The organism is Flagellimonas hymeniacidonis, assembly GCF_008040165.1.
In the GTDB taxonomy this organism is placed as follows: domain Bacteria; phylum Bacteroidota; class Bacteroidia; order Flavobacteriales; family Flavobacteriaceae; genus Flagellimonas; species Flagellimonas hymeniacidonis.
Map to the genome: position 1 here is coordinate 1,095,758 of NZ_VRUR01000002.1, position 57,671 is coordinate 1,153,428.

Consider the following 57,671-nt stretch of genomic DNA (forward strand, 5'->3'; position numbering starts at 1 on the left):
CGAACAAACAAACCGTACTACGTTCATGGACTGGAATCAGCAAGCCACTTTGTAGCATTACCTGTAAAAGCCCAATCGTCTTTAAAGTGATGCTTTTTCCACCGGCATTGGGCCCGGAAATGACGATTATTCTATTTTCTTTATGTAATTGAATGGTCTGTGGCCAAGTCTTTTCTCGTTTGAGTTTGTTGGTCAGAAAGAGTAGGGGATGATAGGCATCCCGTAGAAACAATTCCTTTTCTTCATTGATTTCTGGAAGCAGGGCATTCATATCCAAAGCATATTTTGCTTTTGCTGCGGTAATGTCTATATGAATAAGATGATTTTGATATTGCTTTAACAGATAGTCGTAAGGCCTCATGGTATCCGTAAGTTGGTTTAGGATACGTTGGACTTCTTCTTTTTCCTCAAACTCTAAATTACTGAGTTCTCTTACGAAATTGAGTGTGGTTTCTGGAACAATGTACACAATGCTGCCCGTTTTGGAACTGCCCATCATTGTTCCTTTCACCTTTTTACGATGCATTGCTTTCACCGCTAAAACTCTTCGATTATCCACTACAGATTCGCGAATATCATCAAGAAAATCCTGGGATTGATATTTGGACAGAGCAACTCCAAAGCTCTGATTGATTTTTCCGCGGACTTCATTGATTTGCATTCGTATGTTACGTAATTCATCTGAGGCGTCATCTCTTACTTCCCCAAACTTATCAATCACATTATCTATGGATGTTGGGATTTCAGTATTCGCTTCTAATTTTTCGGTGCTTGCAAAGAGTAGGGGGTAGTACTCTTTAAATTTTTTAAAGAATTTTTGATGTAAGGCTATGGTTTTGCAGATGTTTCCAATTCTTCTGAATCCTGAAATCTCTAAAGTGGTGTTTTCAATTTTTAGCAACTTCAATTCCCCATTGATACTGTCAAAACCATGGTTGGGAATTCGGTTATCATTGGAAAAGGAGGCTAAATATTCAGATGTCTGGCCTAAAACCTCCAGGAGTTGCTGCTTATCCTTTAGCGGTTTGATTTCGGCAGCTGCCTCTTTACCCAATTCAGTATTACAGCGTGCGGCAAGCTGCTCCAATACTGTTGGAAACTCTAAATCTTGAAGTGTTTTGGGATGGATGCTTTGCATTTTCTTTTACTAGCAGCACAAAGATAGCTCAATGATGCTTTGAAAAGTTTTGTTTAATTATAAACTCGAATTACTTCTCCGTTTCCTTTCCCCATCACGCTTCTTACGTAGGCATTAACAGCCTTTTCCATTGAAATAGGGGTATGTCCTTGAAAGTAATCTTTATACTTTTCATAAGCATCTATAACTAATTCCAATGAAACTACGTTGAGGCGAATCCCATTTTCAATCTCTAAAGCTGCAGCTTGTACAAAACTATGAATACCGCCATTGACCATGGCAGCACTTGCTGTTTTTACTACTGGATCATCGGCCAATACTCCCGTAGAGAGCGTAATTGAACCACCAGGATTTAAAAAGTGTTGTCCAATGCGGACCAAGTTTACCTGTCCCATCAATTTACTGCGAAGACCGATATAATAATCTTCTTCTGATAAGTCATTAAAGCTGGCCCATTTTGCTTCTCCTGCTATGCAGACAATGGCATCCAATTTTCTTGTTTTTTCAAATAACTGTGTGATAGATGTACTATCCGCAATATCTACTGTTACATCTCCTGAATTTCTTCCAGCAATGATGACCTCATTGCCTTCTAAAAAGTGATTTGTTACTTTGCTGCCTATTGTGCCTTTTCCACCTATAATCAATATTCTCATTCCAATCTGAATTTATCCTTTCAAAGATATACACTAATCGTAAGTATCACCATCGATAGGATGCCTAAAATTAGGACTAAGGGCCAAACAAATTTCAGCCATTTATCATAACCAACATTCACCAAGGCCAGCGAAGCTAGAATTATCCCGGTCGGATTGATAAATTTGAATAGCCCTACCCCATACTGATATGCATTGACCATGATTTCCCTACCTATCCCAACACTGTCGGCCAAAGGAGACATAATGGGCATGGTAAGTACCGCCATTCCTGAAGAAGAAGGAATAAAAAAGGTTAATCCGCTGTAAAGCATAAGCGTTACATTTATGAACAATCCTTTATGCATTCCTGAAGTGAGCTCACTGGCATAGTATAACAAGGTGTCGCTCACCTGACCATCTTCCATAAGCACAGTGATTCCTCTTGCAATGCCAATAATGAATGCCACTCCTAATAGGTCCTTTGCACCGGACATGAATTCATTTACAAATTGCTTTTCATTAAGTCTAGTGATAATGCCAATCAATAACGCACCAGCTAAAAACACCGAGGTCATTTCTAAAAACCACCATCCCAATTGGGAAACCCCGTAAACCATAACTAGAAAACAATTTGAAAAAACAAATAGTACCAATTTGAGTTTGGTGGTAAGTCTGGTGGTCGCGGTACTGGAAATTCCAGAAAACAAACCTTCAATTTCTTCTTTCTGATCATAGATTAGGGATTGTTCTGGCTTTTTCTTAACCCGTTGGGCATATCGAATGATGTAAGCAATACAAATAATCAACCCTAGCACAAGCATGATTAATCGTCCATTGAGTCCTTCAGTCCAATTGATTCCCGCAGCATCAGATGCAATAATGGTACTAAATGGATTAATTGTGGACGCTAGAGTACCAATGGAAGAACCAATATAGATTGATGCTATGCATGCTAGCGCATCGTACTTTGCAGCCAAGAAAATGGGGATTAAAATGGGATAAAAAGCAATGGTTTCTTCTTCCAGTCCGAAAGTAGTACCACCTAATGCAATCAAGCTAGTTACCATGATGATTAAAATGAATTCCCTGCCTTTTAGTTTTTGGGCCAACCACGCAATTCCCGCTTCAAAAGCTTTGGTAGCATTTACAATGCTAATGAGTCCACCTATGATCAAAACTAGCAGGATAATATCAGCAGATTGCATAATTCCTTTTAATGGGGCTTGAATAAAGCCCACAAAACCTTGAGGTTGCCCTTTCAATTTCTGGTAGGTGTTGGGAATGCTTATGGCTCTGGAGATGGCACCATCCCTGAATTTTTCAATGGGAATTTGAATTGTCAAATCATCCAATGTTTGTTGTGTGGCTTCTAAAGTGATGCTATTCCCTTTGGAGGTTTTTATAAATGTATCAGTATCCAAATCATAGGAAAGTCTATCATATTCTCCAGCGGGGATAATCCACGTTAGCAGAGAAACTACTGCAGCTATGATAAACAGTACGGTATGTGCGGTGGGAAATTTAATTTTTTGGAGGACTGACATCAGTTGGTTTTAATTTTTGGTGATTGGGCAAGATATTATTTTTAGATTTATCCACGGAAATGAGGAAAATTTAATGAATGTATCTATAGACCCAAGCTGGAAATTTCATTTACAAACTGAGTTTGAGAAACCATATTTTAAGGAGCTTGCCCAGTTTGTAAAACAAGAATACCAAAAGTTTACATGCTACCCAAAAGGGCGAGATATTTTTGCTGCTTTTGATCATTGTCCTTTTCAGGAAACAAAAGTGGTGATTATTGGACAAGATCCTTATCATGGACCAAACCAGGCCAATGGCCTGTGCTTTTCTGTAAAGGATGGAATTCCCCATCCACCATCATTGGTGAATATTTTTAAGGAAATTAAGGTAGATACGGAACAGCCCTATCCAAAAAGTGGCAATTTGGAGCGTTGGGCACAGCAGGGAGTTCTGCTTTTAAATGCCACGCTAACGGTAAGGGCACATCAAGCGGGAAGCCATCAAAAAAAGGGATGGGAACAATTTACCGATGCGGTCATTAGCAAAGTTTCCACAGAGCAGGAAGGGATTGTTTTTTTGCTTTGGGGTGGTTTTGCAAAAAAGAAATCGGTTTTAATAGATAAGACCAAACATCATATTCTTACCTCTGGTCATCCATCTCCCTTAAGCGCAAATAGAGGTCTTTGGTTTGGCAATCAACATTTTAGCAAAACAAATGTCTTGCTTGCCCAAATAGGAAAGAAGTTGATAAGTTGGTGAATTATTTTTCGAAAGTATTTTCTTAAAATACCTCAAGAATTCGTACGTTTATGTAATAATAAGCTTACCAGAAAAACCTCATAAATTGCGCCGACTAAAATCAGTTTTACTTGTTGATGATGATGACACCACTAACTTTCTAAATAGGTTTTTTGTAAAACAATTGGATGGTAATTTAACTGTTAACACTATGTGTAATGGTAAAGAAGCCATAGAGTTTTTAGCATCTTCTTTGGATGAAGATAGTATGCCTTGCCTGCTTATTCTTGATACCAACATGCCGGTCATGGACGGCTGGAAATTTCTGGATACTTTTGAGGAAAAGTTTGATGACCACTTTAAAAAGAACGTGGTAATTATTATGTTGACGGCATTGGATACAGAAGAGACTACTGCTTTGGCCATGTCCAACCCCAACGTTACCGGGACCGCACAAAAGCCACTTTCGGATTTGAAGTTTAGGGTTTTGATAAATAAATACTTTTCCTAAGGTTTGCTATAAAGATATTTCCCCGGAGGTAGCACTTCCTTAATTAATTGAAGACTGAATAGGCGTTGTTGCACGTCATTTAGCGTTTGCAAGGTTATTTGATTTTGACCCCATGTAGTTTTTGAGAGCCAATCTTGAATGTCTTCTAGCTGTTGATGATACCTATTTGCCAAAGTTCTGTCAATGCTAGGAATTCGTTTGAAATCAACGGTATAGATGTTGATAATTTCTAAGACATGCTTAAGAAGCCTTTCATTGGACTCTAAAAATGAGCTAGTAGCCGCAATAACAAAACAAGGCCAAGGGGTGGGGCAGTCTCCCAACCTTTTAAAGATACCTTGATCCACAAATGGTTTTGTTGTAAAATGCTCCCACATGAAATAGGCATTAGACCCTTCGCTTAGGCTTTTAATAGCACCATCTAGATTACTAATGATTTCAAATTGAAGTGAATCTGTATCCCAACCTTGGTTTTGAGCATTTACGTAGGCCATTAGATGACTTCCGCTACCCATACGGCTTACTGCTATCTTATCATTCTTTAATTCTGAAACAGCTGAACGCTCACTATTTGCAGCAACATGAATTCCCCAAAGCAGGGGAGAGGAGATGTATTCTTGAACTATTTTAGAGGGATTTCCTTGAGAAATACTTTTTACCAAACCTTCGGTAAGTATTATGGCCAAATCAGTTTCGTTATCCTCCAATAGCTGGCACATTCTTCCAGTTCCTTCAGGAATATCGGTCCACTCTAAGTTTATGCCACGATCTTGAAAAGCGCCTTCTTCTATGGCCAAGTGCCAGGGAAGGTTAAAATGTTCAGGAACACCTACTATTTTTACTGTTTTCATATGTGGCTAAAATAGAAGAAAATGTCTTTACTCGTTTTTTCGGGGATATGATAAAATGATATTCAGGAAATAATGCTTTCCAAGGTATATTTAATGAGATTGTCTACAGTTTTGAAGGCATTTTTTGAAAATTCCCCAGTAGCTCTATTTGCAAGGATAGCATTTAATGAAACTGCCCTATGTCCATGCAACTTTGCTAACCCATATATGCCAGCGGTTTCCATTTCAAGGTTGGTTATGCGTTGATTTCCATAAGAAAAGGAAGCTAGTTTACTATTGAAGTCTATAATCTTTGGGGTTAGCCGAAGGCTTCTTCCCTGCGGGCCATAAAACCCTGAATTTGTTACAGTTATTCCAAATCGTATACGATTAGAGCTGACTTTTTGCTTTAGATTCTCATCAGAATCCACGGCATATGCCGATATATGATGCTCATCCCACTTAACGAAGCCATTAAGCTGTTCTTCTAGAGTGATATTTCTTATATGTCCACTCTCATAAAAGTGTAATAGTCCTTCAAAACCAATGGCCGATTCACTCAATATGAACGAATCAATAGGAATATCTGCCTGTATGGCACCTGAAGTGCCAATCCGTATAAAATCTAGTTGGGTCTTTTCTTTTTTGACCTCTCTTGAGGCAAAATTTATGTTTGCTAGCGCATCCAACTCATTAAAAACAATATCAATATTATCCGTACCAATACCGGTAGAGATGACTGTGATCCTTTTCCCTATATAGCTACCTGTATGGGTTAAAAACTCACGGCTTCCTTTTTCAATTTCGACGGAATCAAAGTATTTGGAGACTAAAGATACACGGCTAGGGTCTCCAACGGTAATTATGGTAGTCGCTATGTCCTCAGGTAAAAGGTTTAGATGATAAATGCTACCATCAGGATTCAGAATTAGTTCTGAGTCACCTAAGGTCATTTTACAATTTTAAAATGCGATCTGTAGAGGAATTATATAGGAAGCTATACTTTAAAGAGCCACCCAAATATAGTTGATTATCACGTATTTGAGAATAATAATTGGCCTTGTTCATTAAAATATCCTTCCCTTTTCGTGTTAGCTTCACAGGATTAAAAGAACCGAAAAGAGGTTTTAAAGAAGTGATGATACGATCGTATTGTGTATCTCCAAAACCATAATATCCTTGATTAGCCAAAACCTTGCCCAATAAATCAGCTCTGGATTCAGGTTTTTGGCTCAAGGCTGTATCTAAAATGCGATTTTCTACTTCGTTTAGGCCATTTCTAATGGTTGGAAAACGTCTTAAATGTGCTTTTAGCGCCTCAGACAGGTATTGGAACTGAAAATGGTTATGCGCTATCAGATTTTCTAGCCGAATAGGGTTGTCACTACAATACAATTGCCATACATAGTCTGCAAATTCTATATCGTCTTGAGATAAAATCGTCCTATTTTCATATAGACTCAATAATTTCTCATCGCTTAACTCAGATAATCCATATAATTTGTCACTTTCATCTTCCTTTCCACTGCAAACTAGGGATATTTCTGCATGCCTTCTATGTGTTTTAAGCCAACTGAGCACCGCTAGCATATTTATCTGGCAGAAAAGGTCGTATTCAAACCAAAGTACTATCTGATCTTGCTGTTTGTGGTTACATAATGACCTATACTCTTTAAGCGTCTTCTCTACAAAAGAAGATTTGGAGACCTTATAATTTTTGTTCAGAAATTCGAAACGGGTTTTCCAAAAAGATTCACTTCCAACGTTGCATAATGTCTTGCCTTCACAAAGCATTTCCCTCCACGTAATAATATCTCCTTTAAGATGTAACGATTGTAGTTTTGACGTGAAATTGTCCCCGTTGGTAATATGCAACAGTGATTTCATTTTCAGCTTAGTTTTCGTCGGTTAGAAGGATTAAATGTAAGATATAAACGATGAACAGAAAAATTTTTTCGTAAAACATTGATTGTCAAGGTTTAATTTTAACAAGATGCGAAAAAAATAACGTGGATTTAAGAATGATTGTGCTATCCACCGACCCTTTTTACTGAAAAACCTTTATCCTTCAAAAAGGTCATGATTTTGTCCCTGTAATCGCCCTGAATAATGATGACATCCTTTTTATAACTCCCACCAACACCTAATAGCGTTTTGATGTCTTTGGTCAATTTCTTGAAATCTGAATCAGCACCAGTATAACCCTCCAAAAGGGTAATGGGTTTGCCCTTTCGTTTTTCATATTTGCAAATTATCGGAGTGTCTTGAAGCCAATACTCAGGCTGAGTGGGTTTTAAAATTTCATTATCCTCCGGAATATGTTCCGGGAACAAGTTTTTAAGCTGATCTTGTAAATCCATTGACCACTATTTTTTTACAAGTCCCAATTCTATAAGCCGCTCATGAAGGTATTCGCCTGCAGTAGTATCCTCAAAACCTTTTGGATGTTCATCATCCACACAATCTGCCAAGCAATTTAGCGGCATTTCACTAACGGGATGCATAAAAAATGGAATGGAGTATCGGGATGTTCCCCAAAGTTCCTTTGGTGGATTCACAACTTGATGAATAGTGGACTTTAGCTTGTTGTTGGTTAGCCTGGATAGCATGTCTCCAACGTTAATCATAAGCTGATTGGATTTTGCTATGGCATCTACCCATTCGCCTTGGTGATTTTTTACCTGCAATCCTTTGCCATGAGCACCCATTAGAAGAGTGATTAGATTGATGTCGCCATGTGCAGCGGCTCTCACTGCATTTTTGGGTTCTGAAGTGATTGGAGGGTAGTGAATAGGTCTAAGGATGGAATTTCCATTCTTAATCCACTCATCAAAGTATAATTCATCAAGATTTAGATGCAGTGCTAATGCCCTAAGCACATATTTTGCGGTTTTTTCAAGCATTTTGTAGGTCTCCTTTCCAACTTCATTGAAATTGGGCAATTCTGCAACAGCTACATTATTTGGATACTCTGCCTCAAGTTTTGGGTTGTCGTCCACATACTGACCAAAGTGCCAAAATTCCTTAAGATCACCTTCCTTTTTACCCTTCGCATGTTCTTTTCCAAAAGAAGTATACCCGCGTTGTCCACCAATGCCTTCAATTTCATATGAATCTTTGATATCTTGAGGAAGCTGAAAAAACTTTTTAATTTCTTCATATAACTGCGCTACCAAATCTTCCGATAGAAAATGGCCGCTTAAAGCCACAAAACCAATATCTTCAAAAGCCGCACCAATTTCTCCAATAAATTTTTCTTTTCTAGCAGCATCACCTGAAACAAAATCAGTAAGGTCTACGCTTGGAATTGCACTCATAACGTCAAATTTAGATTACCATCAAAAGTAATGAATAATAAGAAACCTTTCTAAAATTTGGAGGGTCATGGATTGCTTTTTCATTACTTTTAACCCCATTGAATTTTTTACTTTATGAGATATCATATTGGTGGTTTGGATCATCAAAAATTGAGGGACTTGTACAAAGGAATGCTCAAGCCCAGAATGATCGAAGAGAAGATGTTGATTCTGCTTAGACAGGGCAAAATTTCCAAATGGTTTAGCGGAATAGGGCAAGAAGCAATATCTGTTGGCGTAACACAAGCCCTAAAGACCGAAGAGTATATTTTGCCTATGCACCGTAATTTGGGTGTGTTTACTTCTAGAAACATCCCGCTTTATAGACTTTTTGCACAATGGCAAGGAAAAAAAAGCGGTTTCACCCAAGGAAGAGATCGCAGTTTTCATTTTGGAACCCAGGAATATAAAATTGTTGGCATGATTTCCCATTTGGGGCCTCAACTGGGAGTTGCTGATGGAATAGCGCTTGCGGACATGCTGAGAAGGAAGAAAAGAGTGACTGCGGTTTTTACGGGAGAAGGTGCAACTAGTGAAGGTGATTTTCATGAAGCTTTGAATATTGCCTCTGTATGGAGCCTGCCAGTAATTTTTTGTATTGAAAACAATGGTTATGGCCTTTCCACCCCAACCAATGAGCAATACAATTGCGAAAATCTTGTAGACAGGGCCAAAGGATACGGAATGGAGTCGCGGATTATTGATGGAAACAACATTCTTGAGGTTTACTCCAAAGTGGACGAGCTGTGCAAAGCCATTAGGAAAAGACCAAGACCGGTTTTATTGGAGTTCAAGACTTTTAGAATGCGGGGTCACGAAGAGGCAAGCGGCACCAAATATGTTCCGGAGAAGCTGATGAAAAAATGGGAAAAGAAAGACCCCATAACCAATTATGAGAAGTTTCTTTTAGAAGAAGGAGTTGTACAAGAAGAAGAAATAAGGCGATTTAAGGAAGAAATCACGGAAGAAATCAATTCCAATTTGAAACTTGCTTTTGATGAACCTACCATTGACATTAATGAAACTAAAGAATTAAATGAAGTATATCAAGAATTTAATTATGAACATGTTGAACCAAAAGAAAATGTAAAAAAAATTCGTTTTGTTGATGCGGTTTCCCAGGGCTTAGAACAATCCATGGAACGCTACAATGAAATGATCATTATGGGTCAAGACATTGCCGATTATGGGGGTGTTTTTAAAATAACAGAAGGGTTTACTTCAAAATTTGGTAAAAGCAGGGTGAGGAATACGCCCATTTGTGAATCAGCAGTGGTCTCTGCAGCGATGGGTTTATCCATAAATGGAATGAAAGCAGTTATGGAAATGCAGTTTGCTGATTTTGCCACCTCAGGTTTTAACCCAATAGTAAATTATTTGGCCAAGGTGCATTACCGGTGGGGTGAAAATGCAGATGTGGTGATTCGCATGCCCTGTGGGGGCGGAGTGGGAGCCGGACCTTTTCATTCACAGACCAATGAAGCTTGGTTTACCAAAACCCCTGGGCTTAAAGTGGTCTATCCGGCTTTTCCATATGATGCAAAAGGTCTACTGACTACTGCGGTAAATGACCCAAATCCTGTGTTGTTTTTTGAACACAAAGGACTTTATAGAAGTGTGTATGGTGATGTGCCTTTGGATTATTATACTGTTCCTTTTGGAAAAGCCGGCCATATAAAAACTGGAGATTCTTTGTCCGTGGTGAGCTACGGAGCTGGAGTGCACTGGGCATTGGAAATTTTAGAAAAACATCCAGAAATCGACGCGGATGTTCTAGATTTGCGCACACTTCAACCTCTAGATATAGAAGGTGTTTATACTTCGGTGAAGAAAACAGGAAAATTAATTATACTACAAGAAGATACGTTGTTCGGTGGTATTGCTAGCGATATTTCAGCAATGGTAATGGAGCATTGCTTTGAATATCTGGATGCACCTATTAAAAGAGTGGGAAGTTTGGAAACACCTGTTCCTTTCGCAAAAGGGTTGGAGCAAAACTATCTGCCAAAGCAAAGATTTGAAGTAGCACTAACAGCACTTTTTGAGTACTAAGATTTCGTTTTAACAATTATTTAACAAGACCAATAAATAAAATTTGTGTCTCAATCGTATATACTAAAATTTAAATTCCAATTCTTATGGTAAAACATGCATTCTTTTATGTGACGCTGATGGCTGTGCTATTAACGTCATGTTCTGTTTCCAAAAGCGCAAGAAGTCAACGTAATCTTTTTAGCGGGTCCTGGACACTTAACGATATCTCTTATGAGAACAACACAGGTAATTTTAAGTCAGTAATCTTCAACGATGCAGACGATATTTGCTTTGAAGGAAGCGACTGGTTCTTCAGGGACAACAACAGCACAGGTAGGTATACCATTACCGGAGGTAGCCTTTGTCAAGGTGGAGACCGTTTTTTCAGATGGTCTGTGGTTGAACCAACGGCAAATTACAATAGTCAACTTCAATTCAAGTTTATTGATGAAAAACGAAAGGATATTTCAGGAGGTGTAGGCTATCGTTTAAATATTGCCAATATATCAGAACAATCCATGACGCTTAAGTCCAATGTTTCCGTAGACGGGGAACTTGTAACCATAGTATACCAATTCTCAAAAAAATAATCAGATGAAAAATATAGTTTTAAAAAGCACAACAATTGTTTTGGCATTAAGCCTTATAGTAAGTTGTAATGCAGTTAAAAATGCCAATAACACTCAAAAAGGAGCAGCAATTGGTGCAGCTGGTGGTGCCGTGATTGGTGGAATCATTGGAAACAATGTAGGTAAAAACGGCAACACGGCGCTAGGCGCAATTATAGGAGCGGTAGTTGGCGGAGCCGCTGGTGGATATATTGGAAATAGAATGGATAGACAGGCCGAACGTATTGAAGAAGAAATTCCGGGAGCTGAAGTAAAACGTGTTGGTGAAGGAATCAATGTTACCTTCAACGAAGATGCTGGGGTATATTTTGATACAAATAGATCTGATGTGAAAGGGACTTCAGCTACTACTTTAGATAAACTAGCTGGAATCTTCAAAGAATATCCAAATTCCAATGTTTTGGTTGAAGGGCATACAGATAGTGCCGGAAGTGAAGAATATAACTGGAAGTTATCGCAACAAAGAGCAGAATCTGTGACAAGTTATTTGGTCAGCAAAGGAATTTCCAGTGGCAGGTTTAGCACAAAGTGGTATGGTGAAACCCAACCACGAGAAAGCAACGAAACAAGTGCGGGTAAAGCCAAAAACAGACGTGTTGAGTTAGCTATTGTTGCAAGCGAAGAACTTAAGCAAGAAGCTTACGAGAAAACAAACTAAGACTAGATAAAAATTTGGTCTTTAAATCCCGACCCAATAAGGTCGGGGTTTTTGTTTTAAAGAATTATCTTCATGGGGTGAATAATCCCAAAGTTGTTATTATAGGGGGTGGATTGGCAGGGTTGACAGCTGCGCTGGATTTGGCGCAAAGAGGAAAACAGGTTCTTGTCATAGAAAAAAATCCATATCCAAATCATAAAGTATGCGGAGAATATGTTTCCAATGAGGTGAAGCCTTATTTGAAGCACTTGGGTATGGAATTAAGCAGTCTAGACCTTCCAGAAATCGACACCCTCCAGCTTAGTACACAAACAGGCAAACTGATTGAGGTTAGGCTTCCTTTAGGAGGCTTTGGGATAAGCAGATATGCATTTGACTACGAGCTGTTTCAATTGGCTGAAAAAAAAGGCGTGGATTTTCTTTTTGAAACTGTTGTGGATGTTCAATTCATGGATAATGAATTTGAAGTTACTCTTACTTCAAAAGAAAAAATAAGCGGCAAGATGGTTTTAGGAGCATTTGGGAAGCGTTCAAACCTAGATTTAAAGTGGAATAGAGCGTTTATTCAGCAGAAATCACCCTGGCTAGGAATCAAAGCACATTATAAAAACATTGGACATCCTTCAAACGTAGTGGGGCTTCATAATTTTCCAGGCGGCTACGGAGGGTTGTCGCTAACTGAGGAGGGTGACGTAAACTTTTGCTGTTTAGTGAAGTATGAAAGCTTTAAAAAAGAAAGTGGAATAGCTGCCTTTAACCAAAATGTGGTTTCACAAAACCCAATATTAAAAGATTTTTTAGCCAATTCTGAGGTAACGTTTGAAAAACCATTGAGTATTGCCCAAATTTCATTTGAAAAGAAAAGAGCAGTTGAAAATCACATTTTAATGTGCGGGGATACGGCAGGTTTAATACATCCACTTTGCGGTAATGGAATGGCGATGGCTATCCATAGTGCAAAATTAGCAGCAGAACAAGTGGCTATGTTTTTGGAAAAACCTAACTTCACAAGAAAAGATATGGAAAAAGAGTATCAAATGCTCTGGGAAAGAAACTTCAGAAAAAGACTTTGGATGGGTCGCCGCTTACAAGACCTAATGTTGCATACCAAATGGTTTAATCTAGGAATGTATACTCTGGCCAACTCAAAACCACTACTTAGAGAGATGATCAAAAGAACCCATGGTAATCCAATAGTAGCATAATGGATTTATCTATTAGAAGCAATGAGTTGGAACTCATGGATGACCCAAATATGCCATTTGAATTATTGCAAGCGGCGTATATAGACATCAATAAATGTAATAATTTGCTGGGAGGGGAGTCCATTACTTTGGATGCAGTCATGGGATTGGTGAAAGAAGGCTCTAAAAAATCGTATACGATTTTGGATATGGGTTGTGGGGATGGCACCATGCTAAGAAAATTGTCCAAACATCTTAGCAAATATGGGGTATCGCATAGCATGATAGGGATAGACTTAAGGGATGATGTATTATGTATTGCCAAGGAGAAATCTAGTGAATATCCTAACATAAGTTTCAAGAAAGAAGACATACTAAAAGCTGATTCCAGCCTTTCCTGTGATATTTTGATCAATACATTGACCATGCATCATTTTGATGAACACCGTATAGATGCTTTTCTAAAAAAATTTGTCAGTCTGGCTAAAGTTGGGGTGGTCATCAATGATTTGCAAAGGAGTAAAATTGCATACATGCTCTTTAAAGTATTTGGGTTTTTCTTTATCAAAACAGAAGTAGCTAAGTATGATGGGTTGGTTTCCATAAGCAAAGGTTTTAGAAGAGGAGAATTGATAGCATTATCAAAAAAAATACCAAGTGTTACACATATAATTCGATGGAAATGGGCTTTTAGATATGTATGGGTAATGAAGTTTAACCGACATAAGAATTAATGGGTTCGGTTCGTATAGTTGGGGTTTCAAAGCAATTGCCAAAGTATAATAGAAAGACTTCGGATATTATTCCCTTTATAGATTTATGGCTTTCAGGTCAAGAAGATCGTTTTCGAAGAAAAGTGGTAAAAATATTTGAGGGAGCAGGAGTAGACCAGCGCTTTGGCATAATGGATATAGATGAAGTTTTTACAGCGACCTCCTTTGAGGAAAAAAATAGCATATATACTAGAGAGGTTAAAATTTTAGGCGAGAAGGTGCTCCAAAAAGCATTACATCAGGCTGAATGGGATACGGAATCGCTGGATTATATTATTACGGTTAGCTGTACCGGAATCATGATTCCATCTTTAGATGCATATTTAATAAATGCTTTAGGTTTACGGCAAAACATTGTTCGGCTTCCGGTGACGGAAATGGGTTGCGCTGCTGGAGTTTCTGGCTTAATCTATGCAACAAATTTTCTTAAATCTAACCCAGGAAAACGAGCTGCTGTAATTGCGGTTGAAAGCCCTACGGCCACTTTTCAGCTTGATGATTTTTCCATGGCCAACATGGTAAGTGCTGCAATATTTGGAGATGGCGCGGCTTGTTTATTATTGTCTTCTGAAAAAGAAGCTGAAGGCCCTAAGGTCATTGGAGAAGAAATGTATCATTTTAAGGACGCTACACATTTAATGGGCTTCGATTTAACCAACACAGGGCTAAAAATGATATTGGACCCTGCAGTTCCGGAAGTTATTGCAAACCGTTTTCCAGAAATTGTACATCCATTTTTGGAACGATTTAATTCAAGTATTGATAAGGTGGACCATTTGATTTTCCATCCTGGTGGTAAGAAGATAGTGCAGACGGTTGAAGAATTGTTTGGTAAATTAGGTAAAAATATAGACGACACAAGAGAGGTGCTGAGGGATTACGGGAATATGAGCAGTGTTACCGTGCTCTATGTGCTGGAGCGTTTTTTGTGTAAGGAAATTGCAGAAGGAGAACAGGGAATGGTGCTAAGTTTTGGTCCTGGATTTTCAGCCCAACGTGTTCTTTTAGAATGGTAAAGCATTTTTATGGTGAAAGACGGATCTAAATGGGCTTTAATATTGGGTGGTAGCAGTGGTCTTGGTTTGGCTACGGCCAGAAAATTAGCGCAACATGGTTTTAAAATAATAATAGTCCATAGAGATAGAAAATCGGAATTAAATACTGTTGATAAGGCTTTTCGAGAGATTACTTCAAAAGAAAATGCGTTGTTCAGCTTTAATGTGGATGCTTTAAACCCTGTAAAACGGGATGAATTAATATTAGAAATTCAGAAAATACTAGGTCAGGATAAAATACAGGTGCTTGTTCATAGTATCGCAAAAGGGAATTTAAAGGGTATGGCAGATGATAATAATACCTTGAGTAATCAAGATTTCCACTTAACTATAGATGCAATGGCCGTTAGTCTGTATGATTGGGTGAGGAGCTTGGTAGCTAAAAAGTTGTTTGCTGAAGATAGTAGAATCATTTCCTTTACAAGCGAAGGAAATTCTAAAGCATGGAAAAGCTATGCGGCAGTTTCTGCCGCCAAGGCTACGCTGGAGGCAATTACAAGAAATATAGCGTTGGAATTTGCGTCAATCGGAATTAAAGCAAATTGCATTCAAGCAGGTATGACAGATACGAGGTCTTTTCAAATGATACCGAACAGCGATGATTTAAAAAAAGATGCCGTAAAACGAAACCCCAATAATAGACTCACAACACCAGAAGATGTTGCCAATGCAGTCTATTTACTCACCTTGGAAGAGGCAAGATGGATTACAGGAACTGTAATTAAAGTGGATGGAGGAGAAAGCTTACAATAAATGATGACCTTAAATCAGATAACCAAATACCTGCCATATAAGGCACCTTTTCTTTTTGTGGATGAATTGACATATGTGGATGATCATTCAGCAGAGGGAACATTTTTTTTCAAAGAAACCTCAGATTTTTATAAAGGACATTTTAAAGATTTCCCTGTTACTCCAGGGGTTATTTTAATCGAGTGCTGTGCTCAAATTGGGTTAGTATGCTTGGGGATTTATCTGCTACAAGGAGAAATTGAGGCAAAACAAGATGCAAAGTTGAAGATTGCCATGAGTAGTTCCGATATGGAGTTCTATTTGCCAATTTTTCCTAATGAAAAGGTTAAGGTGGTTTCAGAAAAAGTGTATTTCAGATTTGGTAAGCTCAAATGTAAGGTGAAGTTATTCAATGCTGATGGCGCATTGGCGTGCAAAGGAACCTTGGCTGGAATGTTCAAACAGAATAGCGATGAGGAATAGAGTAGTGGTGACAGGCATGGGGGTATGTGCACCCAATGGGGTTGGTCTTCATGAGTTTGTAACCTCCCTAAAAAATGGAACTAGTGGAATACAATTTCATCCAGAGCTTGAAAAATTAAATTTCTCATGTCAAATAGCTGGAAAACCGAATATTGATACTATTTATTTAAATAAATACTTCACTAATGTTCAACTAAAAGGATTGAATGCAAGTGGTGTTTTCTATGGAGTAATTGCCGGTAGAGATGCCTGGGAAGATGCTGGATTAACAATTGCAGGTTCAGAAAATCCAGATTGGGATAGTGGAATTGTTTTTGGAACAGGAATTCTTGGAGTTGACAAATTCAGAGAGGCAATATACCAAGTGGACGAGGGGAATGTAAGAAGATTGGGCAGTACTTCTGTAATCCAGACCATGGCTAGCGGTATTAGCGCGTACCTTGGAGGTATGTTGGGTTGTGGAAATCAAGTTACTACAAACTCATCGGCCTGTACCACAGGAACAGAGGCACTATTAATGGGTTATGACCGCATCAAAAACGGCAAAGTAAAAAGAATGTTGGTGGGCAGTTGCAGTGATAGTGGTCCCTATGTTTGGGGAGGCTTTGATGCAATGCGCATTCTGCCAAGAAACTATAATGACACTCCTGAAGAAGCTAGCAGACCAATGAGTGCATCTGCTGCTGGATTTGTCCCAGGTAGTGGGGCAGGAGCTTTAGTTTTAGAATCATTGGACAGCGCTTTGGAGCGCGGTGCTACCATCTATGGAGAAGTTATAGGAGGAGCTGTGAATAGTGGAGGACAAAGAAGTGGTGGCAGTATGACAGCTCCAAACAACGAAGCAGTTCAACGGTGTATCGCAAGTGCGATTAAAGATGCTTCAATAGAACCTAATGCTATAGATGCAATTAATGGACACCTTACTGCAACAACAAAAGACCCTGATGAATTAAAAAATTGGAGTGTAGCACTAGGACGCTCCGAAGCGGATTTCCCGTATGTGAATTCCTTTAAAGGGCATTTTGGTCATTGCTTGGCAGCGGCTGGCAGCATAGAGTGTGTCGGCACTCTACTTCAGTTTAAGGAAAAACAGATTTTTGGTAACATAAATTGTGAGGATATCCATCCAGAAATAGATAAGTTTATAGATGCATCAAAAATTCCTACAACAACACTGGCTATTGCACCTAAAATTATAGCAAAAGCGAGCTTTGGCTTTGGAGATGTAAACGCCTGTGCTATTTTTAAAGCCTATAGCTAGACATAAATACTTAAAACAAAGAATGCAAGAAGAAAAATATCAGAAACTAAAAGCGATTGTACAAACCTATTTGCCAGATGATGTTTCTGCGGAAGAAATACAACTGGAAAGTAACTTTACGCAAGAACTGAACATTAACTCGGCCAATTTGGTCGATATTGTTCTTGATGTGGAAGATGCTTTTGACATTATGTTGGAAAATGAAGATATGGACGGTATGCAAACCGTTAAAGATGCACTGGAAATCATAGATACTAAACTAGCGGCCAAATGAAAGAGTTCTTGAGTTTTGTTTTGGAAAAAATAAATGTTGATAAGCGATTGTTGATGATGTACTGTCTTGTCTATTTTCTGTGGGGCCTTGGTATGAACTGGTTTGGAGCCCAAATGGAGATAGCCAAGTTCACCTTTTGGTGGCAGGTAATTACGTGTTATATATTATATATGGTTCCAATTTCTTTGGTGTTACGAGGGTTGCCTTTTCATATGCAATATGCATACGGACTCATCGCCATGGGACTATTGGAATTTGGAGGATATGCATTGCAAACTTCATACGCATACCCAAACAATATATTGGACCAATTTTTCAATATTCGCAACTTTAGCCTAGGCATGGCCCTGTTCTTTGCCTTGTATTTTCCTTTGGGCAATTGGGGAGTTGGAAAGATTTACAACTTGCTTTTCAAAAATAAAAGCAGTCAGGAAAGTCTAAAAAGCAAATAACGCTAATTGTCAATGTCAAAAATCATTTTGACTTTCACTAAGTTATCCTCTCTTTTTTTCTTGATTTTGATTCCATAATCAATAGAGTACAAGGAGGTAGTCCCTATAAGTTGATTTCCCTTTTGAGAAAACGTGATTGTAATGGGTTTGGAGGTTTCCTTAATGGTCAAAATACCTTTTACAACAAGCTTTTCACCACTTAGCCTAACCTCATTACTTTCAAAGTGAATTTTGGGATAATCATCCACATCAAAATACTTCCCACTTCGTAGGGACCAGTTTCGCAACCCATTATTGGTGTCCAAAGTTTCAGAAACAACGGAACCTTTGAACACAGAATGCTCCAAATTATCCAAATTAATTGAAGATTCGGAGGTAAAACCACCGATGGTTCCCTTTACTTTTTTAGAAACAAACTCAAAGGAAATTTGACCGCTTTTTATTTTGGTCTGTTGGCTGTAAATGGCATTGGTATATAGCCCAATAAATAAAACAAAAATTACTGAAAACAATCTCATAACATTTTTTTGAACTAAAGTAAACAATAGGTCTTTAAAGAAAGAGACTACTTACAGAATTGTTGACTTTTGTTTAACATTTTAATAGTGTTGAAGACATGGGATTCTTACGGATTCCTCTTTTTATTATTTAAATTTGATAATGTTCAAATATCTGTATATCAAATTTTTATATAGACAATATGAAGGTTGGTTATATGTTAAATACTAAAAAATAAGGTTAATTTTGTCGTAGAATGTAAGATAATTAGTAACTTAATGGAGAGGTGTGGAGCAAGTAATCTTTAAACAAAGTGCCATGAGTAATGTAACGGAAAACAGTACAGTCCAAATCCAAGAATTGCTAATTCGCATGCAGCGAAACAACAATATTATTCAGAGGCTTTCCAAAAAACTAAATTCATACACCTGTGAACCCAACAATCATTCCTGTTTTGAAAAATTGTACGAACTCAAGCATAGCTTCAAAGTTTTTGCAAGTCAACAAAACCAAATCATGCAGTTGGTAAAACAAAAAAAGGGTATCGCCAAAAATCTACAAAAGGATATCCAGCTTCATTTAGACCGTTTTAAACAATTGGAAAGAGATATGGCAGCCTATCTATTGGATACAAATCAGTATTCATAAACTACGCTAATTTTTTTGTAAAACTTCATTTGGAATATATTTTTTACTCCTGCAAACATCCGTATTATTGTAGGACAAACAGCCACACTTTTTAGAATGGGAAAGTCCTCTAATTCTACGCTTGTCATTCTTGCTTTTTTTGCCATATATGTTATATGGGGATCTACATATTTGCTAAATAAGATTGCAGTTTTAGAATTGCCTCCATTTATGCTGGCCTCGTTTCGCTTTACCATTGCTGGAATTTTAATTTTTGTTATTGCCAGGATAATGGGGATTCAAATTTCGATAACAAAAAGGCAATTGCTGAATACGATAATTGCCGGATTCCTTTTTTTAAGCTTTGGTAATGGAGTAGTGGTGTGGGCACTCCGTTACGTGGATACTGGTTTTGCTGCGCTGGAGATTTCTGCACAACCACTTATCATTTTGCTATTGATGCGCATTTTACAAGGAAAAAAAATACAACCCATGTCGGTCGTTGGGGTCATCTTTGGAGTCATCGGGATTTATCTTCTTGTAAGTCAAAAACAAATTATTACCAAGGAAGGGTCAATTTTGGGAATGGTCATGATTTTTTTCTGTATGCTGAGCTGGGGGTATGGTAGTCTTTTTGTGGCCAAAGCGGACCTGCCTACAAATTACTTTGTAAACACAGGCTATCAAATGTTTACGGGAGGAATTATTTTGGCATTTATGAGTTTGGGGTTCGGCGAAAATTGGACATCGCCCCTTGTCTGGAGCGGCAAAGTGCAACTAGTAATGATTCTACTGGTTATCTTTGGAAGTATTCTTGCCTTTACCTCCTTCAACTATTTACTTAAATCCGTTTCTCCTGAAAAAGTTGCTACTTCCACCTATGTAAATCCAATTGTTGCACTCATATTGGGCTGGTACTTTCTTAACGAACAAATTACCCTGCAATCTATAATAGCAGCCGTTGTTTTGCTTACGGGAGTTTACTTTATTAATGCTAAAAAAACCTTGGCCATCTTTGAAAGATTTAAAAGGTAGACTACTTGCCTTACCATCTTAGTTGCGTTTTTTGGGTTCCCTGTACAATTCAATACATAAATCGTCCAGTTCGCTACATTTTATTTTAAAGGAAAGACATTGGTGCGCATATTTGCTGTATCAATCAAAAACGTTCATCACAATAATCAATAATCAATCAAAAAACGAACAATCATGAATCAACTCACTAAACTTTTTGCATCCTTGTTGCTTAAGCTCATTCTTCTCTTTTTACTTGCAGGAGGAGATTCTATGTATGGCCAAAGAAAGAGCACTTCCGTAGACATCAGTAGCAATGGAAAAACATCAATTTCAGTAAAAAACGGATTTGGCAATAACTTTCATGTGGAATATAGAGGGGAAATTACACTTTCAAATGATGATAGTGACGTAGTCGCCATTTCTGATGGAGGCTATATGGAAATAAAGAAATCTGCCTTTGGAAACCGCCGGAGAATCTTTATAGAATCCAATAATTCGGGGCAGCTTATAAAAAAATATTACGTAGGAAGTTCTGAAAGAAGTTTTGATGCAGAGGGAAGAAAATGGATGGCTGAAATTCTTTTAGAAGTAGTGCGCACAACTACTTTGGGCTCGCAGCAACGCGTAGATCGTATTTATAAGCAGGGTGGCACCTATGGGGTGCTAAAAGAGGTTGATTTTATTGGTAGTAATCATGTAAAAGCGAGGTACATAAAACTATTGCTGAAAAAAGACCTTAAAAATGCTGATATAATTTCCATCCTAAACGTTATCGGCGATGATATTGACTCGGATCATCATAAAGCCGATATCCTAAAAAATAACACTTCTAAGTTTTTGGCAACTGAAGCCAGCACTTCGGCATATATCGAGGCTACTTCAGAAATAGATTCAGACCACCATAAAGCGGAGGTCCTTAAGCGATCTATTAAAGATGGTACGCTTAAAGAGAATCAGATGAACTCTCTTTTCGTAATTACAAAAGATATTGACTCAGACCATCATAAATCAAGTGTTTTGCTTACGGTGCTTAGGAATTCGACCTTGAATGCCGCAAATATGAAATTACTCCTCAGTACTGCAGATGGGATAGACTCTGATCATCACAAATCTGAGGTTTTAAGAAGTGCATTAAGCGCTGAAGGACTTTCAGATAGCAGTTTTCATACTTTATTGAGCGCTTTGGATGGCATGAATTCCGATTACCATAAAGACAATGTACTTACCAAAATGGTTCGAAAAGACCTTAATCCATCATCTCTTTCACACTTATTAAAGCAAGTGAGACATATGGATTCGGATAGCCACAAGGCTAATGTGCTAAAGGTCGTTGTGCAGAAGAAGCTTTCAGATGATAATATTGAAATCTTGTCCGATGTTATAGAACATATGGGTTCTGATAATCATAAAGCGGAGGTTTTTAAAAAAATGGCGAGAAACACATTTTCAGATGCCCAGCTTACCAAGGTTATATGGACCATTAAAGATATTAACTCGGACTATCATAAAGCGGAATCCTTAATTGCATTTTCAAGAAGGGTTTCGCAAAAGGAATCTGCAGTAAAAGAAGCCTACAGGTCCGTATGCAAAAGTATTTCGTCTGATTCGCACTACAGAAGGGCTTTAAACGCAATTGAATAACCAATCAAAATCCTGACCGCCAAAATCCTCCATTCGCTTTAGCGTAATAATGAGTATTTTGGTGTAATGGACAGGATTTTTAATTTTTTCACCGACCGACCGACCATGGGAAGAAACCTGTTCCTTATCAGCTTAGGATTTGTTGTTGGAATCTTGTTTTATAGTTTTCACAACTTTAGCGGAAAGCCAAGTTTTTGGGAGCTCATGCTTAATGGTTTTCTTGGGATAACTATTAGCTATGTTTTCCATTTCTGCAATCTTTTTTTAAATAAGACTATCCGGTGGAAACAGCAGACAGGATTAAGGCTTCTATCTGGAATACTAATGCACTTAATTCTAGGATTTGGGATTGTTCTCCTGGGCTTAAAAGGATATGAAATATTATACTCTAGCTACAATTTTTTTTCGGACGAAGGAAGCAATGTGCTGCTAAAAATAGGAATACTATTATTTTGTACCATCCTCATATACAATATCATTTACATGGTCTTTTACTCCTATCAGCAATATACCAAAGGCCAGGTAATGGAAGTCCAATTCAAACGTAAACAGACAGAACTCCAATTAAGGGCATTAAAATCGCAACTAAGCCCCCATTTTCTTTTTAATAGCCTAAACACTGTGTCTTCCCTATTTCAAAAGGACATAAAAAAGGCAGAGGTTTTTATTAGGTCTTTGGCTAAATCCTATCAGTACACCCTTAAAACATACAAAGAAACATTGGTCACGATAGAGGAGGAACTAGCTTTTGTGGATTCTTACTGCTTTTTAATAAAAACACGCTTTGGAGATCACCTAGCACTGGAGTTGGAATTAACGAACAAAGAGCTTAAAAGTAAAATACCGCCATTAACACTTCAGATGTTGGTTGAGAATGCAGTTAAACACAACATTGTTAATGAAGGGAATCAATTAAAAATTCAAATAAAGCCCACAAATGGTTTTTTGGAAGTAAGCAATAACAAAACGGTAAAAAGACCTGAAACCAAATCTTTGAAAATAGGGCTTAAAAACATTATTTCCAGGTATGAATTATTGGTAAACAAACCAGTAAAAATCGAAGACCATGAAGACTTTATCGTAAAACTTCCACTGATCACATGAGAAAACTATTTATACATAAGCCCCTGTTTAGATTGTTGAGCCCTTTGTTCAGTGGCACTTTGGTGTACCTTCTTATTTTGTTGATCAATAATACCATTGATGAGCTTGGAGCTAACTTTTTCGGACAAGAACTTTATGTGTGCATAGGTCTCGCATACCTGATTCAAGAATATTCCCGTATTTCAATTATTATTTTTAAACGACTAAAATGGCCATCTTCATTTTTCTTAAAAACCATATTACAGATTATAAGTACCATTCTAATCAATATAGCTTTGGTGTCACTCGCAATGTACCTATACTTTACCATGGTATTGTACTATGCACCAAATAGTAGGGAATTATTGATTTTTAATAGCATTTTTTCTGTTATTGCTTTAATCTATGTACTGTTGTATGTGAGCCACCAGTTTTTGTATATGGTGAATACCGAAAAGTTGAAGAAAGAGGAATGGGCTAGGCAGGAAATTGAAGACGATTTCACTGATTTTAAAAGAGGAATAAATCCAGAATTACTTTTTGAAAGCTTAGAAGCTATTTTGGTTGTGATGAAAAAGGATTCGGATAAAGCAGAGCAAATTACAGACCGTTTCGCCATGGTTTATAGGTATTTGTTATCCAAAAAGAAAGATGAGTTGGTTCCTTTGGCTGATGAACTAAGAACTTTGGAAGAATTTTTACAGCTATTTTCAGAACTTCCATACAGAAAAATGCAGCTAGGTGAAATAGCTTCAAGCAAAATGCTGGTTGTGCCAGGAAGTTTATTGCGTATCGCTGAAAAAGTAATGCGTACCACAATTCCATCGGAAGTTGAGAAAGTGACCTTGAATATTTTAGAGTCTGAAGACAAGTTAACCATTCAATATAAACATGAAGAAAAAATAGGTAAATCATTAAATATTAATGACTTACAATGTATTAAGAGAGATTATAAATACTATGCAACAGAACCTGTTCAAGTTGTTCATGATGACCTATATAAAACTGTATATCTCCCAAAATTGAGTCTAGTATGAAGATTGCAATCATTGAGGATGAACCACTAGCGGCTGAAAAATTAGAACGCTATCTTTTAAAGTATAGTGAAAATATAGAGGTGCTCACCATACTATCTTCCTTGGCAGAAGCACTTCCATGGATTAAGGAAAATCAAGCCCAAGTAGATCTGTTCTTTATGGACGTGCAATTAACAGATGGACTAAGTTTCGAGATTTTCTCTCAAATATCGGTTCAAAAACCAGTGATTTTTACAACTGCCTTTGATGAATTCGCGATAGATGCGTTCAAGGTGAACAGCATTGATTATTTATTAAAGCCAATTATGTTCACGGATCTTTCAAGGGCTTTATTGAAATTAAAATCATTGAAAGAACAGCTCTCAAGACCTGTTGAATTGGCTCCGGTAATTCAAAAACTACAAGAAAGAACATACAAAAACAGGTTTTTAGTGAGAATAGGAAATCACATCAATTCTGTGCTGAGCAATTCAATTAGTGCCTTCTATGCTGAAGGACGGGATGCATATCTTATTACAGAGAAAGGAAAAAAGTATATTATAGAATATAAACTGGAGGCATTGGAAGCATTACTGGACCCAAAGCTCTTTTTTAGAGTCAATCGCAGCTTTATTGTTAATATCAACGCCATTACGGATGTTACCGTTTATGCCAATCGAAGATTAAAGCTTGTTCTAAACTCGAAATTGGATAAAGAGGTGGTTATCAGCAGAGAAAAGGTGGCAGATTTTAAAAAATGGTTCGAAGGACTTTCTTAATACAAATCTGTTTTTGTCTTTAACTCTTTCAAGGCTCTATTGAGACTTCTAACGGTAACCCCAATGTAATTTGCAATATCTCTTTTTGATATCACCTCCGTAAACTCTGGGAACACTTTTTTTAATTGTATGATGTTATCTTCAATAGGGTAGGAATGTTGGTAAGAGTGCCTGGGGGCTTTGTATCTAATTTTGTCAGCTAGCGCTTTCATAATCAGTCTATTAAAATGACTATCCGTTTCCAATAATTCATTAAAACCCGAATGGGAAATAGAAAGGACTTTCAAAGGTGTAATACTTTCAACAGAACAGATGGTATACTTTTTACTAAAGACCTCCAACTCTCCAAATTCCATTCCATCCCCTAAAAATTCCTGAATAAATTCTCTTCCATTTTCATCGGAAATATAACATTTGGTAATTCCTTCTGTAATAAAATAGACCTTGTTATACCGCCTATCCTGTTCTATGATTCTATGTTTTGAGGGAAATTTTTCTTCTACTATTTCATACAATCCAGATACAAAAAGCTTTTTTACATATGAGGTTAATTCAGGGTTTGTTCTAATCATTTTTATGGTGGGGACAAATGTCCTTTTTAGTACTGTATAGAAACAATTTCTTTGCCCATAAAGTTACGGAATACCAATTGTGATGTCAACAGAAAGAAGTCAAATAACACTTACAAAACAACGAATGTATACCCCTAAGTTTATACTTATTTGTGTTAGTTCGCTTCTATTTTCTGCAAGCTATAATATGTTGATTCCGGAACTGCCTTCTTACTTAAGCAGCATGGGGGGTGCCAAGTACATAGGTCTCATTATAGCCCTTTTTACCTTAACCGCAGGAATTTCAAGACCTTTTAGTGGAAAATTAACGGATACTATTGGAAGAAAGCCTGTGATGCTTTTTGGAGCCATGGTCTGTTTAATTTGTGGATGCTTTTACCCCATTCTAACTACGGTTTACGGTTTCCTATTACTGCGACTGTTTCATGGTTTTTCTACAGGATTCACACCGACTGCCACTTCTACTTTTGTTTCAGATGTGGTTCCTCGCGAAAGATTGGGTGAGGCCATGGGAATTCAAGGAATAGCCTTTAGTACTGGCCTGGCCTTAGGGCCAGCTCTGGGGAGTTTTATCAAACTCTATTTTTCCTATTCAGTTCTGTTTTACAGTTCATCTATGGTGGCTTTGCTATCCTTGGTACTCATGATGAATTTAAAAGAAACACTACCTAAGAAAGAACAATTTAGGTTTGCGTTGCTAAAGATTACCAGAAAAGACATCATTGCGTGGGAAGCACTACCACCAGCGATTATTACGTTTTTGGCATATATTGGGTTCGGCGTTATCCTTACATTGATTCCGGATTGGAGCGAAGCAGTAGGGTTTGTAAACAAAGGAATTTTTTTTATTGTATTTACCGTATCATCGCTCTTAGTTCGGTTTATAGCTGGAAAATTTTCAGATAGTTATGGAAGGATAAAAGTAATTGTTGTTGGCCTTCTATTGCTTTTGACATCTTTATTCTTAATAGGATATCTTAACACCAAATCTGGACTCATGACCGGAGCAGCAATGTACGGTCTTGCCATGGGAGTGGTGTCACCGGCATTAAATGCCTGGACCATAGATTTGAGTTTGCCGGAGCAAAAAGGAAAGGCAATGGCTACGATGTATATCGCCTTGGAAGCGGGTATAGGATTGGGCGCATTATGCTCAGGGTGGTATTACCAAGAAACCATTTCTAGAATTCCATTAATAATGTACAGCTGTTCGGGTTTAGCATTCGTAGGAATCGGGTATATTTTGACGGTAAAAAGGAATATTATCACGAATATTTGAAAAATCCCTGTTTTCAACGCTCTCATTCATTATCTTGCAATTTATTAATTCATTTAAAAAACCCCAGTAGTATAGTTTATGGCTAAATCGCAACAGACGTATAATAAATCAGAAAGAGAAAAAAAACGCTTAAAGAAAAAAGAGGAGAAGCAAAAAAAGAAAGAAGCCCGAAAAGCCGAAGCTAAGGAAAGCGGCAAAACGGGTATTCAGTTTGCGTATGTAGATTACAATGGCAATTTGACCGATACTCCACCGGATCCTTCTCAAAAAATGGCTGTTGAAGCCGAAAGCATTACACTTGGAATCCCTAAAAAAGAAGAAGGTGATGAAGAAGAATTTGATCCAGTAAGAAATGGAAAAGTTTCTTTCTTTGATACTTCCAAAGGATTTGGGTTTATTATTGATACCGAGAATCAAGAAAAATACTTCTGCCATGTCAGTGGCTTAATTGATGAAATCGTTGAAAACGATAAAGTATCTTTTGAACTGGAAAGGGGCATGAAGGGTATGAATGCCGTTCGTGTAAAGAAAATATAGCTCGCCTGCTTAGATTTTACCTAAAGCACAGTTTTCTGTGGAGAAAACCTATCTAAGTAAAAGATGTTAATTCAGAATATCAAAACGATGGGTGTACTTCACCGTAAAGATTTGATTGTTCAAATTATCTAACAAATCATCGTCTTTTACAATATTAAATACTACAAACAATCCTGTATTGGCATTTTGTAGCCACCCAAATCGAGCATTTACAGAAGTAATATTGGATACGTTGTTACGCTGTATTAAACTTTGTACAAACATTCTTGGGGTAAACGAATAGGAAAGTCTTAAGCCCCCAACTAAAGCAGTTAAATCGCCCGTTTCTAGCTGAATGTCGCTATGACTTAACACCAGAGAAGTATTGAAACGGTCACCAAGCCTTAGTCTTGCAGTGCCGCTATTCGTAATTCTATCTCCGTTAAAATAACCTCCTATTATTGTTCTTGAATCAAAAGAGAACGCATTGTTAGGGTTCGTAATAACAATAAGCTGTAATTCTGCATTTCTATAATTGCCCATGGGCACAGTAACGTTGGAAATATTAAAATCCTGCAGCACACGCTCTGTGGTGAAGTTGATTCCAGTATGCACCTCAAAACCACTGTTAAACTCCCAGTGATTATCAATGTGTAAAAACCCTGTAATGAGTTCATCATCAAAATTCCAATAGCCCCTGTAGGATACATGGGGACGTATCTCCAATAAATTCCCCATATTTTTTACCCGATGTGCCTTTAACACCAGAAACTCGGGCTTTCTAAATGCTGTACGCTGCAAAAACCCAACTTCAGGATTAAATCCTTCACCAACTTCTGTGTACCCAGCCCGTAAATCCCATCCGTTCCAGTTGTAATTTCCTAATATTTTAAATGCATGATCATTGTTTTCAATTCCAGGTGTTACGCTTTTGGCAACAAATCCATTTACTTCAGCTTTATTGCCAATACCCCATTTTCCATCCATGGCATAAACACGGTTGTAATCATCATCCATTTCACCAAGCCCTGCCCTGTTAATGAATATTCCGCCCAAAGAGGACCTAGTTCCTTGAAAATCATGATTCACACGAGCTACGGTAAAATTGTTTTTTTCTATTCCTGATGCATCAACATCATCAGTGAACATACTCAGAAATCCAACATTGGTCTGTCCAACTTTACCAGATAAACGGGCACCTCCAATTATGGGCACCAAGCTTCCGTCATCACCAATTCCTATTCTACGACTGAAGAATAAATCCACTTCACCAGGACTTCCAACACCAAATTGACCTGCATTTTCAAGGAAAAATGCTCTTTTTTCTGGAAAAAATAGATTGAATCTATCAAGATTTACCTGTTGGTCATCTACTTCTACTTGAGCAAAATCGGTATTGTAAGTAAGATCCAGAGTAAGGCTTGGTGTAATACTGTACTTGATATCCGCACCTACTTCAAAATTAGTATCTGTTTCACTGGGAGATACAGATTTATCGTTAACAAATTGCCCTAGGGCATAGGGTATTAATTTTAGATTCCCCGGATTTTTAAGATTTAAACCTGTGAGCTCACCCGCAAGTGATAGTCGTTTCATATCGAAACCTAGTGGGAGGGAAGTCCAGTAGGCTGTCTCGGTATTTTTGCTAATATTCCTTCTGAAATTTAATCCCCAAGTTTTGTTTTTTCCCGCAGCAAAGCGTAAGGACCTAAATGGGATAGCGAATTCTGCACTCCATCCATAATCCCCAAGTTGAGACCGTACTTTCCATGAAGCATCCCAATTTAAGTTGGTACCACCTATAACACCTCCTTGTTGTCTATTGGTATTGAAATTTCCTATTCCCTCATTATCAATCTGTGCATCATATTCCATTCCCTGCGCATTTGTGCCAAAGAGAAACCCATTTTGTCGGTCATGATAGGTGTCTATAATAAAAAGAAAGCTATCCTCATCATTTAAATCCGCATCCCTGCGTGAATCGGATACCACAATGTTCTTGGCATCTTTATCATAACAAACCACACTAACATAAAAGGTGCTTGCCGAATATGCAATACGGATAATTGTTTTTTCTGACACTGCTTGCCCATAATTGGGTCGCAGTTGAACTAGGTTTTCTATTCCCGGGATTGTTTGCCAAACAGAATCATTTAAAACGTCCCCATCTATGAGCGGCTCCTGCATTAGTTCAGTAGCTTGATAAACAGGTTTGTTTATTATAGAATCTTGATATTGCGTTTGTTGCGCTTGGAAGAGGGATGTACTGGAAAAAGTAAAAAGTAAAAGTACTTTACGAAATGTAATCGTCATATATGCTGGCCTGGTTGAAAGTTAAATATACTGTATAAATCGGAAATCTTGAGTAGATTCTGTAATTTGTAGTATCCTTTTTTTCTCGCTATGAAAACATTTAAAAAATACCTTTTTGCTATTCTGATTTGTGTTATTGCAAGTTGTGCTTCAAATCCAAAAAATATCGCAACTGATGCCGAAATTGAAGCGTTGAACAAAGTCGTGTCCAATAATTCTTTTGAAATTTTGGCAAGCTTTGCCAGGCCCTTGGCTACTGGTAGTGTAAACAGTTTGGCCAATGCTGGTCTTATTCCCCCTGGAAGCACCCCAAGCCGTATTGATGTGTCCGGAAGTGCTAGTTATTTAAGAGTTATTGGTGATAGGGTGGAAGCAAACCTTCCTTACTTTGGGGAACGACAAATAAGTGCAGCGTACAATAGCAATAATACTGGGATTAAATTTGATGGTATTCCTAAAGACTTTGAACTTGTACCCAATACTAAGACTAAGGGGTATACAATACGCTTTACCATAGATGGAGGTACGGAAACATATCAGGTAATTGCCCAACTGACACCATCGCTTTTGAGTTCCCTAAACATAAATAGTTCTCACAGAACTGCTATCGCTTATGAAGGAAGGATACGGGAATATGCTAGTGAATAATGTGAGTTACCAAGTAATTGGTTTAAATGATTGACCAATCTTAAGTTTTTTTCCGGAGTTTAAAATCAAATATTCATCCCGTTTGTCTTTTTCCTTGGATTTTATTTGAGTCTTGTTCACTACGAACTTCCTATGTATCCTGATAAAGTCAGACTCAAGCATTTTCGCCAAAACACTCAAGCGTTCTCTTTTGATAAACATATCTGTGTCCGTATAAAAATTTAGGTAATGGCCATCCGCTTCTACCCATTGGACTAGATCCAAACCTATGGTTACCTTTTTTCGACCTTTGTAGACCTCAATGGTTTGTGTTTTTGGTTTTAAGCTAAAAACATATAAAGCGGAACCAAAAATCAATAGCAAATGGTATAAAGCCTCTCTTCCAAAATAGTACCTGGCGTATTCAGCGTCAATGAAGAAATCAAAATAACCAAAAGCATGCAATACGATATTGGAAAAAACATAAAATACAAAAAGAGCTATACTAGCCAGGATTAGGTTCATTGGCCAAAACCATTTGGCGTAGTGCTTTTTCACTTCTTTTTGAGTACGCAGGATAAGTATTAAAAAGGGAATGAACAGGAGTACAGAGACTAATAGATACACGATGGACACCCAAATACTGTAACTGGAATGACCACTATAACGGATAACATTCTGTATTAGGGTAATAATGAATATAACCACCAGTAATGCAATGGAGAGAATATAAAATCGCTTTTCACTCTGAATTGTCCACATACCAACACGGAAAAAGGGTGCTATACAAATATAGCAATAACCCATTTCGGATTAAATGTTCTGCTATAATGTAGAATTATACTACCCAAAAACCCCTTTGAATCTTTTTTCCGTCAAGCCATTTTCCTGTAACCACTCTGCCAATTCCTTATGAGCTCCTACTTCCGCGTGGTGTAATAATGTAAACCCATGAGGTCCATATGAGTTTATTAAATGTGGGTAATTGGTCAATAGCTTTTTTATGAAGTCATCATAACCCAAAAAAGCATAATTAAAAATATCTAAACGTGCACCTTTAGTTACTAGGTAATCAACAATGTCCTTTCTTCCCATATGGGATGCGCCGCCAACGGCAGTTTCAAAATCCCCTTTTTTAAATTGACTTGTTGAATTAAGCAATAAAGGATATTCTTCAAGTATTTTCCGGGTTTCATCCAAGCTTTTATGCGCTGCAAATACAAATTCCATAATTAAATCATAATCAAAAAGATCTTCTTGTGTCTCTTGTGATTGTGCAAGTATGGCAGCAGGTGTAATAGCCATCGCGCCACCAATCAATAGGTTTTGTTTAATAAAAGTTTTTCTATTCATAATACGTTGCTTTATATCAATCACAAAAAGACATGTAATTTATGAACTGATAGCTACAAGAGTTCATTTTGTCGTAGAACTGTAGCTAGCTGTCTTGAAATTGAACAGATTTATACGTTTCAAAGGATTTTAAGAATTGGGAGATACTAAAAAATCTACTGGTAATGTGGAATTCTATGTAAGTTTTAAGGACTGAAAACGAACAGCATATTGGTCATTATTTTTTGCTTATTTTCGAGTGCTATTTTTGGCCACTACTGCTTACTGGATTATGAAAGAATCAAAAACAAACAACAGAAGAACATTTATAAAACAATCTGGTTTGCTAATGGCTGCATCTATGATGCCTATTTCTGGAATTTCCATGAGCAATACATCCAAATATAAAATGGGACTCCAACTTTTCACTATCCGGGATGCCATGGAAAAAGACCCTATTGGCAGTCTGAAAGCTGTTAAAGGGTTAGGGTATGAGGATTTGGAAATTTATGGATATAATGAGAAGGAGGGTAGTTACTATGGATATAAGGCTAAGGAACTAAAAAATATTTTAGATGATATAGGATTAACCGTTTCCAGCGGACATTATGGATTCTCGGAATATTTTGAAAAATCGGATGATGCATTAAAAAAGTATGTGGATCAGTGTATTGAAGGAGCTCATGCATTAAATAAAAGTTACATCACTTGGCCATGGTTGCATCCAGAGTACAGGACTATTGAAAACTTCAAAATACTTGCTGATAAATTAAATAGGATAGGGGAGCAAGTCACTAATGCCGACCTTGGTTTTGCGTATCACAATCATGGTTTTGAGTTTGAAGAGCAAAATGGACAACTAGGGTACGATATCATTGTAAACCAAACGGATTCCAATCTGGTAAAATTACAGTTGGACCTGTATTGGGCAAAGCACTCTTCTAAATCCACCCCTGCTGAATTGATTGCTAAAGAACCAGAGCGCTTTGTAATGTGGCATATTAAGGATATGGATAAAATCACAAGGGACTATTCAGAATTAGGGAATGGTTCTATTGATTATGTATCCATGCTCTCCACATTAGACCATACCGGATTGAAATTCTATTATTTGGAACAGGGAGGAAATTTCGCCAAAGATTCCATGCAGAGCATAACCGATAGTGCCTTATATTTTAAAAAAAATTTAAAAAAATACCTCTAGAATTGCCTTAATTTTAGTAGTACAAAAGATGCTAACATAGGCTTAAAAGATTTTGAATCATTATAAAAATATAGACATGTTTAAGAGAATTTCATTTTTATTTATACTATCTCTATTCGTATTATCCTGTAAAGGGAAAAAGGAAGAAGAAAAAGAAGTTGTGGCAGAGGAAGAGCAGGTAGAGACCAATTTGCCCCTGCAAAATCTAAATGTTCCAGATGGATTTAAAGTAGAGGTGTTTGCCGAAGGTATTGATGGGGCTAGATCGATGGCCATGGGCGATAATGGGACACTCTTTGTGGGTACTAGAAATGAAAAAACAGTATATGCGCTCCAAGATTTGGATGGAGATTTTAAAGCTGAAAAAATAATTGTTTTGGATTCCACGTTGGAGGTTCCGAATGGATTAGCCTTTAAAGATGGAGCATTGTATGTTGCAGAAGTTGGCAGGCTGTTGCGATATCCAAATGTAGAGCAGGAACTTTCCAATCCCTCAGAACCAGAAGTTATTTATGATGACTACCCAACAGAATTTCATCATGGATGGAAATATATTGCCTTTGGTCCAGATGGAAAATTATATGTTCCCGTAGGTGCGCCTTGTAACATTTGTGAGCGCTCAGAAGAAGATGAACGCTATGCTACCATTACCCGTATGGATCCTGATGGCAGCAATAGAGAGATTTATGCTAAAGGGGTGAGAAACACTGTGGGCTTTACATGGCATCCAGATACAGATGAATTATGGTTTACAGATAATGGTAGGGACATGTTGGGAGATGATATCCCTCCATGCGAATTAAATCGTGTTTCAGAGGCTGGTCAGCATTTTGGTTATCCGTACTGCCATGGAGAGAAAGTGAAAGACCCTGAGTTCGGAGATGCTTTCCCATGTTCAGATTTTATTGCTCCAGTTCAGGCCATGGGCGCTCATGTGGCACCACTTGGCATTAAGTTCTATACAGGGAATATGTTCCCCGATGCATACAAAGGGCATGCTTTTATAGCTGAGCACGGTTCTTGGAACCGTTCTTCCAAAGTTGGATATAAGATTTCATTGGTAAAGATAGAGAACAATAAGGCTGTTAGCTATGAAACATTTATAGATGGATGGCTTGATGATGAAAAACAAGAAGCGTTTGGCAGGCCAGTAGATGTTCTTTTCCTAAAAGATGGCTCTATGCTGATTTCAGATGATTTTGGTGATGCTATTTATAGAGTTTCGTATAGTGACACCCAATTGGCCAGCGTAGATTAACCAGCTTTGAAGGAATTGCATTAAAGGTTGAGCCAATAGTTCAGTTTTAGAACGATTGCGCGTTGTCTTGGAAAACGAATGGTAGGAAGAATAAGGCCGCCATTTTCCGTCTGGCTTTCTGCAAAAAAGTTATCCGTGTATACCAAAAAAATATCTGATACCGGCTTAAAGCGCCACTGTATTCTAGAATTAAGATTCACATTCTGTATTTGACTATTGAACTGCACAAAAGTTGTCCAAAAGATATTTTTGGTAAAAGTGAAATCAAAACGAGTGCCTATTAATAATAAATCTGCATCCTTATACGGATCGGGAAGTCTAATGTTATTGTAGGCAAAATTTAATGAAGTGAACCCCAATGGTTGATATCTGTAGGTTAGCGTGCCGGCTAAATTGTACAAAGACCCATTGAAATATTCACCCAGTTGAGTAGATAAGTTATAAGAGAAAACCTTTCTTGCGTCTGATCTATATGTTGCACTTAAAAAAGAATATCCATAATCTGTGCCTTCAGTTAATGCCAGACCATTAAGACCACTTGGATCAAAAGGATTCAATAAAAAAGTATATTGCTTTTCAGCAGATAACTCTAAGTAGGCCGTACTTTTATAATTAAATCTATAGTTCAGCGCTAAGTTCCAATCCAAATCGTCCAATGTGATGTTGTTTTTTATGAGTTCACCAGAAATACCAGGGCCATGTTTTTGAATAACTCTATTTTTTGGATAGTAGTTGTACCAAACCTGGGGAGTTAATTGAAAGATATTACGTCTACGTACAAACCCAACTTCAGGATTATATCCAGCACCAATACTTTGACCAGTAAGATTGGATTCCAGTTTATACGTGCTATAGTTTAGAAAACCACCAAAAGCATAATTGGAGTCCGAATTGGTTTCATCAAAAGATTGATGGTAGAATAGTTTCCCATTCCAAGTATTGTCATTAGTGGCCAAATTAGCATCAATACCCAGTGTTCTGTTGTAGGTATTGGGAGAAAAAGTGAAATCTCCTCCAACAGAATCAACAAAAGCTTGCTTGTTTATAAACGTAGCACTTAGATAAGATCTGCTCAGTATTCGCTGTTGTAAGGCCGCTACTAAATAATTAGTGGAAGCTAAACCTATGGCTTCATTTTCCTTTAGCTGTGCATTGAGCACTCCCAATCTTAAGTTCTTATTCAATTTCCCATTTAATCGTATTCCGCCATAAATCTCATTTTGCAGGTTTTGTCCTGTGGATTCATCTCTGGTAACTCCAATTCTTCTGGAAAAAAAAGGCCGTGTGCCATCAATGCCAAAACTGGCAAATAAATCTGCATTTTCTAAAAAGAATTGTCTGCGTTCGGGAAAGAAGATTTCAAATCTATCTAGATTGGTTACCTGCTGATCTACTTCTACTTGAGAAAAATCGGGATTGGCGGTCACGTCTAATGTCATTGCCGGCCCCAAACCAAATTTGGCATCAAAACCAAAATCAAAATCGTTTATAGTGGGTGTGTCCGTTTCAAAGTTTTTGGAATTTCTAAAAATGCTATACGGAATTAGTGAAATGTTTGTTTTGGTTTTTTGCAAAGGTTCGTCCCAAACCAATGGTTGGGTAAATGCCAAGTTGATGATAAATTGATTTCTTGGAATAGGAGTCCAAGTAGATTGCTCGCTGTATTCGCTATCGAACCTGTAAAAATTAATATACCAATTATTTAGGTCTTTTTTATAGCGGAGTGTTTTAAAAGGAATAGCCATTTCCACCGCCCAATGATCATCATATATTTCAGCTTTGGAATACCAAACGTTGTCCCAACTTGTAGAAAATGTATCTGAACTTGCCACACTTCCCCCATTAGCAATAAGCCCTTCTCTTTGAACGCCAAAAGGGTTTACTCCAAATAGAAATGCGTTGTTTCTATCAGCATAAGTATCCAGTACTATACTTATCACATCATTGGCTTCCCCTCTAAAGTCTCTTCTTAAAGAAGGGGTTACATATTCCCTAGGACCTAAATTCAGCATTTTGGCAAAAACATAAAGGTTGTCTTCATCATAAGTCATCCGTATCTCTGTTTGCGCTTTCGCTGGAACGGAGTCGCTTGGGAAGAATTGGGCAAAATTCTCAGCTATTGCGGCTTCCTTCCAATCCAGCTCGTTCATTTGGGCATCCAACTCAATTTTCCCTGTAGCTTTTTTAATAGCCAATCCGTTTTGTGCTAAGGCGAAGTGAAAAGAAGCAAAGACTAAAATTATAATGATGAAAACAGTGCGCATAGGATATTGTTAGGAGGTAAAACTAATTTTGGAATCGACTTTCTTGTTATTGAATCGGAAATACTGGTTATGGAATTTGAAAATTGGCAATAGCATAAGTCAGTTTTTTTTAGCTTAGTAGAAAAAGTTTTGGATTTAATAGGGGATGGGTATACAGGACATAAGGAGGAATTGACCATCAATGGCTTTTTGATCTACTTTACAAGAATGCAGACTTTTGAAAAAGTTGTTATTTATAAGGAGGTTGAAGAGGAATGGTTGCAATTTCATTTTCAACTGGCAGGAAGGACCAGAACTATTGTTGCAGATGATGTAAAGGAGATCATTATTAAACCAAATACTTTTACAATCATTTATGAGAAGTTAGGAGATTGCGCCATTCATTTTCCTAAGAACTGCAATTATGAAAGTTTCGGTTTTGTTATACAACCTGAATATTTCTTAAACTCTTTTCTAAAGGATTTTGAAGAGCTGCAATCACTTAGAGCTGTTATTGAGACCAATGATGAATATTTTCTTGATCAGGAATATGCGTTATTGGATTCTAAGACCAGAAAAATAATCAATGATATTAAACACAATCCCTTTTCGGGGAATTTAAAAGAGGTGTTCATAGAGGCAAAGCTCATTGATTTGATATTTCATTCTATTCCTTTGTTGCGAGAAAAAACTAAAAATTCAATTCAGTTTACAGATGCCTCAAAACAAAAAATCATTGAGGCGAAGGAATATATTCTTAAAAACCAACACAAAAGATTATCCATTAAAGAAATTGCCAATGCCGTTGGGTTGAACCAATACTTTCTTAAAACTAAATTTAAGGATGCCTTTGGAAAAAGTGTTGTGGATTTCTGTATTGAATTAAAACTGGAAAGGGCATACAACGAAATTCAAAACACAGATAACAAAATCACCTTTATTGCTTATGAAGTAGGCTATTCCAGTCTTGGTAATTTTTCAAATGCCTTCTACAAAAGATACAAGATAAGACCTAGTTCATTAAGAAAAAAAGCCCTGTAAATACATAGGACTTTTCAAAATTAACTACATTATTTTATCGCTCGACCTTTAATTTGTGGTGTAATTGGAACGAAAGGAGAATAGGAATTGTATTCTTCTATGGATAAGGAGCTAAAACCGGCAGACTCCAACAAAGACTTTGTATCTCTTTTGGTATTGCAACCTTCAAAGAACCAATGCCACGGTTTATGGGTTACATTTTGAATAAATGATACAATGGTATTTTCCTTTGCTTTAACGTGCTCAATAAATACAAAAACACCAGCGGGTTTTAGAATACGTTTTATTTGTTCAACACATTTAGCTGGATTGGCCACTGTGCACATAACCAATGTACAGGCTACAAACTCAATAGAATTGTCCGGTAAATCAATAGATTCTCCAATAACCGTTTTTATCTCAAGAGTTATCCCATATTTTTTTGCACTTTTTTTTAGGTTGGCATGCATATGAATATTGGGTTCTATGGCAATCAACTTTGTTCCTTTTTTAAGGTATCGCATGTTTGCTCCAGCTCCTGGACCAATTTCCACAACTGTTTCTGGGTGATTCTTAAAAAGATCCCTTTTAGATTTTCCAAAAAGATAATTCATATATCCTGAAAGTATTTTGAACATCCAAGAGTTGATTGGGCCTAGAATAGCATTGTTTTTGAATTCGCTGCTCATAGTGTTTTATTTAATTATTTGTGTAAATTGTTTTAACGTTTATTTAATCCTGTTTTTTTCCGCATTGGCACTGTTCGAAACGTGTTTTGATTTCTTTTTATTTGTTCCAAAACTTTTGACATAGGACAAAACCATAATTCTAGATTCGGGGAAGTAAGTTTCGAGTGTATTGATATTTGGATTTGAATGGTTGGTTTTTATTTTCCAATTGTCGGAAGCAAACACGTTGTTAAATGATAGGTTTAACGTGCCGTAATTCTTTCTCAATTTGTGTTGAATACCAAGGTTAAATGATCCTCTTGCTCCAAAGTCACTGATTCCAAATAGGGAGGAAGACTGGTAGTACCCACTTAACTCTAAACGTGTATTGGGGCTTATTGAAAACTGTTGGGAGGATGTTATCTTGTAAGTGCCTTTGCTTCTTTTAAAGGCGGAGTTTTGAAATTGTGTTTGTAAAGTTTCGTGCTGATAATTGAGATTCGTTTCACTTTGCCACCATGGGGTAATACCAAATGGAATTCTAACAGAAAGACTAAGAATATTTCTCTTATCCATGTTTTCTGCTTTAAAAACATATTGTTGCCCGTTTTCTGAAAGTCTAGGTTGAAATTCAACTATGGCGTCTTCCTCAATTATGTATTCCAATGCCATATATTTTGCTGCCCAACCCCATTCCAATCCAATTTTATGAACCAGAGCCGGTTGTAAATTGGAATTTCCGGAATAGAGCGCATCCGGGCCAAGAAATAATACAAATGGAGCCAAGTTGTTGAAACTGGGACGATTGATACGCTTACCGTAATTCAATTTTAGAAGATGTAAGTCAGTAATTTTTTGGGTTATACTTAGTGTTGGAAATAGATTCCCATACGTTCTCTGAACGATATCTTCGTTTTCTTCTCCAATTAATTCATTACGAGTGTGTTCAAAACGCAATCCCGTGGCTAAACTCGTTTTCTCACCAAATTGAAATTGAAATGAAGCATAGAAAGCATTCACTTTTTCATCCATTTGGGTTGTACTGGAAAGCTCGTCATCAATAATTACCTGAAGTCCATTATCCGAGCTTACTTCTACTGTATTTTTAAATTGTGATGTGCTATTTTTTGCTCCAAATTCGAGGTCTACATTTTCAGAAAGGGTCCAGTTATAGTCTAGGCTAAAAACATTAAAGGTGATGGGAGTCTTTTTTTTGATTTCAACAAAATCGGACTCAATTACATAAGAACTTGGGTTGTTGTCATGGTAATATAAATAGTTGTAATCCAGAGCCAACTTATGATTGTTATCCAAAGATTGTTGTATGCGAAAGTTGCCACCGACATGATTCCAGTGATTAATTTCATTTGTTTTAATGTCCAGCAATTCCATCTCATCCAAACTGTTGGTGTTGCTTACATTATCAAAGGCAATCATATCCCATTTGGAACTATACCCGCTTAAGGTTGCACCGATATCTGTGTTTTCCAACGCTTCGAAGTCCAAACCAAAAGAATAATTTTGCGAAACGGTAATTGGTTTTCGAAAGCTACGGGTGTTTACTTTTTTTGGAATTTCTAAATCAGTAAACTCACTTTGTAATCCCCATACCTCTGGGGAGTAATCTCTATTAAAAGAATAACTGCCATACCAACCGATTTCACCTTGTTGGGAATGGAAGCTTGCAGCCAAACCTGTTTTTTCACCTTTACCATATCCACTTGTTAAAGACAAGTTTCCTCCTTTACCATTGATGTTATTGGATTTGGTTGTAATGTTTATCATACCACCAGAACCATTTGATTCATATTTGGCAGGAGGATTATTGAATACCTCAAAATGTTTAATTTCTGATGTAGGCATACTCTTTAAAAGACTGAGTAAGGCCTGACCATCAACTCGGCTTAGTTTTCCGTTGACCATAATGGCCAGTTGCCCTCTACCATTTAAAGAAAGTGTCCCGTTTTGTTGATTTATAGATACACCAGCTGTGCTCGCCAAAAGCTCGAGAACTGATCTACCTGCACCAGAAATTTGCTGCTCAACATTTATGATCAAACTATTTGCTCGTTTTTCATAGAGGTTTTTTCTACCCACCAACTCTACTCCGTCAAGCGCAATTGATTCAGTTTGTAATTGCAAAACGCCTAAATCCAGATTGCCTCCAGTATAGGTGAATTTCTTTGTGAAATCTTGGTAACCTATGGCGGCAATTTTTAAACTGTAAGAACCATTCTTTAGGCTTTCAATCACAAAACTCCCTACTGAGTTGGTAATGGCACCTATTACAAAAATGTCCTCCTGTAGGATCATTATATGTGCCAGGGGTATTTGGGTGTTCAGACTGTCTTTTACTTGGCCATTGATGGTATTACTTTGAGCAATTGCAAATAATGGGCAACAGCATAGGAATACCAGCCATACTTTTTTTCTCATGATTAAAAACGATGGTTTAATGGGGTCTTTCGGTGCAGTGAGGCTAAAAGTGCCCATGCATTTTTAGGGCAATGAGCACTTAACCAACACTATGTAGTAATCAAAATATGATTACGGCACTAAGACTTAATAAGGTTCTAAATTGATGGTGAAATTGCAATTGAAGGAAACGATGCCTTGGTCAAAGTCAGCCAAACTTACTTCCCCATCTAGAGCAACGGTTCCTTCTCGTCCTTCAAACTCAAAAGTTGCATTAATGATATTGTTTTCCGTAGGAGTAAATAGGGTTTTAAATTTCAAAGCTTCATCAGGAGGTTGAAGTGTTTGTATGACCTGATTTTCAGCTTGAATGGTACCTCGCCCATCAATATTGATTGAGGTGATTACTCTAGATAGAATGGTGCCAACACTGTCCGTTACATTATCGACAACACAGTCCTGTAGCGTTCCAATTAGATCTCCGCTATCTGGATCTATAAGTTCCATAAGAAAACAGTTGGGTTCTAAAGTTTCTCCTGTTTTGGGATGCACTATGGTTTTGGGTTGCGCTATGGCAACACCGCGCCCAATTACTCGTATCTCGGTAAGTTCTGGTTCTTTAGGATTATCATCGTAATCGTCACTGCCACAAGCAAGAGCAAATAGTAAAATTGATATTGCAAAAATTTGTTTAATACTTTTCATAGGATTGTTTTTTTATATAATCTGAATCACAAAGCGTTATTTATTTTAACTGAGTATTGGAGTATTGTACCTGATAGAAAAACCGCATTACAGTTTCAGGGATGTTGATATGCTTGTTCATGTTGGCTGCTATTTGAGACCACTGATCCACATGTGGATTGGGAAAGGGATACCCACCCTTCACTATTTTTAAAAGCGAGATTCTTTTGTTCTTTTCCTTCGACCAGTAATCATCTCGAAAAAATGTGGAATTGGCCTTTACAATAGTGGATGAAAGCGATGACAATGGGGCTTCATCGTTTTGCTCCAAAAGGGTTAACCAATAATCCAATGTCTCATTGGTTGGCAGTGTTTTTCCTCTGGTAAATCCGTCTAATGAGGCAAGCTCACCACCCTTATATGGGTTTATCGTGTCCGACATATTGTTTATGACCATTATGGAAACAGCTTTGTTGATAGGGACACAATCATCATTGGACTTTATGGGCAAATTTGCTCCAATTGCGGCGAATCCTTTAAAAACATCAGGAATTGATTTGGCCAATTTATAGCACATATTTCCTCCGTTGAAATAACCTGCCGCAAAGACATTTTTGTGATCAATATGGTATCTTCTTTCCATTCTTTGAATAATGGATTTAATAAAAGCCACATCATTGATATCTTTGTTTTTTGTTTCGAAAGAGGCCTCCCGTCTACAATCATTCCAGTAATTTTTATAGCCTTGCGGATAAACAACGATTGTAGCACCCGTATTATCTGCCAATTTATTGAACTCAAATCCTGTTGTTGTTTGAATCGACTTTGTGGTCATTCCATCCCCATGTAAAACAATTATAAGTCTCGATTTTCTAATGGGGTGCTGAGGAACATGGTATTCATAATTGCGCCACACACCATCAATCTCAATGGAGTCTTTCAGGGTATTTTTTTCATGGCCAATTTGAGCGTTTATACTTCCCATGCAGAGGGCCAAAAAGATGATTAAGTAATTAGTATTCTTAAAAATTGTCATGGTGTTAAAATTTATTAATTGATGAATTTGTTATGATTGATTAGTACACGTTTTATGTGTTTTTTAGGCAATAGATGTTAAGCCCTTATTATTTATAAAGGATTTGGCACTATGTTTTTACCAGTAAGAAGCTGCTTTTAAATCAGTTGGTCAAAATCTTGATATCATTGATTAAACGGAGTATTTCTTTATCATCGATACCATTATAAATGCCTCTGATTTGTTTTTGTTTGTCCACCAGTATGAAATTTGATGTGTGGATAAAATCTTGTAACCCTCCATCACCTTCATCAGTAGCAGCAAAATAACTTTTGCGCGCTAGCTCATATATATGTTTTTTATTACCAGTGGTAACATTCCATTTAGAATCTATCACACCCTTGTTATTTGCATATTCACGTAGTATTGGAATATTATCAACGTTGGGTGTCACAGATAAAGAGAGAAGCATTACGTTATCGTCATTTAAAAATTCCTCTTGAATTTTAGCCATATTATTGGTCATGACGGGGCAGATGCTTGGACAGCTAGTAAAAAAGAAATCTGCCACATAAACTTTGTTTTTATAAACATCTTGGGTAATCGTTTTGCCGTTTTGATTTATTAATTCAAAATCTGCTACTGTATGATTTTTACTTATGCCCTGTAGGCTTTTGTCAACTAATTCTGGATGCACATCGGTAGGGTTATATACCATTAGCTTTTCCTCAATTGGTTGAAATATTATAAACAGAGCCGTTAAGACTATGGCAAAAAAAAGTAGGGGCAACATGAATTGTTTGGTCATCTTAAATTTCATTTTGGCCATTGCTATAAAACTGAACTTGTTATTTTTATATCGGCATGCTCCCAAGCGCTATCAAATTCTTTTTTTATTTTCTTGGCCTCAACAACTTTTCCTTGGGCCATATAGGCGTTATATAGCCCTATTAGCGACCAACCGTTTTGTCTTAATACCGCTAAATCTTCTTTGTATATTTTTTCAGCTTCACCATATCTTTTGGCTTGCATTAAAACAGCTCCTAAATTTTGACGGGTGGGAATATGCCAGGCTGCAGGTTCGGTATAGGTTAAACCATCTTCAAAGACCACAGCACTGCTAAGGTGTTCAATGGCTTTTGGTAAATCACCCTTCATCGCGGCCAATTCACCTGCTACCACTTCGTATGCAATGTTGGCCGAATGGATGGAAGCGTTGTTAGCAGTTGCCACCAATGTTTCCAATTCCGGATCATTTTTGAGTAGGGCAATGGCCTCCAATTCTTCTTGGGCTTCTTTCGGATTCCCTTTCCTGATAAAAGCCAAACCTCGTGCATAATGCCTGATAAGGTTAAGATGCTTTATATTGGAACTTGGAGCAGGAATCGACAAAATTTCGTTCCATTTACCAAACCTTGTATAGGCCAATAGGGGAGTCGAAGCAAAATCTTGTAGAAAAGGCATTTCAACAAGTTCTCCTACGGGTACCTTTTCAGCTGTTTTTTTAGCGGCATCAAGGGCAATCTCACTAGCACCTAACAAACTTGCCGAAGACCATAAAAAATGGATATTATGTGGGTAATAGGCTAAAGGGTACAACCCTTGGGCAAAACATTGGGAAATATAATCCTCGTCTGCTAAGATAGCTGCTTGATTCACCTTTACTGCATCTAAATAACGACCAACCCGAATGTAAATATGTGATGGCATGTGCACAATATGGCCAGCTCCAGGCATTAAAGAGGCCAGTTTATCGGCACTGGGAACTCCCAAATCTGGATAAGGCAGTTCCACCATATGAATGTAATAGTGATGCCCTCCCGGGTTTTCAGGTTTAAGTTTCATTGCCTTTTCAAGAGCGGCTTTAGCTTCTGCAATATTTAGGGATGGATTCCCATCTTTGTCCCAATAATTCCATGGCACCGTATTCATAACAGATGCCGCATATAAAATTTGAATATTGGCGTCTTCAGGGAATTTTTTAACCACTTTGGCCATTTCCTCCATATAGGCCATATTCAGTTCGGCGACATCTTTGGTCAAATCTTCACTGTATCTTGCAGACAATGCTTTTATCAAAGCCTTTTCCTTTGGAGTAGCATTTGATGCCAAATGCTTGGCCTTCGTCATAGCTTCATTTATCTTGTTCTTGCGTTCATCATCGGGTAGGGGGTCGTTGATGTTTGGCCCCAATGCGAAAGCTTGCCCCCAATAGGTCATTGCGGCATTGGGGTCTAAACGTGCAGCTTCCATAAACGAACGGTGTCCTTCGGCATGGTTAAAGGCGTAGGATAGTTTTAGACCTTGGTCAAAAAATGCCTGTGCCCTTTCCTTTTCCGTACTTATAGAAAAATGAAGGTTCCCTAAATTTTCAAATAATGGAGAAATTTGTTTTGTGGTATCTAACGCTGTCAACAAAAATTTAGCTGGAGTACACTTGACAAAATTATATACTAGTTTTGATGGAACATCAGAGTTATTCCTGATTATTTTGGTTGCCGAAAAGTACATTATAGGAACAAGTACTGTTGCTGTGACTATAAGGCTTATTTTTCTCATAACTTTATTTTTTTATTTGATAATATGAATTTTCTATGGGGAACAATTATTTAAACATGATATTGCCGATTAATGATAAAGGAGTCCATAGAGTCCCAGTTGTATTACATAATTGAGAAATGAAACTTTCCATAATCTTTAGTTTAAAACTTTAGACCGCAAAACTATACGGGGAGAAAAGCCCAAGCAAAAAAATGGTCTTGACCTATGTTAGGAATTCATTTTTGTACGTTGAAATATCTCGTGCAAATAAATACCCCTCGTTTTAACAGAAACTCTGGGTTACACTAATTTTTTTCATTATTTTTCTTTGTAGTCACATCCTTGAAACTCAACATTTCCAATATTCTATTGGATGCTCCATGATAGAAACCTGTTTCATGTTCATAGTTTTTTGGGTTTTTAAAGGTGCCGAATATCATATCTATTATGGGCAAGTCGGTATAATTGTACCTATGTATTCCCTTTGCATGGTGTATGGTATGGCTCTCCGGACGTTGGATGATGTATCCGAGCCATCTAGGGGTATTAATATTGGCATGCTGAAAAATGCCTAAAAAAGTAAGAAATAATACAATAATGGTGATAGCCTGAGGAGTCAATCCCATGATGAGGGCAAAACTAACCGACCCGACCAAAGACAGTCCTATCATATCATTTGCACTAAAAATAAAGGCACTGGGAACATCTATCCTTTCCGAACTGTGGTGCATTTGATGAGATGTCCTAAATAGAAAATTGGATTTGTGCATGCTTATATGCCAGCCATATTGCACAAGTTCGAATAAAAATACGCCTAGAATGATCTGTACCCATAAACTCAAAGAGCTTAGGTCCATTAATTGGTAGGAAGCAAAAAAGTCATCCCATATAAGAGGAATGTAGGTAGTCAGAAGCACATAAGCAATAAAAAAGGTTATGCCCTTAAGTTTCCAGAATTTCATTTTAGGTAATCTTCGGGCCGGAAAAAGAGATTCCCAAAGCATTAACCCGCCAAACATGACGTACACTATAAGAGAGATTGGATCAAATAAGATGTCCATGGGAGTTGGTAATTGAGAAATAAAATTTTGCATAATTGATAATTCTTGTTAATATTTTATAACAGACTAGTTGGTGCAAATATAAAATTATTTCAATACATACCAACTAGTCTGTTTAATTTTTTTATCTTTAACAAATGGGAAGAGATGGAAAACCTACATATGATAAAATATTGGCCGAATCCAAAGCCTTGCTATTCGAAAACGGATTTTCGGGGACCAGTATAGATCAAATATTACAGAGAACCGGAATTACCAAAGGGGCATTCTTTTATCACTTTAAAACAAAGAGTGCATTGGCAAAAGCTCTTATAGAAGAGTATGCCAAGGAAGATATCTTGCACATGAACGAGGCTCTAAAAAAGACAAAATACTTAGAGGGAGATGCTTTGGAACGCCTTTTACAATTCATCCAGGAGTTTGTTGATATGATGTCCGGTTTATCAGAGCCTTATAGTTGTTTGTATGCTACTTATACCTATGAACCCAGTCAGTTCGATGAGGAAACGTTACGGCACATATCGGAAACTATATTAACATGGAGAAAAACCATGGAACAATTGATTAGAGATGTTCTACAAGACTATGATACCAAAATTGAAATTGACATCCAATCGCTGGCCGATCATACTGTTGTTATCTTTGAAGGTGCTTTTGTAGTATCAAAGGCCTTGAAGGGCAGAGATCTTACCGCAGACCACTTAAAACACTTGAAAAATTATTTTCAGTTACTTTTTGTAAGAAAAACTACGGAAGATTAAGGGTTGTTATTAAGAATTCATTTTGTTCCTGATTCTACTGAGGCTTTCGGGGTGTATGCCTAGATATTTAGCAATTTTATTTACTGGAATATTGGAAATATATCTAGAACGTGTTCGAAACATTTCTGCGTATCTTTCTTCCGCTGTTTTGGTTAATAGATCTTTTTCCCTATTGGATTTTCTAATATAACCATGCTCAGTTGCAATTCTTCCAAACTTGTTTGCTTCCAAAGAAAATTCATAAGCGGACATTAAATCCTTACGTTCGATAATTTCCATTTCTGAGTCCATAAGGGTCGTTATTTGCACATCTGTCGGAAGTTGATCTAAAAAGGAGGTATAGCCACAGAAAAAATCGTTTTCAAAAAAAAAGTCGATTATCTTTTCGGTCATATAACTTTTAATCGTCATCTCAACAATACCTTTGTTCATAAAGTAAAGAGAATCTTCTACCTGCCCGTATGTTGTGATACTGGTTCCCTTTAGAACAGTAACCTTTTTCATGGGAAAGGGTAAATCACTATAAGTGAATGAAGCCTTTAATATCTTATTGTAAAAATCGATAAATAGCATTTGGTGAGGTCGTTAAAACGAAGTTGTTAAATTACTGCTTTTATTTGTTTTGACCTTTGAACCGCCAAAACAAAAAATCAAATATCTTCCAGCTGTTATTCCAATGTTTATTGAACAAAGGGACTGGCAATATTGTCCATTTAGATTTATCTTTAACCAATACAAACGACCACCATGAAATCATTTTTACGACACCTTTTGATTCTGCTAATACCAATAACAATTTTTGGACAGCGTTATGATCAAGAAAAGCTTGAAGAGTTAGCCGAAAAATATACCAAACAATCATTTACAGAACTTATAGATATTTTAAGTATCCCAAATGATGCTATTTTTCCAGAGAGTCTTGAAGCAAATATACAATGGTGTGAAAAAGCTTTTGGAAATAGAAATTTTAAAACCACACGAATACCTACTGCTGTTGCTCCTTTGTTGCTGGCCGAAAGAAAAGGAAAGAAAGGCAAGAAAACCGTGTTAGTTTACCTTCAGATAGACGGACAACCGGTAGATACTACAAGATGGTTCCAAAAAAGCCCTTACATTCCTGTTTTCAAGGAAAAGGAAGCCTCGGGCAACTGGAAGACTTTAGAGAATTATGACCTTAATAATTATCAGGATGACTGGCGGATCTTCGCAAGATCAGCTTCTGATGCCAAAGGCCCTGTTGCTATGTTCTTAGCTGCGTTGGATGCAATTTCAGAAAAAAACTTCGAGCCAAATTATAATATAAAGGTTATTATGGATTTTGAAGAGGAGTTGGGCTCGCCTCGTCTTCCCCAAGCCGTCATAGACAATAGGGAGCTTCTAAAATCGGATATGATGGTCATTTTTGATGGCCCATTACATATTACCAATAAGCCGACCTTGGTTTTTGGAGCCCGGGGAATAGCCACCATTACATTGACTACCTATGGGCCAATTGTTCCTCAGCATAGTGGTCATTATGGGAATTACGCTCCTAATCCTGCATTTGGACTCTCCAAACTATTAGCCTCTATGAAAGATGATGAGGGACGAGTAACCATACCTGGATATTATGATGGCATAACATTGGATGAAGACACCAAAAAAATCCTGAGAGGGGTTCCAGATGATGAGGATTTTATAAGGAATAAACTTCAGATTGCCGATATAGATAAGGTAGGAAGTAATTATCAAGAAGCGATTCAATATCCTTCATTAAACATTAGAGGCATGCAATCTGGTTGGATCAATGAAAAAGCGAGAACTATTGTACCTAGTTGGGCTAGAGCAGAGATAGATGTTAGATTGGTATTGGAATCTGACCCACATCGCCTTATAAAATTGATTAGCTCACATGTTGAAAACCAAGGGTATTTGGTCTTAGATAGGGAACCGACTAAAGAGGAACGATTATCAAACAAAAGAATTGCAACCTTCACACATGAACTATCTTATCAATCTTTCCGAACAGAAATGAATTCTGATGTAGGCATTTGGTTAGAAAATGCGTTGGAAAAAGCTTTTGAGGATGATATCATTAAAATAAGAATGGGCGGTGGCTCTATTCCCATTTCACCATTTGTAAATACCTTAGGTATTCCGGCTGTAATAGTGCCTACCGTCAACATGGACAATAACCAACATAGCCCTAATGAAAATCTTAGATTAGGGAATTATAGAGATGGTATAAAAACGATGATAGCCATATTAACCGAAAAACTATGATCCCAATTGGATTTTTTGGATATCGATAGCGTTATAATTTAATATGATTTCTTCCAAAAGTATGGGCTATTGGCGAATAATAGAGCCTATTTTATTAGGTTCCATTGCCAATATTGTCATCAATTTTATTTTTAATCCAGCTAGTCCAGATTTTATTCTAGAAGAATTTTTAATTGCCATTGTTTTTGCCGCCATGCTTACCGAAATTAATAGAATTATTGATTTCAGATTAGAGCGAAAACTTAGCTGGACAAAAAACTTAGGGAAGCGTTTTCTGTATCAATTGGTGTATTTAACCCTGTCATTGCTTGTTGTCATTAATATCATCGGCAATATGTATACCTGGGTGATAGGGGATGGGTTTTATTCATTAAAGGAATTACTCATTATTAACCTATGCATTTTTGTTGTTGCCCTACTATTTACTTTTTTTAAATGGTCGGCTCATTTTTATAAAAATTGGATGAATGCTGAACACAGTTTAACCGATTCCACCAAAAAATTAAATGAGTTAAAATCAGAGTTCTATAAAAGTTCAAACCAAATAGCACTACAAAAAGCCAACAGTATTTTACAAATAAGTGCGAAAGACATCAACTTTGTAAAAAGTGATTTAGGAGTTGTGTGGGTATATTATGATGGTACCAAAGCAGTTTTTAATGGGTCCCTTCTCAGTTTAATGGAATTGCTTCCAAGACATTTATTTTTTCTAGCTACTAGAAACACAATCATCCGACAAGAAACGATTTTGTCCATCTCACCATCTACCTATGGAAAAATTGATTTAAAATTAAAGGATATAGACAATGATAATACTTCAATTACCATAAGTAGGCTTAAAGCGGCATCCTTTCGCAGGTGGCGCAATAGCAGTTCAAATTAATTCTAATAGCACTTTAAGTATTTAGAGGTCATTTTCCTTTTTGACAAAACATTACGATAATTTCTTTGTGTTATCAAAAAAACGAAAAGACATGAAATTATTTAGACTAATATTGAGTGCATGCGCATTAATTATGGTTGCAACAATTTCGCCTGCAGTTGCTCAAACTCAAAAAGGAAAGCTAGGCAAGATTCAAAAGTATGTAGATGATGCCACCGGTAACAATCTGGCTGGAGTTTCTGTGTACATTAAAAGCCCAAAACTTGGAAAATGGATTGGTACCTCAGGGTATTCCGATTTAGAGAATAAGGAAAGGCTAAAGGAGAATGACATATTTGGATTGGCCAGTATTGGTAAAATGTATGTTGCTGTGTCTACATTAAAGCTTGTAGAAGAAGGTAAAATAGGTTTGGATGACAAAATACAAAACTACTTGCCCCAAGAGATTATAGATGGATTTGCCACTGCCAAAAATGTTACTGTTAGGCATTTGTTAGGCCATACTTCGGGATTATACAATTATAACAGAAATCCAGAACTCAATGAACTGTATCTATCCGGAAACCTAAAGCTGGATACCTTATCCCATATGGATGCATTGCGTAAATATGCTTACGGGATTACTGGGCATACCAAACCCTTGGGAGAATATAAGTATAGTAGCACAAATTACTTGCTTTTATCCATGATTATGGATACGGTTGTTCAAAAAGGGCATGAAAAATTTATTAGAGAAGATATCATTGAAAAATACAATCTAAAAGATACATATTATAAGCAAACACCACCTAAAAGATTGGTTGACCATTATGGCGATATTGATTTAAATAGCATTACAGAAAACTTATCGGCACAAACTATAGAGACCACAAATTGGTATAGCGGGGACGACGGTGTTTATGCTTCAATTGAAGAAGCAGCTAATTTTCTGGAAAGATTGATGAAAGGAGAAATTCTAGGGGATGAAATCTTAAAAGAAATGATGACATGGAATGATGAGAAAAAACCTGATTATGGGTTGGGATTAATGGCAGATAAAGCTTTCCCATATAAGTTTTTAATGGGGCATTCTGGAAGGGGTATTGGCATAACAACAGATCTGTACTATTTTCCACACCAGGATATGACCGTTGCCATATTTTGTAACTCAGGATTACGCTCGGCTTCAAAAGAATATGCAAAAACATATTATAAAATGAGGAATAAGATTATTAAAAAGCTATTCTTATTTTAAGGATAGGTTTTTTATGACTTAGCATTTGAAGATTTTTGAATTGGATTCTTTGGCAAAACCAATCAAAATTACCAATTGGGATGAATTATAAAACAGCTGTATTTACATGTGGTAGTGAAATAGCGGTGATAAACGACATAAAGGCAATCTGTACATGCCATCGGGAAAAATTGGTATTCCATCACAATAGGGTTAGACGCATTTTTGTACCAACGAAAATTAATAATCTAAAACTAGAAGCATGGATACTACAAAAGAAGCACAAGAACAGGAATTATTGAAAAACGCCAACGAAGTTGTTGCGCTATTGGCAGAAGGCAAGTTTATTGAAGCAATGGAGGAATATCTTGATGACAATGTACAATTGTTTGAAGGGAATAACGCACCAAAGGTGGGTAAGGAGTTTTGTTTGTTGGAAGAAAAGAAACTTTTAGATACAGTAACAGCTTTTCATGGATACAAAGTTTTAAGTGGTCCCGCTGTTGACGGAGATACTACTTTTTATGAGGCTGTAATGGAATTTGAAACAAATGATGGCACAGCGCATAAATTTGAGCAAGTGGTGAGGACAAAATGGGAGAATGGCAAAATAATCAATGAGCGTTACTATCACGCGTAGCGAATGCTGTTAGGTCAGTTGAGATGATATGAAAAAGGGGAAGCTTAAGCTTCCCTTTTTTTAATTAACACTATCAATGTGTTTTTCAATAAAAATGGTCTTCAATAACCACATGTTGTTCCAATGAGTCTGTAAGTATAATACTAGAGATTTCACCAGCACCTAAAAAACGATAGCGAAGTCCTGCTATTTCACCAATGGATTCAGTATACGAACCTCTGAATAATTCTGTTCCTTCCAAAGACACGCTTAGCTTTTTATCCTTAACAGCGATTCTAAAATTTCTGTGAACAGACATATCCACTCCCAAGCCTGAAAGATCATGCTTCTTACCATTTAAATATACATCACTCATCATGACTCCAATTTCAGAAGTACACCCAGGAATGGAGAATGGAATAATCAAAGAGCTTTTTGTGCCCAATACAAAAATTGCAACATGTTGGCATACCGCCCATTTTTCATTGTAACTGTTCTTTAAAGTAGTATTAAGAACAAAATTGTCCCCAGAAATGGATTCAAAATCGTCTACAAGATGGAATGTGGAGGAAATAGGTTTTTCATTTGATTTAATTTCTTCCAATATTTCCGCGGAAAAGGCTAAAGGACGTGCTGTAATCTCTTTGGTTTGAACATATTTTGGTATGGGTTCATAATCCACAGTACCCAACCAGCCATCTGATTTAATGTACAAATCGTGGCGCTTGATTATCTTTCCATCAACCAAAAGCTTTGCCCTAAAATAGCCTGGCAAATAGTATTGCCCCGTAGCTTGTTTTTGGCCTTTGGAAAGCTTAATGGTTTTGTTTGGATCCCAATATTGTTGAATATAAATGCTGTCTGACGAAATGCCATCCAAGTCTACATTAAAAACGACAGAATTAGGAAGGCCACTGGTCACGGGCCTACTGCTAAAACTTATTTTGGAAAGGTCCAGTGTTTCATTCCTGCTGTCCGAACTCTTTAAAGAATAAAAAGAAATAAACACAATGGTCATTAGGGATGCACCAAGCATAATCACTCCCAAGTTTGAGGTGATCTTTTGGTAAAACCTCGATGGTTTCTTGGTAGACGATTTGTTTTTAAAATCTCTCCAGTTTTGGTAACCTGTATATTGTGCCAGGGTGTTTAGTGTAGTAATGCTGGGAGTGCTTTTATAATCCACTTTTCCCCAAACCCTTTTTAGCGTTGTGGGGCTTAGCAATACTTGTGTATGTTGTTGAATATGTTCACTTAACTCGACAAACACGTCATTGTGCCAAGTATTTGAAGGTCCCCAGCTCAATTTCCTCTCAATTTCCTGTAAACAGGTTTGTACCAATTCGTATTCTGGATACATGGTTTTAGTCTATACATACAAAGGTCATAAAAAAATGATGGATGAACCAGAATGAACCAACTTGAACCAATTTGTTTTTAGATGCATCTGGATATTGTCCAATTTTGGGTAATCAAAAAAAGAACGCCATGTTTAAATCTATTCCTATTATCGCAATAACACTGTTCGTTACCTTAGGAAATGCACAACGCCATATTCCTTTAGATACGACACATTTGGAGGTTAATGCGCAATCGTATCTTTTGGAAACCTATAAAGGGAAAGAAGCTATTTACCTAAAAGGAGGTTCCATACGGTTGAAGAATGAAGTTTTCTTAAATGGTACCATTGAATATGATATCTATTTAAAGAAAGTCCAAGGTTTTCCCGGGGTATATTTTAGAGTAGATGGGGATAACGCGGAGCATTTCTATGTGCGACCACATCAATCAGGAAACCCAGATGCTAATCAAGCGGCGCCAGTGGTGAATGGCATATCTCCATGGCAACTCTATTTTGGACCTAAATATTCTTTCCCATATGAATACAAATATGATGATTGGACCCATGTTAAAGTTGTTGTTAATGATAACAGAGCACAAGTTTTTCTGGATTATCAAGAGGAGCCTAACCTCTCTTGGGAGTTGTTTCATACACCAAAAGAAGGGGGAATTAGCATTACGGGAGGCAATAATCAAGCTTTACATATTGCCAATATTTCCATTGATAATGATGCCGTTGAATTAAAAAACTTTAATCCAGGTAAGAGAAAGCCAATAGATGGATTGATTCAGCATTGGGAAGTATCAGATAAGTTTGAAGAGCAGCTTTTACAAGATTATGGGTCACTTAAAACCGTTATTGATAATAGATCATGGGGCAAACGCATTTCAGTTGAGGAAGGTGTAGCTGCAAACATATCCCGACAGGTAAAGCTGCGTGATCAGGAACCTAGGAATACCGTTTTTGCAAAGATCAATATTGACTCTAGTAAAGATCAAACTAAGCTATTTGACTTTGGTTATAGTGATAGGGTAGTAGTCATCTTAAACGGACAACCCATTTATAAAGGAAACAATAAATACAGATCAAGAGACTACCGCTATTTGGGTACAATAGGACTCTTTGATGCTGTTTATCTGAACCTAAAGAAGGGGAAAAATACACTGCTATTGGCAGTTTCCGAAGACTTTGGGGGTTGGTTGGTGACAGGGAAATTTTCAGACACCAAAGGAATTCAAATAAAGTAGTCATCTGTTAAATTAAGGGGAGTATTAATATGAAAAGGAATTTTATCATAAGAGTATTTTGTGCTATGTTTCTAATTAATGGAGCATGATTTATGGCAAAAACATATGGGCAATGCACATTTGGTAGCTTATATGAACGCTACTGATGGAGCCGTAGAAGATTTCACCCTCAATGAAATGACGCCTGTATTTGACTACTGAAATTTAATTAAAAGCTGGCCCGTAGGGAAAAAACGTTAGGGTTAATTACTTTACCAGAGAGATCCCCTCCAGATTTGTTCACTTTGCCTTGGAACCCTAGTTCCAACAATAGATCGGAATTCACCTCATACCCTAAACCAGCACTTAAGTTTACCTGCATAAGTTCTTGTTCACCAGATAGTTGATTAATATCATAAACGCCTTGTGTGCCCGCGAAAAGATGTAATCTCTTTTTTACCTGCCATTTGAGTAAAAAAGAGGTGCTAATACGTTCTCTTGTGCCAAATTTTTCATAGAATTCTTCCAACTGAACTTGTAGTCTTTTAGAGATATTCCGACTTACTATTAGTCTTCTCGCATCCTCACCATTCACTCCAACTGGGTAACTTCTGCCGTCAATAGAAAGCTTATCCTTTTGGCTGTTAGTTAGAGGTTGCTCCAAAAATATTTGCCCATGCATGCTAGAGAAAAACAAAACACAGCTTAAAAAAATAAAGAACCGTTTCATGGATTGATGAATTACCAATATTGAAGATACAAACTATATCCTCAAGACCGTATTGGAGTCGTCAAATAAGTATAAAAACTCCATTTTCAATAAAGAAAGAAAAGCATATAAATCACTACATTTAGTGGATAAAGAACCATTAAATGAAAAACAGTATTTATATACTTATAGCGTGCTTTTCAGTTTCTTATTTGTCCTTTGGCCAAAGGAAGTCGAATACAACAAATATCAGTGAACGTTTGTATCAATCCATGGAGTATCGGAACATAGGGCCCTTTAGGGGAGGAAGGTCGACTACCGTAGCTGGATTACCAGATGATATCTTCACCTATTATATGGGAGCAACAGGCGGAGGTGTATGGAAAACCACTGATGGCGGAAATACATGGAACAATATCTCTGACGGCTTTTTTAATACCACGGGAATTGGCGATATCACCATTGCGCCCTCAGACTCCAATATTATCTATGTAGGAACGGGAGAGTCTCCTGTTCGTGGAGTTAAAACCTCTCATGGAGATGGATTGTATAAGTCCACTGATGCCGGAAAAACATGGAAGCATATGGGATTGGCAGCCACCAGACATATAAGCGATGTTTACGTACATCCAAATAATCCAGATAAAGTATACGTGGCAGCTCAAGGAAATCCTTGGGGACCCAATGAGGAACGCGGGGTATACTTATCCGAAGATGGGGGAGTTAGTTGGGAAAAGATTCTATATGTTAACCAAGATTCTGGGATTGTGGACATGACAGTGGATGCTTCCAATCCAAATATTATGATGGTTGCTTCGTGGGATTTTCATCGAAAACCATGGGTAGTGCAGAGTGGAGGTCCAGGTAGTCGTATTTATAAAACTACCGATGCTGGTAAAACTTGGAAAGAAATAACAAAAGGGGTACCAGAATTAAAAGGAAAGATGGGTGTTGCCATTTCTCCAGCCAACCCAAACATCGTATACATCGCCATTGATGCCCTGGGAGATAAAGCAGGAGTATATCGCTCAGAAGATGGTGGAGAGAGCTTTAAACAAACTACAAATGATGCCACCACCTATGCAAGATCATGGTATTATATGCATATTATCGCTGATCCCAATGATGAAGACGAAGTATGGGTGATGAATAGTTTTGCCATGAAATCTATCGATGGGGGAAAAACCTTTACTGGCATTATGGGTAGTCATGTAGATCATCATGATCTATGGATCAATCCCAATAATAGCGATATCATGATCAACGCCAATGATGGTGGTGGTTCTGTAACCTATAACGGAGGTAAAACCTGGTCTACTTTGATGAATCAGCCTACTGGGCAGTTCTATAGAGCAATAACAGACAATCAATATCCATATCGGGTATATTCGGGGCAGCAAGACAATAGCACCATAGCGATTGATAGCAGAGTGGTTGACGATGGTATTGGAGAAATGCACTGGGATGTGATGCGAGCAGGTGAATCATCCACTGTGGCACTTGATCCAGATAATCCTAGATATGTCTATTCCACCTACTTTGCAAGCAATTTTGTGGAATGGGACCGTGATATTGACAATACAAGAATGGTTCGTCCGTATCCTGAAAGAGTTACGGGTGAACAACCCAAAAATCTTAAATATCGGGCCAACTGGAATGGTCCAGTAATTGTTTCACCCCATAATCCAAACGTGATTTATTACGGCTCCCAATACATGATGAAGTCCTCGGATAGGGGAGTAACTTGGGATGTGATCAGTGAAGACCTTACACGCAATGACAAAGCACATCAAGGAAAAGGTGGAAAGCCCATCAGTAATGAACAAATCACAGCAGAGAGTTACAACAACCTTTTCAACATAGAAGAGTCACCAGTTAAGGAAGGTGTTATTTGGGTGGGGTCGGATGATGGTTTGGTGTACTTGACCCAAGATGGGGGCAGCACATGGAAAAATGTTACTCCTGCTGGCCTAAAAGAAAGCATCATCAACGTGGTGGAACCTTCTCCTCATGATGCAGCAACTGCATATATTGCGGTGGCAGGATATAAATGGAATGATTTTACACCCCATATCTATAAAACAAATGATTATGGAGCTTCTTGGCAGAAAATTGTGAACGGAATACCTGGTGATACTTTTGCAAGGAGTGTAAGAGAGGACCCGGACCGAAAAGGATTGCTTTACGCAGGTACGGAAACCGGAGTCTTTGTTTCTTTTAACGATGGGAAACTATGGCTGCCCTTGCAGAACAATCTACCTGAAGTTCCGATTACTGATTTAAGAGTGAAGCGTAAAGATTTAGTAGTAGCAACACAGGGGAGAGCACTTTGGATTTTGGATGACCTTACCCCACTGCATCAAATTAGTGAAGAAGTAGCCAAAACGGACTATTTCCTTTATAAACCAAGGGATATGCATACAGAACTTTCTGTAGCCTACAGTATTGATGGTGGGTATGGTAAAAACCCACCGGCTGGAGTACAGATTCACTATACCTTAAATAAAGAAGTGCCAGAAAAGATACCCATGTCCATGGAAATTATGGACAGTAGTGGAGAAGTGATTCATGCAGAGTTTGCGAACCGCCCAAGGGTTGGGTGTGATACCTTGGTAAAACCTCAATTAAAAAGAAGCATAGGCGCCCATCGTTTCCAATGGAATATGAAAATTGGAAAGTTTGATTGCCTAAAAGAATTGTACACTACCAATCGTGATCTAACTGCATATAATGCGCCTCCGGGAAATTATAAAGTTCGATTTAAAGTGGGGGAGTACAGTCAAACCCAAGATTTTGAAATCAAAATTGACCCTCGCATCGCCAACAGTATTGATAATGCTGCGGCTGCCTATGTTGAAAGAGATGGGATTTCAAAACTCATTTATAAGGGCGCCACTGAAATGGCAAAAGGAGTACGTGACCTTCGAAAAATTAAACAGCAGTTAGATTTTATCATGAAAGAATCTACCAATGAAAA

At 37.4% G+C, this 57,671-nt stretch carries 57 protein-coding genes (2 of these 57 running past the window's edge); 33 read left to right on the forward strand and 24 right to left on the reverse strand.

Annotated elements, in window-relative coordinates; all coding sequences use genetic code 11:
• The 3 genes in view from FVB32_RS13810 to FVB32_RS13820 are tightly spaced (at most 53 nt apart) and all read right to left on the reverse strand, a layout consistent with a single transcriptional unit that may run on beyond the window.
• A protein-coding gene (locus tag FVB32_RS13810) for an endonuclease MutS2 (protein ID WP_147744382.1) crosses the window boundary here: on the reverse strand, positions 1 to 1,138 show its 5' portion. It extends 1,034 nt beyond the left edge of the window; only the first 1,138 of its 2,172 coding nucleotides appear in the window; the start codon lies at positions 1,136 to 1,138; its stop codon lies beyond the left edge, outside the window.
• A 53-nt stretch (positions 1,139 to 1,191) separates the two neighbouring features.
• Positions 1,192 to 1,794: a short chain dehydrogenase gene (locus tag FVB32_RS13815; protein WP_147744383.1), complete on the reverse strand. Its 603-nt coding sequence runs from the start codon at positions 1,792 to 1,794 to the stop codon at positions 1,192 to 1,194.
• A gap of 20 nt (positions 1,795 to 1,814) precedes the next feature.
• Positions 1,815 to 3,320: a YfcC family protein gene (locus tag FVB32_RS13820; RefSeq protein WP_147744384.1), complete on the reverse strand. Its 1,506-nt coding sequence runs from the start codon at positions 3,318 to 3,320 to the stop codon at positions 1,815 to 1,817.
• Between the two features lie 73 nt (positions 3,321 to 3,393).
• On the opposite strand from FVB32_RS13820, the gene FVB32_RS13825 reads away from it, so the two are divergent.
• Together FVB32_RS13825 and FVB32_RS13830 are read left to right on the forward strand one after the other, a co-directional pair.
• The gene (locus FVB32_RS13825; RefSeq protein ID WP_147744385.1) at positions 3,394 to 4,059 is read left to right on the forward strand and encodes a uracil-DNA glycosylase; all 666 of its coding nucleotides are present in this window, start codon (positions 3,394 to 3,396) and stop codon (positions 4,057 to 4,059) included.
• Positions 4,060 to 4,144: 85 nt separating this feature from the next.
• A complete protein-coding gene (locus tag FVB32_RS13830) occupies positions 4,145 to 4,549 on the forward strand; it encodes a response regulator (RefSeq protein WP_187269578.1) in 405 nt (134 codons plus the stop codon).
• Here FVB32_RS13830 and FVB32_RS13835 read toward each other — a convergent pair.
• The 5 genes from FVB32_RS13835 to FVB32_RS13855 all read right to left on the reverse strand — a co-directional run bounded on the left by FVB32_RS13835 (position 4,546) and on the right by FVB32_RS13855 (position 8,696).
• Positions 4,546 to 5,400 carry a substrate-binding domain-containing protein gene (locus tag FVB32_RS13835; protein ID WP_147744387.1) on the reverse strand — a complete coding sequence of 285 codons (855 nt, stop codon included), beginning with the start codon at positions 5,398 to 5,400 and terminating at the stop codon, positions 4,546 to 4,548. The genes FVB32_RS13830 and FVB32_RS13835 overlap by 4 nt on opposite strands.
• 62 nt (positions 5,401 to 5,462) lie before the next feature.
• Entirely contained in the window at positions 5,463 to 6,332 is an 870-nt protein-coding gene (locus tag FVB32_RS13840; RefSeq protein WP_147744388.1) for a nucleoside phosphorylase, read from the reverse strand.
• Between the two features lies 1 nt (position 6,333).
• A complete protein-coding gene (locus FVB32_RS13845) occupies positions 6,334 to 7,266 on the reverse strand; it encodes a DUF1835 domain-containing protein (protein ID WP_147744389.1) in 933 nt (310 codons plus the stop codon).
• Positions 7,267 to 7,409: 143 nt separating this feature from the next.
• Positions 7,410 to 7,739, reverse strand: a complete 330-nt coding sequence (locus FVB32_RS13850; RefSeq protein ID WP_147744390.1) for a translation initiation factor — start codon at positions 7,737 to 7,739, stop codon at positions 7,410 to 7,412.
• Between the two features lie 6 nt (positions 7,740 to 7,745).
• Positions 7,746 to 8,696 (reverse strand): isopenicillin N synthase family dioxygenase, encoded by a 951-nt coding sequence (locus tag FVB32_RS13855; protein WP_147744391.1) that lies wholly within the window; start codon positions 8,694 to 8,696, stop codon positions 7,746 to 7,748.
• A gap of 114 nt (positions 8,697 to 8,810) precedes the next feature.
• Here FVB32_RS13855 and FVB32_RS13860 point away from each other — a divergent pair, with 114 nt between their 5' ends.
• The 11 genes from FVB32_RS13860 (at position 8,811) to FVB32_RS13910 (ending at position 18,270) form a co-directional block, all read left to right on the forward strand.
• On the forward strand, positions 8,811 to 10,787 hold the full coding sequence (locus tag FVB32_RS13860) for an alpha-ketoacid dehydrogenase subunit alpha/beta (protein ID WP_147744392.1): 1,977 nt from the start codon (positions 8,811 to 8,813) through the stop codon (positions 10,785 to 10,787).
• 86 nt (positions 10,788 to 10,873) lie between these two features.
• A complete protein-coding gene (locus FVB32_RS13865) occupies positions 10,874 to 11,359 on the forward strand; it encodes a lipocalin family protein (protein ID WP_147744393.1) in 486 nt (161 codons plus the stop codon).
• A 4-nt stretch (positions 11,360 to 11,363) separates the two neighbouring features.
• On the forward strand, positions 11,364 to 12,056 hold the full coding sequence (locus FVB32_RS13870; protein ID WP_147744394.1) for an OmpA family protein: 693 nt from the start codon (positions 11,364 to 11,366) through the stop codon (positions 12,054 to 12,056).
• Between the two features lie 14 nt (positions 12,057 to 12,070).
• The gene (locus FVB32_RS13875) at positions 12,071 to 13,261 is read left to right on the forward strand and encodes an NAD(P)/FAD-dependent oxidoreductase (protein WP_147744395.1); all 1,191 of its coding nucleotides are present in this window, start codon (positions 12,071 to 12,073) and stop codon (positions 13,259 to 13,261) included.
• Positions 13,261 to 13,974 carry a methyltransferase domain-containing protein gene (locus FVB32_RS13880; RefSeq protein ID WP_246139889.1) on the forward strand — a complete coding sequence of 238 codons (714 nt, stop codon included), beginning with the start codon at positions 13,261 to 13,263 and terminating at the stop codon, positions 13,972 to 13,974. The genes FVB32_RS13875 and FVB32_RS13880 overlap by 1 nt, the downstream gene beginning before the upstream one ends.
• Positions 13,974 to 15,029: a type III polyketide synthase gene (locus FVB32_RS13885; RefSeq protein WP_147744397.1), complete on the forward strand. Its 1,056-nt coding sequence runs from the start codon at positions 13,974 to 13,976 to the stop codon at positions 15,027 to 15,029. The genes FVB32_RS13880 and FVB32_RS13885 overlap by 1 nt, the downstream gene beginning before the upstream one ends.
• A gap of 9 nt (positions 15,030 to 15,038) precedes the next feature.
• On the forward strand, positions 15,039 to 15,821 hold the full coding sequence (locus tag FVB32_RS13890) for an enoyl-ACP reductase FabI (RefSeq protein WP_147744398.1): 783 nt from the start codon (positions 15,039 to 15,041) through the stop codon (positions 15,819 to 15,821).
• Complete coding sequence (locus FVB32_RS13895) at positions 15,822 to 16,283, forward strand: 3-hydroxyacyl-ACP dehydratase FabZ family protein (protein ID WP_317132213.1); 462 nt, start codon at positions 15,822 to 15,824, stop codon at positions 16,281 to 16,283.
• Positions 16,273 to 17,544, forward strand: a complete 1,272-nt coding sequence (locus tag FVB32_RS13900) for a beta-ketoacyl-[acyl-carrier-protein] synthase family protein (RefSeq protein WP_147744399.1) — start codon at positions 16,273 to 16,275, stop codon at positions 17,542 to 17,544. The genes FVB32_RS13895 and FVB32_RS13900 overlap by 11 nt, the downstream gene beginning before the upstream one ends.
• Positions 17,545 to 17,566: 22 nt before the next feature.
• Positions 17,567 to 17,818 (forward strand): phosphopantetheine-binding protein, encoded by a 252-nt coding sequence (locus FVB32_RS13905; RefSeq protein ID WP_147744400.1) that lies wholly within the window; start codon positions 17,567 to 17,569, stop codon positions 17,816 to 17,818.
• Positions 17,815 to 18,270 (forward strand): hypothetical protein, encoded by a 456-nt coding sequence (locus FVB32_RS13910; RefSeq protein WP_147744401.1) that lies wholly within the window; start codon positions 17,815 to 17,817, stop codon positions 18,268 to 18,270. Before FVB32_RS13905 ends, FVB32_RS13910 begins: the two co-directional genes overlap by 4 nt.
• Positions 18,271 to 18,272: 2 nt before the next feature.
• On the opposite strand, the gene FVB32_RS13915 is transcribed toward FVB32_RS13910, so the two are convergent.
• Positions 18,273 to 18,788: a YceI family protein gene (locus tag FVB32_RS13915; RefSeq protein ID WP_147744402.1), complete on the reverse strand. Its 516-nt coding sequence runs from the start codon at positions 18,786 to 18,788 to the stop codon at positions 18,273 to 18,275.
• Positions 18,789 to 19,056: 268 nt separating this feature from the next.
• Here FVB32_RS13915 and FVB32_RS13920 point away from each other — a divergent pair, with 268 nt between their 5' ends.
• The 6 genes from FVB32_RS13920 to FVB32_RS13945 all read left to right on the forward strand — a co-directional run bounded on the left by FVB32_RS13920 (position 19,057) and on the right by FVB32_RS13945 (position 24,931).
• Positions 19,057 to 19,416 carry a hypothetical protein gene (locus tag FVB32_RS13920; protein WP_147744403.1) on the forward strand — a complete coding sequence of 120 codons (360 nt, stop codon included), beginning with the start codon at positions 19,057 to 19,059 and terminating at the stop codon, positions 19,414 to 19,416.
• A 96-nt stretch (positions 19,417 to 19,512) separates the two neighbouring features.
• Complete coding sequence (locus tag FVB32_RS13925; RefSeq protein ID WP_147744404.1) at positions 19,513 to 20,430, forward strand: EamA family transporter; 918 nt, start codon at positions 19,513 to 19,515, stop codon at positions 20,428 to 20,430.
• Between the two features lie 174 nt (positions 20,431 to 20,604).
• Complete coding sequence (locus FVB32_RS13930; protein WP_147744405.1) at positions 20,605 to 22,053, forward strand: hypothetical protein; 1,449 nt, start codon at positions 20,605 to 20,607, stop codon at positions 22,051 to 22,053.
• Positions 22,054 to 22,158: 105 nt separating this feature from the next.
• Positions 22,159 to 23,157 carry a sensor histidine kinase gene (locus FVB32_RS13935; protein WP_187269579.1) on the forward strand — a complete coding sequence of 333 codons (999 nt, stop codon included), beginning with the start codon at positions 22,159 to 22,161 and terminating at the stop codon, positions 23,155 to 23,157.
• Positions 23,154 to 24,173: a histidine kinase gene (locus FVB32_RS13940; RefSeq protein WP_147744407.1), complete on the forward strand. Its 1,020-nt coding sequence runs from the start codon at positions 23,154 to 23,156 to the stop codon at positions 24,171 to 24,173. Before FVB32_RS13935 ends, FVB32_RS13940 begins: the two co-directional genes overlap by 4 nt.
• Positions 24,170 to 24,931, forward strand: a complete 762-nt coding sequence (locus tag FVB32_RS13945; protein ID WP_147744408.1) for a LytR/AlgR family response regulator transcription factor — start codon at positions 24,170 to 24,172, stop codon at positions 24,929 to 24,931. The genes FVB32_RS13940 and FVB32_RS13945 overlap by 4 nt, the downstream gene beginning before the upstream one ends.
• Here FVB32_RS13945 and FVB32_RS13950 read toward each other — a convergent pair.
• Positions 24,928 to 25,503 (reverse strand): Crp/Fnr family transcriptional regulator, encoded by a 576-nt coding sequence (locus FVB32_RS13950; RefSeq protein WP_147744409.1) that lies wholly within the window; start codon positions 25,501 to 25,503, stop codon positions 24,928 to 24,930. The genes FVB32_RS13945 and FVB32_RS13950 overlap by 4 nt on opposite strands.
• An 82-nt stretch (positions 25,504 to 25,585) precedes the next feature.
• Between FVB32_RS13950 and FVB32_RS13955 the strand changes: the two genes are divergently transcribed.
• Positions 25,586 to 26,782 (forward strand): MFS transporter, encoded by a 1,197-nt coding sequence (locus tag FVB32_RS13955; protein ID WP_246139890.1) that lies wholly within the window; start codon positions 25,586 to 25,588, stop codon positions 26,780 to 26,782.
• A 78-nt stretch (positions 26,783 to 26,860) separates the two neighbouring features.
• Positions 26,861 to 27,319, forward strand: coding sequence for a cold-shock protein (locus FVB32_RS13960; protein ID WP_147744410.1), 459 nt, complete (start codon positions 26,861 to 26,863; stop codon positions 27,317 to 27,319).
• Between the two features lie 66 nt (positions 27,320 to 27,385).
• Here FVB32_RS13960 and FVB32_RS13965 read toward each other — a convergent pair whose 3' ends face one another.
• On the reverse strand, positions 27,386 to 29,611 hold the full coding sequence (locus FVB32_RS13965; protein ID WP_187269580.1) for a carbohydrate binding family 9 domain-containing protein: 2,226 nt from the start codon (positions 29,609 to 29,611) through the stop codon (positions 27,386 to 27,388).
• Positions 29,612 to 29,701: 90 nt separating this feature from the next.
• Between FVB32_RS13965 and FVB32_RS13970 the strand changes: the two genes are divergently transcribed.
• Positions 29,702 to 30,259, forward strand: a complete 558-nt coding sequence (locus FVB32_RS13970; RefSeq protein ID WP_147744411.1) for a DUF4251 domain-containing protein — start codon at positions 29,702 to 29,704, stop codon at positions 30,257 to 30,259.
• A gap of 6 nt (positions 30,260 to 30,265) precedes the next feature.
• On the opposite strand, the gene FVB32_RS13975 is transcribed toward FVB32_RS13970, so the two are convergent.
• Complete coding sequence (locus tag FVB32_RS13975; RefSeq protein ID WP_187269581.1) at positions 30,266 to 31,000, reverse strand: LytR/AlgR family response regulator transcription factor; 735 nt, start codon at positions 30,998 to 31,000, stop codon at positions 30,266 to 30,268.
• 81 nt (positions 31,001 to 31,081) lie between these two features.
• On the reverse strand, positions 31,082 to 31,591 hold the full coding sequence (locus FVB32_RS13980) for an ankyrin repeat domain-containing protein (RefSeq protein WP_147744413.1): 510 nt from the start codon (positions 31,589 to 31,591) through the stop codon (positions 31,082 to 31,084).
• A gap of 271 nt (positions 31,592 to 31,862) precedes the next feature.
• Between FVB32_RS13980 and FVB32_RS13985 the strand changes: the two genes are divergently transcribed.
• Both FVB32_RS13985 and FVB32_RS13990 read left to right on the forward strand, forming a co-directional pair.
• Positions 31,863 to 32,774, forward strand: coding sequence for a sugar phosphate isomerase/epimerase family protein (locus FVB32_RS13985; RefSeq protein WP_222707963.1), 912 nt, complete (start codon positions 31,863 to 31,865; stop codon positions 32,772 to 32,774).
• A 76-nt stretch (positions 32,775 to 32,850) separates the two neighbouring features.
• Positions 32,851 to 34,032 (forward strand): PQQ-dependent sugar dehydrogenase, encoded by a 1,182-nt coding sequence (locus FVB32_RS13990; protein WP_147744414.1) that lies wholly within the window; start codon positions 32,851 to 32,853, stop codon positions 34,030 to 34,032.
• Between the two features lie 20 nt (positions 34,033 to 34,052).
• On the opposite strand, the gene FVB32_RS13995 is transcribed toward FVB32_RS13990, so the two are convergent.
• Positions 34,053 to 36,296, reverse strand: a complete 2,244-nt coding sequence (locus FVB32_RS13995; protein WP_147744416.1) for a DUF5916 domain-containing protein — start codon at positions 36,294 to 36,296, stop codon at positions 34,053 to 34,055.
• Between the two features lie 129 nt (positions 36,297 to 36,425).
• Here FVB32_RS13995 and FVB32_RS14000 point away from each other — a divergent pair, with 129 nt between their 5' ends.
• Positions 36,426 to 37,316 (forward strand): helix-turn-helix domain-containing protein, encoded by an 891-nt coding sequence (locus FVB32_RS14000; RefSeq protein ID WP_147744418.1) that lies wholly within the window; start codon positions 36,426 to 36,428, stop codon positions 37,314 to 37,316.
• A 29-nt stretch (positions 37,317 to 37,345) separates the two neighbouring features.
• Here FVB32_RS14000 and FVB32_RS14005 read toward each other — a convergent pair whose 3' ends face one another.
• The 7 genes from FVB32_RS14005 to FVB32_RS14035 all read right to left on the reverse strand — a co-directional run bounded on the left by FVB32_RS14005 (position 37,346) and on the right by FVB32_RS14035 (position 45,712).
• The gene (locus tag FVB32_RS14005; protein ID WP_147744419.1) at positions 37,346 to 37,984 is read right to left on the reverse strand and encodes a class I SAM-dependent methyltransferase; all 639 of its coding nucleotides are present in this window, start codon (positions 37,982 to 37,984) and stop codon (positions 37,346 to 37,348) included.
• A gap of 39 nt (positions 37,985 to 38,023) precedes the next feature.
• Positions 38,024 to 40,399: a TonB-dependent receptor domain-containing protein gene (locus FVB32_RS14010; protein WP_187269582.1), complete on the reverse strand. Its 2,376-nt coding sequence runs from the start codon at positions 40,397 to 40,399 to the stop codon at positions 38,024 to 38,026.
• Between the two features lie 126 nt (positions 40,400 to 40,525).
• Positions 40,526 to 41,083: a hypothetical protein gene (locus FVB32_RS14015; protein WP_147744423.1), complete on the reverse strand. Its 558-nt coding sequence runs from the start codon at positions 41,081 to 41,083 to the stop codon at positions 40,526 to 40,528.
• A 40-nt stretch (positions 41,084 to 41,123) separates the two neighbouring features.
• Positions 41,124 to 42,098: an alpha/beta hydrolase family esterase gene (locus FVB32_RS14020; RefSeq protein WP_147744425.1), complete on the reverse strand. Its 975-nt coding sequence runs from the start codon at positions 42,096 to 42,098 to the stop codon at positions 41,124 to 41,126.
• Between the two features lie 142 nt (positions 42,099 to 42,240).
• Positions 42,241 to 42,885, reverse strand: a complete 645-nt coding sequence (locus FVB32_RS14025) for an SCO family protein (RefSeq protein WP_147744426.1) — start codon at positions 42,883 to 42,885, stop codon at positions 42,241 to 42,243.
• 23 nt (positions 42,886 to 42,908) lie between these two features.
• The gene (locus tag FVB32_RS14030) at positions 42,909 to 44,636 is read right to left on the reverse strand and encodes a tetratricopeptide repeat protein (RefSeq protein WP_147744428.1); all 1,728 of its coding nucleotides are present in this window, start codon (positions 44,634 to 44,636) and stop codon (positions 42,909 to 42,911) included.
• Between the two features lie 287 nt (positions 44,637 to 44,923).
• The gene (locus tag FVB32_RS14035) at positions 44,924 to 45,712 is read right to left on the reverse strand and encodes a sterol desaturase family protein (RefSeq protein ID WP_222707964.1); all 789 of its coding nucleotides are present in this window, start codon (positions 45,710 to 45,712) and stop codon (positions 44,924 to 44,926) included.
• Between the two features lie 104 nt (positions 45,713 to 45,816).
• On the opposite strand from FVB32_RS14035, the gene FVB32_RS14040 reads away from it, so the two are divergent.
• Entirely contained in the window at positions 45,817 to 46,440 is a 624-nt protein-coding gene (locus FVB32_RS14040; protein ID WP_147744429.1) for a TetR/AcrR family transcriptional regulator, read from the forward strand.
• A gap of 9 nt (positions 46,441 to 46,449) precedes the next feature.
• Here FVB32_RS14040 and FVB32_RS14045 read toward each other — a convergent pair whose 3' ends face one another.
• Positions 46,450 to 46,944: a Crp/Fnr family transcriptional regulator gene (locus FVB32_RS14045; protein WP_187269583.1), complete on the reverse strand. Its 495-nt coding sequence runs from the start codon at positions 46,942 to 46,944 to the stop codon at positions 46,450 to 46,452.
• A gap of 243 nt (positions 46,945 to 47,187) precedes the next feature.
• Here FVB32_RS14045 and FVB32_RS14050 point away from each other — a divergent pair, with 243 nt between their 5' ends.
• The 4 genes from FVB32_RS14050 (at position 47,188) to FVB32_RS14065 (ending at position 51,438) form a co-directional block, all read left to right on the forward strand.
• Positions 47,188 to 48,702 (forward strand): M20/M25/M40 family metallo-hydrolase, encoded by a 1,515-nt coding sequence (locus tag FVB32_RS14050; RefSeq protein ID WP_147744433.1) that lies wholly within the window; start codon positions 47,188 to 47,190, stop codon positions 48,700 to 48,702.
• A 43-nt stretch (positions 48,703 to 48,745) separates the two neighbouring features.
• Positions 48,746 to 49,585: a LytTR family DNA-binding domain-containing protein gene (locus FVB32_RS14055; protein ID WP_147744435.1), complete on the forward strand. Its 840-nt coding sequence runs from the start codon at positions 48,746 to 48,748 to the stop codon at positions 49,583 to 49,585.
• A 91-nt stretch (positions 49,586 to 49,676) separates the two neighbouring features.
• Positions 49,677 to 50,819 (forward strand): serine hydrolase domain-containing protein, encoded by a 1,143-nt coding sequence (locus FVB32_RS14060; protein WP_147744437.1) that lies wholly within the window; start codon positions 49,677 to 49,679, stop codon positions 50,817 to 50,819.
• Between the two features lie 241 nt (positions 50,820 to 51,060).
• On the forward strand, positions 51,061 to 51,438 hold the full coding sequence (locus tag FVB32_RS14065; protein ID WP_147744439.1) for a SnoaL-like domain-containing protein: 378 nt from the start codon (positions 51,061 to 51,063) through the stop codon (positions 51,436 to 51,438).
• An 85-nt stretch (positions 51,439 to 51,523) separates the two neighbouring features.
• Here the strand turns inward: FVB32_RS14065 and FVB32_RS14070 are convergent, their stop codons facing one another.
• Positions 51,524 to 52,777 carry a hypothetical protein gene (locus FVB32_RS14070; protein WP_147744441.1) on the reverse strand — a complete coding sequence of 418 codons (1,254 nt, stop codon included), beginning with the start codon at positions 52,775 to 52,777 and terminating at the stop codon, positions 51,524 to 51,526.
• A 128-nt stretch (positions 52,778 to 52,905) separates the two neighbouring features.
• On the opposite strand from FVB32_RS14070, the gene FVB32_RS14075 reads away from it, so the two are divergent.
• On the forward strand, positions 52,906 to 54,006 hold the full coding sequence (locus FVB32_RS14075; protein ID WP_147744443.1) for a LamG domain-containing protein: 1,101 nt from the start codon (positions 52,906 to 52,908) through the stop codon (positions 54,004 to 54,006).
• Positions 54,007 to 54,084: 78 nt separating this feature from the next.
• Entirely contained in the window at positions 54,085 to 54,207 is a 123-nt protein-coding gene (locus FVB32_RS17965; RefSeq protein WP_262712976.1) for a hypothetical protein, read from the forward strand.
• Between the two features lie 7 nt (positions 54,208 to 54,214).
• Here FVB32_RS17965 and FVB32_RS14085 read toward each other — a convergent pair whose 3' ends face one another.
• Positions 54,215 to 54,715 carry a hypothetical protein gene (locus FVB32_RS14085; protein ID WP_147744444.1) on the reverse strand — a complete coding sequence of 167 codons (501 nt, stop codon included), beginning with the start codon at positions 54,713 to 54,715 and terminating at the stop codon, positions 54,215 to 54,217.
• Positions 54,716 to 54,858: 143 nt separating this feature from the next.
• Between FVB32_RS14085 and FVB32_RS14090 the strand changes: the two genes are divergently transcribed.
• Positions 54,859 to 57,671: the 5' portion of a WD40/YVTN/BNR-like repeat-containing protein gene (locus FVB32_RS14090; RefSeq protein WP_147744446.1), read on the forward strand. 316 nt of this gene lie beyond the right edge of the window; only the first 2,813 of its 3,129 coding nucleotides appear in the window; its start codon is at positions 54,859 to 54,861; its stop codon lies beyond the right edge, outside the window.

Coding starts and splice junctions, on each gene's coding strand:
- FVB32_RS13970 (WP_147744411.1), top strand. CDS start 29,702: ATGAAAACATTTAAAAAATACCTTTTTGCTATTCTGATTTGTGTTATT.
- FVB32_RS13890 (WP_147744398.1), top strand. CDS start 15,039: ATGGTGAAAGACGGATCTAAATGGGCTTTAATATTGGGTGGTAGCAGT.
- FVB32_RS13975 (WP_187269581.1), bottom strand. CDS start 31,000: ATGTGGACAATTCAGAGTGAAAAGCGATTTTATATTCTCTCCATTGCA.
- FVB32_RS13980 (WP_147744413.1), bottom strand. CDS start 31,591: ATGAATAGAAAAACTTTTATTAAACAAAACCTATTGATTGGTGGCGCG.
- FVB32_RS14030 (WP_147744428.1), bottom strand. CDS start 44,636: ATGAGAAAAATAAGCCTTATAGTCACAGCAACAGTACTTGTTCCTATA.
- FVB32_RS13905 (WP_147744400.1), top strand. CDS start 17,567: ATGCAAGAAGAAAAATATCAGAAACTAAAAGCGATTGTACAAACCTAT.
- FVB32_RS13845 (WP_147744389.1), bottom strand. CDS start 7,266: ATGAAATCACTGTTGCATATTACCAACGGGGACAATTTCACGTCAAAA.
- FVB32_RS14060 (WP_147744437.1), top strand. CDS start 49,677: ATGAAATTATTTAGACTAATATTGAGTGCATGCGCATTAATTATGGTT.
- FVB32_RS14020 (WP_147744425.1), bottom strand. CDS start 42,098: ATGACAATTTTTAAGAATACTAATTACTTAATCATCTTTTTGGCCCTC.
- FVB32_RS13940 (WP_147744407.1), top strand. CDS start 23,154: ATGAGAAAACTATTTATACATAAGCCCCTGTTTAGATTGTTGAGCCCT.
- FVB32_RS14065 (WP_147744439.1), top strand. CDS start 51,061: ATGGATACTACAAAAGAAGCACAAGAACAGGAATTATTGAAAAACGCC.
- FVB32_RS14010 (WP_187269582.1), bottom strand. CDS start 40,399: ATGAGAAAAAAAGTATGGCTGGTATTCCTATGCTGTTGCCCATTATTT.
- FVB32_RS13885 (WP_147744397.1), top strand. CDS start 13,974: ATGGGTTCGGTTCGTATAGTTGGGGTTTCAAAGCAATTGCCAAAGTAT.
- FVB32_RS13925 (WP_147744404.1), top strand. CDS start 19,513: ATGGGAAAGTCCTCTAATTCTACGCTTGTCATTCTTGCTTTTTTTGCC.
- FVB32_RS14040 (WP_147744429.1), top strand. CDS start 45,817: ATGGGAAGAGATGGAAAACCTACATATGATAAAATATTGGCCGAATCC.
- FVB32_RS13855 (WP_147744391.1), bottom strand. CDS start 8,696: ATGAGTGCAATTCCAAGCGTAGACCTTACTGATTTTGTTTCAGGTGAT.
- FVB32_RS13995 (WP_147744416.1), bottom strand. CDS start 36,296: ATGCGCACTGTTTTCATCATTATAATTTTAGTCTTTGCTTCTTTTCAC.
- FVB32_RS13895 (WP_317132213.1), top strand. CDS start 15,822: ATGATGACCTTAAATCAGATAACCAAATACCTGCCATATAAGGCACCT.
- FVB32_RS14025 (WP_147744426.1), bottom strand. CDS start 42,885: ATGACCAAACAATTCATGTTGCCCCTACTTTTTTTTGCCATAGTCTTA.
- FVB32_RS14005 (WP_147744419.1), bottom strand. CDS start 37,984: ATGAGCAGCGAATTCAAAAACAATGCTATTCTAGGCCCAATCAACTCT.
- FVB32_RS13990 (WP_147744414.1), top strand. CDS start 32,851: ATGTTTAAGAGAATTTCATTTTTATTTATACTATCTCTATTCGTATTA.
- FVB32_RS14015 (WP_147744423.1), bottom strand. CDS start 41,083: ATGAAAAGTATTAAACAAATTTTTGCAATATCAATTTTACTATTTGCT.
- FVB32_RS13930 (WP_147744405.1), top strand. CDS start 20,605: ATGAATCAACTCACTAAACTTTTTGCATCCTTGTTGCTTAAGCTCATT.
- FVB32_RS13850 (WP_147744390.1), bottom strand. CDS start 7,739: ATGGATTTACAAGATCAGCTTAAAAACTTGTTCCCGGAACATATTCCG.
- FVB32_RS13815 (WP_147744383.1), bottom strand. CDS start 1,794: ATGAGAATATTGATTATAGGTGGAAAAGGCACAATAGGCAGCAAAGTA.
- FVB32_RS13965 (WP_187269580.1), bottom strand. CDS start 29,611: ATGACGATTACATTTCGTAAAGTACTTTTACTTTTTACTTTTTCCAGT.
- FVB32_RS14035 (WP_222707964.1), bottom strand. CDS start 45,712: ATGCAAAATTTTATTTCTCAATTACCAACTCCCATGGACATCTTATTT.
- FVB32_RS13945 (WP_147744408.1), top strand. CDS start 24,170: ATGAAGATTGCAATCATTGAGGATGAACCACTAGCGGCTGAAAAATTA.
- FVB32_RS13870 (WP_147744394.1), top strand. CDS start 11,364: ATGAAAAATATAGTTTTAAAAAGCACAACAATTGTTTTGGCATTAAGC.
- FVB32_RS14055 (WP_147744435.1), top strand. CDS start 48,746: ATGATTTCTTCCAAAAGTATGGGCTATTGGCGAATAATAGAGCCTATT.
- FVB32_RS13950 (WP_147744409.1), bottom strand. CDS start 25,503: ATGATTAGAACAAACCCTGAATTAACCTCATATGTAAAAAAGCTTTTT.
- FVB32_RS13915 (WP_147744402.1), bottom strand. CDS start 18,788: ATGAGATTGTTTTCAGTAATTTTTGTTTTATTTATTGGGCTATATACC.
- FVB32_RS13825 (WP_147744385.1), top strand. CDS start 3,394: ATGAATGTATCTATAGACCCAAGCTGGAAATTTCATTTACAAACTGAG.
- FVB32_RS13865 (WP_147744393.1), top strand. CDS start 10,874: ATGGTAAAACATGCATTCTTTTATGTGACGCTGATGGCTGTGCTATTA.
- FVB32_RS13835 (WP_147744387.1), bottom strand. CDS start 5,400: ATGAAAACAGTAAAAATAGTAGGTGTTCCTGAACATTTTAACCTTCCC.
- FVB32_RS13960 (WP_147744410.1), top strand. CDS start 26,861: ATGGCTAAATCGCAACAGACGTATAATAAATCAGAAAGAGAAAAAAAA.
- FVB32_RS17965 (WP_262712976.1), top strand. CDS start 54,085: ATGGAGCATGATTTATGGCAAAAACATATGGGCAATGCACATTTGGTA.
- FVB32_RS13985 (WP_222707963.1), top strand. CDS start 31,863: ATGAAAGAATCAAAAACAAACAACAGAAGAACATTTATAAAACAATCT.
- FVB32_RS13955 (WP_246139890.1), top strand. CDS start 25,586: ATGTCAACAGAAAGAAGTCAAATAACACTTACAAAACAACGAATGTAT.
- FVB32_RS14045 (WP_187269583.1), bottom strand. CDS start 46,944: ATGAAAAAGGTTACTGTTCTAAAGGGAACCAGTATCACAACATACGGG.
- FVB32_RS13860 (WP_147744392.1), top strand. CDS start 8,811: ATGAGATATCATATTGGTGGTTTGGATCATCAAAAATTGAGGGACTTG.
- FVB32_RS13880 (WP_246139889.1), top strand. CDS start 13,261: ATGGATTTATCTATTAGAAGCAATGAGTTGGAACTCATGGATGACCCA.
- FVB32_RS13935 (WP_187269579.1), top strand. CDS start 22,159: ATGGGAAGAAACCTGTTCCTTATCAGCTTAGGATTTGTTGTTGGAATC.
- FVB32_RS14075 (WP_147744443.1), top strand. CDS start 52,906: ATGTTTAAATCTATTCCTATTATCGCAATAACACTGTTCGTTACCTTA.
- FVB32_RS13910 (WP_147744401.1), top strand. CDS start 17,815: ATGAAAGAGTTCTTGAGTTTTGTTTTGGAAAAAATAAATGTTGATAAG.
- FVB32_RS14085 (WP_147744444.1), bottom strand. CDS start 54,715: ATGAAACGGTTCTTTATTTTTTTAAGCTGTGTTTTGTTTTTCTCTAGC.
- FVB32_RS13840 (WP_147744388.1), bottom strand. CDS start 6,332: ATGACCTTAGGTGACTCAGAACTAATTCTGAATCCTGATGGTAGCATT.
- FVB32_RS14050 (WP_147744433.1), top strand. CDS start 47,188: ATGAAATCATTTTTACGACACCTTTTGATTCTGCTAATACCAATAACA.
- FVB32_RS13820 (WP_147744384.1), bottom strand. CDS start 3,320: ATGTCAGTCCTCCAAAAAATTAAATTTCCCACCGCACATACCGTACTG.
- FVB32_RS13900 (WP_147744399.1), top strand. CDS start 16,273: ATGAGGAATAGAGTAGTGGTGACAGGCATGGGGGTATGTGCACCCAAT.
- FVB32_RS14070 (WP_147744441.1), bottom strand. CDS start 52,777: ATGTATCCAGAATACGAATTGGTACAAACCTGTTTACAGGAAATTGAG.